Below are 55,824 nucleotides of genomic sequence, written 5' to 3'. Positions count from 1 at the left end.
GACGACCTGAAGGACAAGCCTGTCGTGACCTACTGCACGGGCGGCATCCGCTGCGAGGTGCTCTCCAGCCTCATGGTCAACCGCGGCTTCCAGGAGGTCTACCAGCTCGACGGCGGCATCGTGCGCTACGGCGAGAAGTACCGCGACGGCGGACTCTGGGAGGGCTCGCTCTACGTCTTCGACAAGCGCATGCACCTCGAATTCAGCGACGACGCCGTGACGATCGGCAAGTGCGTGCGCTGCCAGACACCCACGAACAAGTTCGAGAACTGCTCCAACCCGTCCTGCCGCAACCTGACCCTGTACTGCGCCGGGTGCGCTGCGGACCCCGCCACCCTGCGCTGCCCGCAGGGGTGCGAGTCCGACGAGGCCGAGGCCACGGCAGCAGGCGCTGCCTGATGCCGGTCACCGGAAGTGCCGGCCGGCAGGAGTTCGACGACGACGTCGCGTCCGCGCCGTCGAGCACGGACCTGACATCGCTCGAGGCGCTCGCCGGGGACCTGGCTGCCCTCGACTACACCGTCGACGGCGTCGAAGCCCTTCTCGGCGCTCCCGCGTACTCCGCACTCGGCCGGGGCCAGCTGGTGCCGGCGCTCCTGGAATGCCGGCGCCTCCTCCGTGGAGGCGGGACCGCGCAGGTCATCCCGGTGCTGCTGTGGCTCCTCGGGGAGACTGTTCCGGAAGAGGGGCTCCGGGCCGCTTTCCCCGGCGTCAGCGTCCCCGGCCTCGAACGCCTGAGGCTCATCGAGAGGGCCGGGCCTGACGGCGTCGCCGCGGAAGGCGCCACGGGAGCCGGCGGAGATACCGCTGACGGTGCCGCCGGCAGCGATGCGGGAGCGGCCCCCACGCGCTGGCGTGCCGCTGTCGAGCTGCGTCCCTACGGCTCGGACGTCGGAGGCAACCTGTGGGTGGCGAGCGACCTCGGTGCGGAACAGCGCCCAGGAGCCCTGCGCCACGACCACGTCCTGGGCATCGGAGGGGCGTCGCTGACCCTGGCTCAGACCGTCATGAGGACGCCGGTGGACCGGGCCCTGGACCTGGGAACAGGGTGCGGCATCCAGGTCTTCCACCTCCTGGCGCACGCCCGCCACGTGACGGCGACCGACATCTCCGACCGCGCCCTCGCGTTCGCCCGGTTCAACCTCCTGCTCAACGCACCGGCACTGGACATCGACGCCCAGCGGCTCGGGGACCGGGTTCTCCTCCGCCGGGGCAGCCTGCTCGCGCCGGTCGAGGGGGAGCACTTCGACCTGGTGGTCTCCAATCCGCCCTTCGTGATCACGCCGCGCACGGGGGAGGAAGGCTATACCTACCGTGACGGGGGACTGGCAGGGGATGCCATCGTCGAGACTCTGGTCCGGGACCTGCCCGGGATACTCGCACCGGGCGGTGCCGCGCAACTGCTCGGCAACTGGGAGATCACCGAGGGTGCGGCGTGGGATCGCCGCATCCGGAGCTTCGTCCCTCCCGGCGTGGACGCCTGGATCATCCAGCGTGAGCAGCTGACGCCGGTGCAGTACGCCGAGACGTGGCTGCGCGACGCCGCCGAGAATCGTGACCGCGGCTCCTACCTGGACGGCTTCGCCGCCTACCTGGCCGACTTCGCCTCCCGGAACGTCGAGGCGATCGGCTTCGGGTCGGTGTGGCTCCGCAGGCCGGGCACACCCAGCAACCTCGTCCGCGTGACGCTCGAGGAGATCACCCACGACATCGAGCAGCCCGTGGGCCCGCACCTGGCCGCCGCCGTCAGCCGCAGCGACTGGTTGGCCGCCCACACCGAGCAGGCCGCCTCGGGCATCGGCATCGCCGACGAGTTCCTGCTCGTCGCCGACGACGTCACCGAGGAACGCCACCAGCGGCCCGGTGCCGAGCACCCCGGAGTCATCCTTCTGCGGCAGGGAGCCGGCCTCCGGCGCACCACGCTCCTGAGCACCGAGCTCGCCGGATTCGTCTCCGCGTGCGACGGCGACCTCACGGCGGGGCAGATCGCGGGCGCCCTCGCCATGCTGCTGGAGAGGCCCGATGCGGCCTTCACCGCGGCACTGCTGGTCGACGTCGAGCAGCTCATCCGGGAAGGCTTCCTGATTCCTGCGCCCTGAAACCAGCGGTTACCCTTGTGCAGGTACGCATGACGCATACTGTCAGGTGAGGCCCAGCAGCGGGATCCGGACCGGATATCCGCGTTCCTGCTGCGGCATCGCACCCGCTTATATAGGAGAGAAGTGCCGACCAAGGCCACGGACAAGAAGCACGGCAAGAAGCTCGTCATCGTTGAGTCCCCCAGCAAGATCAAGAGCATCTCGGGCTACCTCGGCGAGGGCTTCCAGGTCGCCGCGTCCATGGGGCACATCCGCGACCTGCCGCAGCCCTCCGACCTCCCCGCGGAACTCAAGAAGTCCTCCGTCGGCAAGTTCGCGGTGGACCTCGACAAGGATTTCGAGCCGTACTACGTCGTCTCCCCCGAGAAGCGGAAGACCGTCGCGGAGCTCAAGGCAGCCCTGAAGGACGCCGACGAGCTCTACCTCGCAACCGATGCGGACCGCGAGGGCGAGGCCATCGCCTGGCACCTGCTGCAGGTCCTCAAGCCGAAGGTCCCCGTCTACCGGCTGACGTTCGGTGAGATCACCAAGGAAGCCGTCACGCGCGCCATGGGCGAACTGCGCGACGTCGACATCCCCATGGTCGATGCCCAGGAGACCCGGCGTATCCTCGACCGGCTCTACGGGTACGAGATCTCACCCGTCCTCTGGCGCAAGGTGGCCCGGGGCCTGTCCGCCGGCCGCGTGCAGTCCGTCGCCACCCGCCTCGTCGTCGAACGCGAACGCGAGCGCATGGCGTTCCGCGCGGCGTCGTACTGGGACCTCACGGGCACCTTCACACCCGAGGATTCCTCGAAGGGCAGCACCTTCCCCGCGAAGCTCGTCGCCGTCGACGGCAGCCGCATCGCCTCCGGCAAGGACTTCTCCGACCGCGGTGAGCTGAAGGCGGCCAGCGCCGTCCGGCTCGACGAGGACGCCGCGCGCTCCCTCGCCGTCGGGCTGGAGAGCGCCGCCTTCACCGTGCGGTCCGTGGAGACCAAGCCCTACACGCGCCGTCCCGCGGCGCCGTTCACCACGTCGACCCTGCAGCAGGAGGCGGCCCGCAAGCTGCGCTTCAGCTCGAAGGTCACCATGCAGGTGGCGCAGCGGCTGTACGAGAACGGGTACATCACCTACATGCGTACCGATTCGTCGGCGCTGTCGGACCAGGCCATCAACGCCGCCCGTCGCCAGGCGTCGGAGCTGTACGGCCCGGAGTACGTCCCCGGGTCTCCCCGCGTCTACAAGGGCAAGGCCAAGAACGCGCAGGAGGCGCACGAGGCCATCCGCCCCGCCGGCGACTCCTTCCGCACGCCCGCCCAGGTGGCGCAGGGCCTGCGTGGCGACGAGTTCCGGCTCTACGAGCTGATCTGGAAGCGGACCGTCGCCTCGCAGATGGCGGATGCCAAGGGCTCGACGGCCTCGCTGCGCCTCGGTGCCAGGAGCGCCGACGGCCGGGATGCCGAATTCTCCGCATCCGGCACCGTCATCACCTTCCGTGGCTTCATGGCCGCCTACGAGGAAGGCCGCGACGCGGACCGCAACGAGGACGGCACCGACGACGACGCGCAGGGTACGCGCCTGCCCAACGTCGCCCAGGGCGATGCCCTCGGCGCGACGGCGATCGAGGCCTCCGGCCACGAGACGTCGCCGCCCCCGCGCTACACCGAGGCGTCCCTGGTGAAGGTCCTCGACGAGCGCGGCATCGGCCGCCCGTCGACCTACGCCGCGACGATGTCCACGATCATGGACCGCGGCTACGTCCGGACTCGGGGCCAGGCCCTCGTGCCGAGCTGGATCGCCTTCTCCGTGGTACGCCTGCTCGAGGAGCACTTCAACGACTACGTCGACTACGACTTCACGGCGGAGCTCGAGGAGGACCTGGACCGCATCTCCCGCGGGGAGACCGGCCGTGTGGAGTGGCTCAACCACTTCTACTACGGGGACCGCAAGGACACCGGCCTGCACACGATCGTCAGCGAGCTCGGCGAGATCGACGCGCGCCGCATCAACTCGGTGGAGATCGCCGACGGCATCACGCTGCGCGTGGGCAAGTTCGGACCGTATCTCGAGAAGCCCCTGCCACCGGACGCACCGGAGGGGACCGAGCCGCAGCGTGCGAACGTGCCCGAGGACCTCGCGCCGGACGAGCTGACCGCCGAGAAGGCGATCGAGCTGATGGAGGCCCCGACGTCGGAGGAGCGTGTCCTCGGGACCGACCCGGAGACCGGGCGGACCATCGTGGCACGCGACGGCCGCTACGGACCGTACGTGATCGAGCTGATCCCCGAGCAGACGGCCGAGGAACTGGCCAGCCAGCCGGTCGAGTACTACAAGAACGGCAAGCCCAAGCCGCCGAAGAAGCCCGCGAAGGTCAAGCCGCGCACCGGCTCGCTCTTCAAGTCCATGTCGGTGGACACGGTCACGCTCGAGGATGCCCTCAAGCTGATGAACCTGCCGCGCGTACTCGGGACGGATGAGGACGGCAAGGAGATCACGGTGCAGAACGGCCGATTCGGCCCGTACCTGAAGAAGGGCAGCGACTCCCGCTCCATCGGCTCGGAGGAGGAGATCTTCACGATCACCTTCGAGCAGGCGCAGGAACTCTACAAGCAGCCCAAGCAGCGTGCCGGCAGGACGGTCACCCCACCGCTGGCCGAGTTCGGGGACGATCCCGTGAGCGAGAAGCCCATCGTGGTGAAGGACGGCCGCTTCGGCCCCTACATCACGGACGGCGTCACCAACATCACGGTGCCCGGCTCCATGGCGATCGAGGAACTGACACGTGAACAGGCGATCGACATGCTCGCCGACAAGCGTGCCAAGGGCCCGGCCCCGAAGAAGACCACGCGCCGGGCGCCTGCGAAGCGCAAGGTCGCGGCGGGCAAGTAGCGCCGCGGGACAACAGACGATATCGGGGGATGAGCGGGAAGCGCGGGAACAATGCGGCTAGGTGTGCTGGACATAGGGTCGAACACGGTCCATTTGCTGCTCGTGGACGCCCACCCGGGTGGGCGTCCCGTGCCGTTCGCCTCCCACAAGAAGCCCCTCCAGCTCGTGGCCTATCTCGACGAGCACGGCAGCATCTCGCGGGAGGGCCAGGACGAGCTCGTGGGCTTCGTCGGCGAGGCGCGTGAGTTCGCGCGCGGGCACGACGCCGAGGACTTCCTCGCGTTCTGCACCTCGGCCATCCGCGAGGCCGGCAACGGCAGCGAGGTCCTCGCGCGCGTACGCGAGGAGACCGGCGTCGACCTCCAGGAACTGTCCGGGGACCAGGAAGCCGCGGTGACCTTCCAGGCCGTCCGCCGCTGGTACGGCTGGGGCGCCGAGTCCATCCTCAACCTCGACATCGGCGGTGGGTCCTTCGAGATGGCGATGGGCACGGACGAGCTCCCCGAGGTGGCGCTGTCCGTTCCGCTCGGCGCGGGCCGCCTCACCCGCGACTGGCTCCGCGGGGACCCGCCGTCGGCGAAGAGCGTGAAGGAACTGCGCCGCTACATCCGGGAGACCCTCCGGGAAGCGGTGCCGCAGTTCGCCCACCTCGGCAGCCCCCACCTCGTGGCCGGCACCTCGAAGACCTTCCGCTCGCTGGCGCGCATCGCAGGGGCGGCCCCGTCGGCCGCCGGGCCCTTCGTGCGCCGCGAGCTGCGCCTGGAGGACCTCAAGCTGTGGACCAAGCGGCTGGCCGCGATGAGCGTCAAGGACCGCATCAACCTCGACGGCGTCTCCGAACTCCGTGCGCCGCAGGTCCTCGCGGGTGCGCTCGTCGCCGAATGCGCCCTCGAACTGTTCGACGTCCCGTCCATGGACATCTGCCCCTGGGCGCTGCGGGAAGGCCTGCTGCTGCGGCGGTTCGACGCCAAGATGTTCGAGGCCGACGAGCCGCTGCCCGGAGTCGGGGTGGGCCATGTCCAGCTCGACTCGGCACGCCGTGTGTCCCTGCCCGGGGGAGCCTGACGTGGCACAGCCCGACGGCCGCATCCCGGTCGCGCTGTCCAGCGCATCCGTCTATCCGCTCTCCGTCCACGACGCCTTCGCGCTCGCACAGGACCTCGGCTACGACGGCGTGGAGGTCATGGTCACCAACAACTCGGTGAGCCAGAACCCCGACCAGCTCAGCATGCTCAGCCAGCGCTACGAGATGCCGATCCTGGCCATCCACGCACCGACCCTCCTGTTGACGCAGCAGGTGTGGGGCAAGGCCTGGACGAAGATCGAGCTCTCCGCCGCCATGGCCGCGGAGGTGGGGGCGAAGACCGTGGTGACGCATCCCCCGTTCCGGTGGCAGACGGGCTATGCCGAGGAGTTCCCGGAGGGCATCACGCGGGTCGCCCGCGAGTACGGCGTCGAGATCGCCGTCGAGAACATGTACCCGTGGAAGGTCCGGGGCCGCGAGGCGAAAGCGTACCTGCCGCACTGGAACCCCGTTCCCGAGCCGTACGAGCGCATCACGTGGGACTTCTCCCATGCCGCGATCGCCGGGATGGACTCCTACGAGGAGATCCGGACCCTGGGGAACAGGCTCGCGCACGTGCACCTGACGGACGGCACGCCGAACGGCAAGGACGAGCACCTGCTCCCGGGCCAGGGCCAGCAGCGGTGCGCCGAGGCGCTCAACCACCTCGCCGACGCAGAGTGGGACGGGGTGGTGGCCGTGGAGGTCAGCACGCGCCGGGCCCGCGGGGCGGGCGAGCGCGAGGAATGGCTCGCGGAGACGCTCCGCTTCGCGCGGATGAACCTGCGCCACTGACGTTCCGCCGGCAACGGCGGGCGCAAAGGGGCCGGAACCACGAAGAATGGCGCCGGCGGAAACGGATGTTGGGCATCATCCACTACCGCCGACGCCGGACCGGATCAGGAATTCCGGCCCATCACTCGCACCTTCATGGGGTAGTTGGAACACTAGGCGCCTTCCTTGTGCCGTAACACCCAGAACGCTGGGAACGGGCTGGAAACAGCTCGTGGCAGGATGGGGCCATGACGACGGACACCACGCAGCGCATCGCCTTCCTCGGCTGCGGCTCCATGAACGAGTCCATCCTGGCCGGGCTCCTGGCAGCCGGTCTCGACCCCGCCCTGGTCACGGCCACCGTGCGGCGCGCCGAGCGGGCGGAGGAACTCCGGCACCGCCACGGGATCGACGCGCGGGCCACCTCGGAGGTCGACGGCGCGAACACCGCAGCCGTCCAGGACGCCGACGTCGTCATCCTGGGGGTGAAACCCGTGGGCATCGTCCCGCTCGCCCGGGAGGTCGCTCCGGCGCTGAAGCCCTCCGCCGTGGTCCTGAGCGTTGCCGCCGCCGTGTCCATCGCGATGATCGAGGCCGCCCTGCCCGCGGGGCAGCCTGTCATCCGGTCGATGCCCAACACCCCCTCACGGCTGGGCAGGGGGGTGCTGTCCATCTCCGCGGGATCCTCCGTCGGACCGGACCTCATGACGCAGGCGCGGAAGCTGCTGCGGCCGGCCGGGACCGTCGTCGAGATCCCGGAGGAGCAGGTCGACGCGCTGTCGGCCGTCAGCGGCTCCGGCCCCGCCTACGCCTTCTACCTCGCCGAGGCCATGGCCGCGGCAGGCGAGGAGCTCGGACTCGATCCGGACCTGGCCGGGCTGATCGCCCGCGAGACGGTCGCCGGGGCAGGCTTCATGCTCGCCGAGGAGGGCGCTGACGCCTCGGCGCTGCGGCGGGCAGTCACCAGCCCGAACGGCACCACGCAGAGCGCGATCGAGACCTTCGACAAGCTCGGGCTGGCACACATCATCGCGGACGGCGCCCAGGCCGCCACTGCCCGCGCGGCCGAGATCACCCGCGAGCTGGCGGAGCCGGCCTGACCCCGCCGGGCCGCCGGCCGACCCCGACGGGCCGTGGCTAGGGCCGGCCGGCGAAGCGCTCGAGCAGGTCCACGTGCCCCGAGACGATCAGCATGTCGCGGCCGGACACCTTCGTCTCGGGCCGCGCATAGGTGAAGTCCTCGCCGGGTGATTTCACGCCGACCACCGTGACGCCGTACTTCGAGCGCACGGACGACTCGGCGAGCGTGAAGCCCTGGGTCTCCTTCGGCGGGTACATCTTCACGATCGCGAAGCCGTCGTCGAACTCGATGAAGTCGAGCATGCGCCCGCCGACGAGGTGCGCGGCCCGCTGGCCGGCGTCCGCCTCGGGATAGATGACGTGGTTGGCGCCGATGCGCTTGAGGATCTTGCCGTGCGACGGGGTGATGGCCTTGACCCACAGGTGGTCGATGCCGAGGTCCACGAGGTTGGCGGCGATGAGCACACTGGACTCGATAGAGGTCCCGACCCCGACCACGGCGGCGGAGAACTCCTGGGCACCGAGCTGACGGAGTGCGTCGATGTTCGTCGCATCCGCCTCCACGACGTGCGTGAGGATGCCCGCGAACTTCTGGACCAGCTGCGGGTCCCGCTCGATGGCCAGGACCTCGCGGCCCTGTCGGACCAGTTGTTCGGCCGTGGCCGCGCCGAAGCGGCCGAGTCCGATCACGAGGACGGGTGCGTTGTGGGCGGGTCTTTCAGCCAATGATCGGCCTCTCGTCGGGGTAGTGGTAGAGCGTGCTGCGCTGCCTCAGCGCGAGGGCCGAGGCCAGGGTGATGGTGCCCATGCGCCCGGCGAACATCAGGGCGGACAGGACGTACTTGCCTGCAGGGGGCAGTTCGGCGCTCAGGTTGGTGCTGAGGCCGACGGTCGCGAACGCGGAGATGACCTCGAAGACCACCTTGTCGAGCGGTTCGTCGGAGAGGGCGAGGATGAGGCCGCTGCCGACCAGGACGAGCGTGGCGCCCATGAAGATCACCGAGATGGCGACGCGCATCACGCTGTGCGGGATGGTGCGTCCCCAGGCCCGCACGTCGGAGTCACCGCGTGCTTCGGCAACGATAGCGAGGAACATGACGGCGATGGTGGTGACCTTGATCCCGCCGGCCGTCGACGCGGACCCGCCGCCCGCGAACATGAGGGCGTCCGTCAGGAGCATCGTCGTCGTGTTCATGTCGTTCTGGTCCACGAGGTTGAACCCGCCGGAGCGCGTCATGACCGAGGCGAAGAAGGCATGGATGGTCTTGTCGGCGACGCTGAGGTCGGCGATCGTGCGGCTGTTCTCCCACTCGAGGAATCCCCACGCGAAGGTGCCCGCTACGAGCAGGATCAGCGAGACGGACACCGTGAGTTTTGCGTGCAGCGTCCACTTCCTGAACCGGTAGCCCACCTGCACGAGGACCATGACCACGGGGAAGCCGAGGCTGCCGAGGAAGACGCCCACCATGAGGGGGGTGAGGATCCAGAGATCCGTCTCGTAGGGCACCAGTCCGTCGCTGTGGGGGGTGAAGCCTGCGTTGTTGAAGGCGGAGATGGAGTAGAAGATGCCGTGCCAGAGCGCCTGCCACCACGGTTCGCCGAGGAGCATGAACCGGGGGATCAGGACGACGGCGAGCACCACCTCGATCACCACGGAGGTGGTGATGACGATCCGCAGGAGCGTGCCGATCTCACCGAGGCGGCTCGCATTGTTCAGGGCCTCCTGCGCCAGCAGCTTCCCCCGGACCCCGAGGCGCTTGCTGACGATCAGGGCCAGGAGGGACGCGAGCGTGAGGGTGCCGAGGCCGCCGATGAAGATGCCGAGCAGGATCACCAGTTGCCCGAAGAAGGACCAGTGCGTCGCCGTGGACACGACGGTGAGCCCGGTGACGCAGACGGCGGACACCGCTGTGAAGAACGCATCGTGGAGGGGGGTGACCGTGCCGCTGTTGGTCGACATGGGCAGGCTCAGCAGTGCCGTGAAGACCAGGATGACGGCGGTGAAGATGAAGAGGGCGAGCCGGGCGGGCGAGCTGTTCGCGAAGGAGTCGACGAAGTCGCGGATCGAGGCCAACAGCCTGAAGTACCCGTTGTGATCGTCCTTCAGCCGTCGTGGCTGGAAATTCACCATTGCCGCCCGCTCTGCCCCGTTCGCTGGTCCTCCCGCCGAAGCGGCATCGGAATCATCCCTTGTCCCTTGCAGTAGTAAAGCATCTCACCCGGATGCATCGTCGGAATATCGCCTATCGCGTAGCCTTGCAGGGATGTCTACGCATTCAGGGCCAGCGGTGCCCCTACAGGTCGTCTGGGACGAATCGATGCTGGCCTACAACTTCGGCGGACAGCACCCCATGAACCCGGAGAGGCTGCACCTCACCGCCCGCCTCACGCGGAACTGCGGCCTGCTCGACCTCGGCCACGTGACGGTCGCGTCACCCTTCGTGGCCTCGGACGACGACCTCGCGACGGTCCACAGCCCCGATTACATCAGTGCCGTCCGCAGTGTCAGCAGCAACCCGGACCGCTCGGACGCCGGAAGGGGACTCGGCACCGAGGACACCCCAGCGTTCGTGGGCATGCACGAGGCGAGCGCCCGCCTTGCGGGCGGTTCGCTGGGCGCCGCCGACGCGATTCTGCAGGGCTCCGTCGTGCGGGCGGTCAATTTCGGCGGAGGCATGCACCACGCGGCCCGGTCGCGCGCGAGCGGCTTCTGCATCTACAACGACGCCGCGGCGGCCGTCCAGCGCCTGCTCGACCGCGGCGCCCGGCGCGTCCTCTACATCGACGTCGACGCCCACCACGGCGACGGAACCCAGAGCATCTTCTGGGACGAACCCCGCGTCATGACGATCTCCCTCCACGAGACGGGCATGAGTCTCTTCCCCGGGACCGGCTTCGCCAACGAGACGGGCGGACCGAATGCCGAGGGCTACGCCGTGAACGTCGCGCTGCCGACGGTCGCGGGGGATTCCGCCGTGCTGCGGGCCTTCCACGCCGTCGTGCCGCAGCTCGCCGCAGCCTTCGCGCCCGATGTCATCGTCAGCCAGCACGGCTGCGACTCCCACCGGGAGGATCCGCTCACCAACCTGCGCGTCAGCGTCGACGCACAGCACGCGATGATGCTCGGCGTGCGGGAGCTGGCGGACAGGCTCTGCGACGGGCGGTGGATCGCGACCGGCGGCGGCGGCTACGCCCTGGCGAGCGTGGTGCCCCGGTCCTGGACGCTGCTGGTCGCCGTGGCCGCCGGAGCCGCGATAGTGCCATCGACTCCGGTGCCTGCGGCGTGGCGGGACTACGTGCTCGAGCGGCACGGGATCGACACCCCGGCGCTGATGGGCGACGGCGCCGATCCGTGGTGGCGCTCCTGGGAGATCGGGTACGACCCGAACGACGACCTGGACCGCACGGTGATGGCCACCCGCAAGGCAGTGTTCCCGCTCCACGGGCTGGACCCCTGGTTCGACTGATCTCCCGGGCATCAGGATGCCGTCCGGCGTATATATCGCTAGGGTGGGCGAATGGGAATCGATGATGTATTCGCTGTCATCGCCGAAGGAACGCGCAGGCAGATCCTCAAGCATCTGCGCGACGGCGACAAAGCGGTGGGGGAGCTCGTTGTCGAGCTGCAGGTGAGCCAGCCGACGGTGTCCAAGCACCTGAAAGTCCTCCGGGAGGCAGGGCTGGTCAGCATGAGGGCACAGGGTCAGAAGCGTTACTACTCACTGGACACCGCCCCTCTCGGGCTCGTGCGGGACTGGCTCGCCGAATTCGATCCGCGCGTGGCGGAGCCCGGGGCCGCCGAACCGGCCGGCGGAAGCGTCGCCGCAGGAACCGGGTCCGGCGCGGGACCCGAGACGGCATCGGACGCTGGTCCGGACGCTGTACCTGAGGCTGTACCTGAGGCGGGATCGGACGCGGCACCGGATGCTGTGCCGGATGTCGTGCCGGAGGGCGTGTCCCGCGCGGTCGCCGAGGCGACGCCGGCAGACGCGGGAGTCCTCGCCGCTGCGGTCCTGGCAGATCCGGAGGTCCCGGTCGAGCAAGGTGCCCCGAGAGCGCAGATCGGCAGGACCATGGGCAGGGCCGCCGAGCGCGCCGCAGATCTCCTGTCGCAGTTGCGCCGTCGTCGCGATTCCTGAGGCCCTCTGTGCGGGGCCGGTGCCGGGCGTCCTTTTCGTTTGGTTGCACCAGCCACTAAAGTGATTCCTCAGGCGGATCATCCTTTGCTACAAGGCGACACGCCGTGCAGTCGCTCCGGGCATCCTTCTCGATGCCGGTCCCGGAGCGGGATCCAGGCCTCCATGCAAAGGAATAGTGGTGTGATGGCAGACGGGAAGAATTTCTCGGATGTGCAGTTTCTGACGGTCGCGGAGGTGGCCGAGCTCATGCGTGTCTCACGGATGGCGGTGTACAGGCTCGTCCACGCGGGAGACCTGCCGGCAGTCCAGTTCGGTCGGTCCTACCGGGTCCCCGAATCGGCAGTGGGGGAGTTCCTCCACCGGGCGCAGGTCGACGTGCGGACCGAGAGCGCCTGAGCGGCGGGCCGTCCAGTCCGTTCTCCAAACGGATGTACCCTGTTAAGGAGCGTTTGGGGCGGGCCTAGGCCCGCTCGACTTTTTGCATCATCCGGGCAACTGCCAGCAGGCATGCGCCTTTCGTCATCACAGCGCCGGCCTCCTGGCTTCCTGCCTGGATCCGCGCTGGCTACACAACAGTTTGTGAGGACTCTATGGGTTCAGTAATCAAGAAGCGCCGCAAGCGTATGGCAAAGAAGAAGCACCGCAAGCTGCTTCGCAAGACCCGTCACCAGCGCCGCAACAAGAAGTAGACAGGCGCCCGGCCTCGAGCCGGAGTGTGCCGACCGGCCCGGATCCCCGCCCTGCGGGGAGCCGGGCCGTCGTCGTTCCAGGGGTTGTCCGGGGGCTCCGGGAGCACCGCCGGGGTTGTCCGGAGGGGGTTGCCGGGGCTGTCCGGACGGACGGGGCAGCTGCGTCAGTGGGCCCTGAAGCGGGAGAACCCGCGCCAGAGTCCGTAGATGGAGCCGGCGACGGTGGCCGCGCGCAGGCCGAACGTGGCGGCCCGCCGGCCGCTGCGGAAGTCGTAGACGGGCCAGTTGTTCGCGCGGGCGTGGCGGCGGAGTTTGCTGTCCGGATTGATGGCGACGGGATGCCCCACGACCGTCAGCAGCGGGATGTCGTTGTAGGAGTCGCTGTATCCCCAGCAGCGCGCAAGATCGAGGTTCTCGCGCTCCGCCAGCGCCACGATGGCGGCGGCCTTCGCAGGACCGTGCAGGAACTCGCCGACCAGCTTTCCCGTGTAGAGGCCGTCCGCGACCTCGCCTACCGTGCCGAGGGCGCCGGTCAGTCCGAGGCGGCTCGAGATGACCGCGGCGACCTCGACGGGCGTCCCGGTGACGAGCCAGACCTGCCGGTTCGAGGACAGGTGCTGCTCCGCGAGGGCGCGGGCGCCGGGCCAGATCTTCGAGGCGATCATCTCGTCGTACACCTCCTCGCCGAGGGCGAGGATGTCCTCGTGGGCGATGCCGATGGCGAAGGCGAGGGCGGCATCGCGGACCGAATTGACGTCCGTCATCGTCTCGCCCCGCATGATGAAGCGAAGCTGCTTCCACGCCAGCCCCGCGGCGAAGCGGAGGGTGAAGGCCTTGCGCTGGTACATCTTGCGGGCCACATGGAACAGGCTCGCGCCGCGCATCAGCGTGTTGTCGACATCGAAGAAGGCTGCTTCGCCCTCGGCCGGCGCCGGAGGCTCTTGGGAGGGCTGCGTGCCCCGGGCGGCGTCCGGCATGATGCGAGTCTAGTTCTTTCCCTCCGTGCCTGCCCTGCGGCGCGGCAGTACGGTTGGAGGATGGAAATGCCCGCGGATCCGCCTGGTGCCGGCGTCGTTCTCCTGACCCGGCCGGAGTGCCACCTCTGCGAGGACGCGCGCATCGTCGTGGGGCGGGTGACGGCGGAACTCGGCCTCGGGTGGCGGGAGCTGTCCGTGACGGATGCACCCGCCCTCGGGAAACGGTTCGCCGAGGAACTGCCCGTCCTGTTCATCGACGGCGTGCAGCGGGACTTCTGGTCCATCGACGAGACGAGGCTGCGCCGGATGCTGTCCTAGGGGCCGCCCTGCCCGGGCCTGCCGGGCGCTGACCGTCCTGCCGGGCAGGGCCCGGCTTGGAGGCCCCGCGTCGTCGGCATACAGTGGTTCTACTTCCGCCCCCGACGCCGGGGGACACCAGGAACTGCCGCCCCGGCACCGGGCGCGGCGGTGCTAGCAACGGAGCCGATGACAGTGACAACGCCGGAGATGCCAGGCCTTCACCCCGTGGGCGACTCGGCGCGTCACATTCCGCCGGCCTCCGTCGCCCGGCTCACCATCTATCTGCGGGCGCTCAACTCCCTGCTGGCCGAGGGCATCGAACGCGTGTCGTCGGAGGAGCTGGCGGATGCCGCCGGTGTCAACTCTCCGATGCTCCGCAAGGACCTCTCCTACCTCGGGTCCTACGGCACGCGCGGGGTCGGGTACGACGTGCAGTACCTGAACCGACAGATCTCCATCGCCCTCGGGCTCACGCTGGACTGGCGCGTGGCCATTCTCGGCGCAGGTAATCTCGGGCGCGCGCTGGCCGGCTATTCCGGGTTCGTCTCACGCGGCTTCGAGATCGTCGCGATCTTCGATGCGGACCAGCTCGTGGTCGGTTCCGAAGTGGGGTATCTCCGCGTCAGCGCCGTGGACGACCTCGAGACGGTGCTGGAGCGCACCCGGACCAACATGGTGGTCCTCGCCGTGCCGGCGTCCGTGGCGCAGGAGCTGTGCGACCGGCTCGTCGCCGCGGGGATCTCGAGCATCCTCAGCTTCGCGCCGGTGGTGCTGCAGGTGCCGCCGCACGTGCAGCTGCGGAAGGTGGACATGTCCACGGAGCTGCAGATCCTGGCGTACCACGCGCAGAGGGCGCAGGAGCCGGACCTCGGCCCGATCTCCCGCGCCCAGTAGCCCGCCCGACGCGTGACCCGCTCGAGGCCGGGCCGCGCCCAGTAGCCCGCTCGCGGCATGATCCGCTCGATGCGGGGCCGCGCTCAGTAGCCGAGCCGCCGCGGCGCGAAGTAGGGCCGCGAGGGCCTGAGATACGTCAGGACGACGCGGGCGACTCCGAGGAGCATGACGATGACGGCCAGTGCGAGCGACAGTCCTGACGGCGTCGCCAGGGGCTGGTCGCTCAGCTCGGCGGCCCGGCCGACCAGTGGCATGAGGAGGAAGCTGCTGAGGACGGACAGCACGTTCAGCGCGGCGAGCACCGTCGCGGTGATGCGGGCCCAGTTGTGGCCCTTCCTGATGAAGACCGCCAGCACCACGTACACGGCGGCGAAGAGCGCCGCGAACACGATGCCCAGCCCGACGCCGACTGATGCGCCCGCGATGTCGGGTACCTCGGTGGTCAGGGCCGAGATGATCGACGCGACGAGCGAGAGGGCGCCGGCGGCCACGATCAGGTAGTAGGCCCTCACGACCTCCGCCGGAGCGGGACCCTTCTCCGCCGGCCGCGGGCCCGCACCTCCGCCGGGGTAGGCGTAGGGCTGGGCGGCCTGGTAGCCGTACTGGCCGGTCTGGCCCGTATGGCCCACCTGGCCGTAGGCTGCCCTGTCGCCGCTCTGCTGCCGGCTTCCCTGCTGCCCGGACGGGGACGTGCCGCCCGTCGAACCCGGGGGAGTCCCGAACTGCCTGTCGTCCTGGCCCGAAGGCGGGTTGTCCTGCGTGCTCATCGCGGCCCCGTCGTGTGGTCTGCCATCCGGCCGGGTGTCCCTCTGGACGCGCCGTGCGCGGATGCGGTCCTCGTCAGCCTAGTTCGTCGGCCCGGGCGGGAACAGGGCTCGACGCCGACGGCCGGCGTCGTCCAGTGGACGACGCCGGCGGGGAGCCGCAGTGCCTTTCGGCAGAGAAACCGGGCGGCCGATCAGACCGTTACGGCGGCGGAAGCCACGAAGGCGGCTTCGATGGTGATGGTCACCTTGTCGCCGACGAGGACGCCGCCGGCTTCGAGGGCCGCGTTCCAGGTCAGGCCGAAGTCCTTGCGGGAGATGTTGGTGGAGGCGGAGATGCCGGCGCGGGTGGCACCGAAGGGATCGACCGCGACACCGTTGAACTCGGCGTCCAGGACGACGGGCCGGGTGATGCCGCGGATGGTGAGGTCGCCGTGGATCCTGTAGGTCTCGCCCGAGCCCTCGTGGGACGTCGAGACGAAGGTCATCTCCGGAAATTGCTCCACGTCGAAGAAGTCGGCGCCCTTGACGTGCGCGTCGCGGTTCTCGTCGCCCGAGGTGAAGGAGGCGGTCCTGATGGTGGCCGTGATGCGGGAGTCCTCGAGCGAGGAGCCCACCGCGAGGGACGCGTCGACGTCCTTGAACGAGCCGCGGACCTTGCTGATGCCTGCGTGGCGGACGCTGAAGCCGACTTCGCTGTGAGCGGGGTCGAAGGACCAGGTGCCGGTGGTGAGGCCTGAGGGGACAGTCATGGTGAACTCCTGAGTGGAAGTGGGTGGCGCATGCTTACGAGATACAAAAGCATGCGTATGCATCTTTTATTCCAGAGATCGGTAAAACCTTCAAGTAAAGCGATGGCGAGGGCCGGTGGCCGTGATTCCCGATTGGCCGTCGTGCGGGGCCATGCGGGAAACTGGAGGCATGCAGAGATCAACCGTCCACCTGGTGCGCCACGGTGAGGTCCACAACCCCGAGGGGGTCCTCTACGGGAGGCTCCCCGAGTTCCACCTCTCCGAACTCGGCCGGCGAATGGCCGAGCAGGTGGCCGCCTACTTCGAACAGCGGCGGGACGAGGGTGCCAATATCGTCCACCTCGTGGCGTCTCCGCTCACCCGGGCGCAGGAGACGGCGCAGCCGCTTGCCGACGCCCTGGGCCTCCCGATCGCGACCGATGAGCGCATCATCGAGGCGGAGAACGGCTTCGAGGGTATGTCGAAGATCAAGAGCCGGCTCCGCCAGCCGCGCTACTGGCCGCTCCTCGTCAACCCGTTCAAGCCGTCCTGGGGTGAGCCCTACCACCAGCAGGTGGAGCGCGTGATGGCGGGCGTCCAGGATGCCCGACGCCGTGCCGTCGAGCTCGCAGGACAGGAAGCCGCGGATCGTCCGCCCGAGGCCATCCTGGTCAGCCACCAGTTGCCGATCTGGGTGACGAGGTTGGCCGCCGAGCACCGCCGACTGTGGCACGACCCGCGCCAGCGCGAGTGCACGCTCACGTCGGTCACGTCCCTCGACTTCGAGGGTGACGCCATCCGGCGGGTGCGCTACGCGGAGCCCTGCGCCGACCTGCTGCCCGGTGCGGCGAATGTCCCTGGCGCGTAATAGAATTACTACACGCCGTAGAAATCATCGGAAGAAGCCGTGACCACAACCGCCCGTTCTCCCAAGCGCCGCCTCCTGCTCAAGCTGGGTATGGTGCTGGCTTTCAGCGTGCCGGTTTCGCTCGTGGCGTCCTGCGCCGCTGAGGATCCTCTCGCCCAGCAGGCCGCAGCGGGGGACGGCAAGAACTACATTGCGGGGGACGGCTCCGTCACCGAGTACGCGGAGGCGGACCGGGGCGAGCCCGTGGACGTGACCGGCAGCCTGTTCGACGGCACCTCCGTCTCCAGTTCCGACTGGAGCGGCCAGGTCACCGTCCTGAACTTCTGGTACGCCTCCTGTGCACCCTGCCGGGAAGAGGCGCCCGACCTCGTGGCGCTCCACGACGAGTACGGACCCCAGGGTGCCGCGTTCTACGGCGTGAACATCCGCGACGAGCAGGCGACGGCAGAGGCCTTCGAGCGCAGCTTCGGCATTCCCTACGAGAGTTTTAAGGACAAGGACGGCGGGGTGCTGCTCGATATGACGCAGTACGTCCCCCCGCAGGCCGTTCCCACCACGATCGTCCTCGATCGCGAGGGCAGGGTCTCCGCACGCATCCTCGGACTCGCCGACCGCGGGACCCTCAAGGCGCTCATCTCCGATGCGCTCGCCGAGTAGCGCGGTCGCCGCGCCGTGCCGATGACCCTGTCGATGGCGGGCCAGCTGACCGTGTCCGTTCCCCTCGTGGCGGGGAACGCCTTCGCCGACGCCGTCCTCAACGGCTCCATGCTCCTCGCCCTGCCGGTCGCGCTGCTGGCGGGCCTCGTCTCCTTCGCGTCCCCCTGCGTCCTGCCCCTGGTCCCGGGATACCTCGGGTACGTCACGGGACTGACGGGAGTGGACCTCGAGAAGCAGAAGAAGGGGAGGATGCTCGCCGGGATCGGGCTCTTCGTCCTCGGTTTCTCCGTCGTCTTCATGGCCTACGGAACGCTGTTCGGCCAGCTCGGAGCGTTCCTGAGGGTCTCGCAGGGATGGCTCATCCAGGTGTTCGGCCTCGTCGTGATCCTGCTGGGCATCGTGTTCATGGGCGGCATCTCCTGGTTCCAGCGCGAGAGCCGTGTGCACGCGAAGGTGCCCGCGGGGCTCCTGGGTGCCCCCTTGCTCGGTGTGACCTTCGGACTGGGCTGGGCTCCGTGCATCGGTCCGACACTGGGGGCCGTGCAGCTGCTGGCGATCTCCGGGAACGATGCGACGGCCCTGAAGGGCGCCGTCCTCACGTTCGTCTACTGCCTGGGCCTGGGCCTGCCGTTCCTGCTGATCGCACTGGGCGTGCGGCGCGGCATGGGAGCCCTCGCCTTCTTCCGGAAGCACCGGCTCCTGCTGCAGCGGGCAGGGGGAGGGCTGCTGGTGCTGGTCGGAGTCCTCATGGTGACCGGCGTCTGGAACTACTGGATCACGCAACTCCAGGACCTCCTCATCGGCAACGTCGTCCTGCCGATCTGACCCATGACGACCCAAGCCACGCGAGGACCGACACGAAGGGAAAGGGCACAGTGAAGCAGGACACTCCGCAGGACACGAGGGAACGGGCAGGCGCCCAGGGCGCGACGTCCGACGTCGTGCTGCCCTCACTCGGGTTCCTTGGCACCCTGCGGTGGGCCTGGACGCAGCTCACCAGCATGCGCACCGCGCTGTTCCTGCTCCTCCTGCTCGCCGTCGCCGCCGTTCCCGGTTCGCTGTTCCCGCAGCGCCCCGCCAATCCCGCCGTGGTCACGCGGTACATCCAGGACAACCCTGACACCGGGCCCGTCCTCGACTGGTTCCAGCTGTTCGACGTCTACTCGTCGGTCTGGTTCTCCGCGATCTACCTCCTGCTCTTCATTTCCCTCATCGGGTGCGTGGTGCCGCGGGCGATCGCCCACTTCAAGGCCGTCCGTTCCAAGCCCCCGCGCACTCCCAAGCGGCTCTCCCGCCTGCCCGTCTACGGGACGCTCGAGGTGCCCGCGCACACCGCACGCGAAGCCGGTCTCACCCCGGCGTCCGCCGCCGAGGAGGCCGCCGCCGTCCTGCGGAAGCGCGGCTACCGCGTAGACCTGCGCGACGCGGAGACCGACCGTCCGTCCGTCGGCGCGGAGCGCGGCCTGGTGAAGGAGCTCGGCAACCTCGTCTTCCACACCTCACTCATCGGTGTCCTGGTCTCGGTCGCCGTCGGCGGGCTCTTCGGCTACAACGGCCAGAAGGTCGTCGTCGAGGGTGAAAGCTTCGTCAACGCCCTCATCGGCTACGACACCTTCAACCCCGGCTCCAACTTCTCGGACGACCAGCTCGAGCCGTACTCGCTCCGCCTCGACTCGTTCGACGTCCGCTTCGACCGGGAGCAGGAGAGCCACTACGGCCAGCCGCTCGACTTCACCGCGAACGTCACCACACAGGACGGGCCGGGGGAGGACGAGACGCAGCAGGTCCTCAAGGTCAACGCACCACTCACGATCGGCGGGACGAACGTGTACCTCGTCGGCAACGGCTACGCGCCCGTGGTGACGGTCCGGGACGGCGAGGGGAACATCGCCCAGCAGGGCCCCGTCGTCGCGGTTCCGTCGGACGGCCTCTACACCTCCCTGATGGTCATCAAGGCTCCGGATGCCAAGCCGGACCAGCTCGGGTTCGTGGGCTTCTTCCTCCCCACCGCCTTCGTCGACGAGCAGGGCGTCTCCTTCTCGCGCGACCCGGACCCCTTCAACCCGCAGCTCAACCTGAACTCCTACTACGGGGACCTGGGGCTGGACGACGGCACGCCGGAGAACGTCTACGTCCTCGATACCGAGAACCTCACCGAGCTCAACAGCCGGAACAGTGACGACGGCGGCATCGTGCTCGGCGTGGGCCAGACCTTCGATCTGCCCGAGGGCAAGGGGTCGATCACCTTCGACGGGCTCAAGCGCTACGTCGCACTCGACATCCACCACGATCCGGGCGAGACGGGAGCCCTCGTGTTCTCGACCCTCGCGCTGCTCGGCCTCTCCGCGTCTCTGTTCATCGGCCGTCGCAGGCTTTGGGTGCGGACGGGCGAACACCCGGACGGGCGCATCATGGTCGAGTACGGGCTCCTCGCGCGCGGCGAGGACAACCGACTGCCGACCGAGGGCAAGGCCGTCGAGAAGCTGCTGGCGGACCGCTGGTTGGTGCCGTCCGCCGCGGCGGGGGAAAATGGACAGCAGGAGGTCGGCGCCTCGTCGGCAGCCGGCGCGGGGCAGTCGCACCACAACTCAAAGGACAACTCATGACAGCACCAGTCAACGCTGAGCTCGGGCAGGTCAGTGAGCTCTTCATGCTGCTGGCCTCCATCGCCTACGTGGTGGCACTCGTCTTCTTCGTGCTCGACCTCGTGAAGTCGAGCCCGACCATCGGTTCCCTCGAAGCGCGCCTCGCCGGCGAGCAGGCGAGCCCCGCGCGTGCCCTCGCCGGTGTCGGCTCCCGTGGGGCGGGTTCGACGACGGCGGCCGCGAGGACGTCGCCTGCGGCCGACGACTCCATGGAGTACGGATCCGGGCCCCGCCGCAGGACCGCGCGGATCGCCGTCTCGCTGACAGTCCTGGCCGCCGTCATCCACGGTGCCGCCGTCATCACCCGTGGAGTCGCCGCGCACCGCGTCCCGTGGGGCAACATGTACGAGTTCTGCACCACGGGCGCGTTCCTCGTCGCGGCGATCTTCCTCATCACCCTCACCCGCAAGGACCTGCGCTTCGTCGGCTCCTTCGTGGTGGGACTCGTGGTCATCATGCTGTGCGCCGCCACTGTCGGGTTCCCCACGCCGGTCGCGCGCCTGATCCCGGCCCTGCAGAGCTACTGGCTGATCGTGCACGTATCCATCGCCGTCGCGTCCTCGGCACTGTTCACGATCACGTTCTCGATGTCCGTGCTCCAGCTCCTGCAGACCTCGCGCGAGGCCAAGCTCCTCGCGGGTAAGGCGGACCCCGCGAAATTCCTCCGCCTGGTGCCGTCCGCCCTCAGCCTCGAGAACCTGTCCTACCGCCTCAACGCCATCGCCTTCGTCGGTTGGACCTTCACCCTCATGGCCGGTGCCATCTGGGCGGAGCAGGCGTGGGGCCGCTACTGGGGCTGGGACACCAAGGAGGTCTGGACCTTCGTGATCTGGACCGTCTACGCCGGGTACCTGCACGCGCGGGCTACGCGCGGCTGGACCGGGACACGTGCAGCGTGGCTCTCGATCGTCGGGTACCTGTGCATCGTGTTCAACTTCACGATCGTGAACATCTACTTCTCCGGCCTCCACAGCTACTCCGGGGTCTAGGCCGGGTCTCCCGTCCTCCCCGGTATACGAAAGCCCCGCGGCACGTGCCGCGGGGCTTTCGCGTACCGGGAGGACAGGGTGCCGCAGGGCGGCCGCGGGCCGACGTCGCCGCGGAGGCTCGCGCATGCCGGGAGGGGCTGCGTGCGCCTCTGGAGGCTTTCGCGTGCCGGGAGGGGCCGGCGCGTCGCTAGAGGCTTTCGCATGCCGGGAGGGGCCGCGGACGCCTCTGGAGGCTTTCGCGTGCCGGGAGGGGCCGCGGGCGCCTCTGGAGGCTTTCGCGTACCGGGAGGGGCTGCGGGCGTCGGGGCCGACACGTCGCCGCGCGAGGTGTCAGGGCTCCGGACGCGTCAGGGGCGGTGGACTCCCGCAGGACCGGATCCGGCGTCGTCGTTGCCCTCGCCGTTGCCCTCGCCGTCGTGCTTGTCGTCCTTGCGGCTGTCGCCGGAGGCGTCGCGGGCCTTGGCATCACGCTCCCGCTGTTCCTTCTCGCGGAGGCGTTTTTCCTGCTCGCGGGCCCGCTGCCGGCGCTGGGCCTCGAGGTTCTGGAGGAATGCGGGATCGTCGTCGGGAGCGGTCGGCGTGCGGGGCGCCGGGCGGCGCGGCCCGGAGGGACCCTCGCTGCGCGGGCGGCCGAACAGGAACCACATTCCCGCACCGATGAGCGGCAGTACGAGGATCGTGACGAACCACGCGGTCTTCGAGATGCTCCGCACTTCGTGTTTTCGGCTCATGACGCAGTCGATCAGTGCATAGATCACGACGGCGACCCCCAGGATCGCGGCGAAGAGCAGGAGGCGGGGCATGCGCCAATTGTAGGCGAGTAAACTTGCAGCGTGGCCTTCCTCAAATTCACCGCCCTCCGCCTGCTGCTCATCGTCGTGTTCTATGTGGCGTGCGTGCTGCTCGGGCTGGGACTCTTCCTGTCCGCGGTGGTGGCGGCCATCCTCGCCTGGTGCGTGACGTACCTCTTCTTCCGCACGCTCCGGGATGCCGCAGGGGCCACACTGCAGCGCCGGTTCACCCCCGGTGCCCCGCCGCTCCGCACCGCCGTCGAGCTCGACGACGCTGCGGCCGAGGACTCGCTGGATCCCAACACCCGGGTCAATGCGGATCGCCGACCCCGCGGCAACGCGGCCTGACCCCCGGCAGAGCGCGGCTGCTCAGCCTCGCAGCAGCACGGTGGTGACGATGCCCGCAGCGAAGAGCATGCTGAACGCGAGGTTGATCAGACCCGTCTGCTTCAGCACCGGGATCAGGCTCCTGCCCTTATCACCCTTCAGCATCAGCCGGCTCGGCGTCAGGCAGGCCGGGATGAGCAGCAGGACGAGCAGCACCCAGGGGTAGTCGTAGCTCAGGAACACGGGCAGCAGGATGGCCGCGGCCAGCATCAGGACGTAGCTGACGCGGGCAGCAGGGTCCCCCAGCCGGACGGCGAGCGTCCTCTTCCCGACGACGCTGTCCGTCGGGATGTCCCGGACGTTGTTGGCCATCAGGAGTGCCACGGCGATCAGGCCGGTGCTCACGGCACCGATCCACGCCGTCCCGCTGAGCTGGCCCGCCTGCGTGTAGGTGGTTCCGAGAGTTGCGACCAGCCCGAAGAACACGAAGACGAACAGGTCGCCCAGGCCGAGATACCCATAGGGATTCTTTCCGCCGGTATAGCCCCACGCGGCAGCGATGCAGCCCACGCCGACGAGGAGCAGCACCCAGGTCTGCGACAGCACCACCAGAGCCAGGCCGGCGAGCATCGCGAGGCCGAAGCATGCGAAGGCGGCGAGCTTGACCTGCCGCGGCTGCGCGACGCCCGACCCCGTCAGGCGCAACGGGCCGACGCGCTCGTCGTCCGTCCCCCGGATGCCGTCGGAGTAGTCGTTCGCGTAGTTCACGCCGACCTGCAGCAGCACGGAGACGACCGCCGCGAGCACGGCGTTGACGGGCCGGAAGGATCCGAGGCCGAACGCAGCGGCGCTCCCGATGATCACGGGCGCGAGGGCCATCGGGAGGGTGCGGGGGCGGGCTCCTTCAAGCCATTGAGCGGCAGTCGCCACGGAGTTCCTTCTTGTCGGGTCGGGCGGTCGGTCGTGCTTAGAACCACGAACGTCCTAGGCGCGTTCGAGGAGCGCCTGGATGGTCCGGCGATCGGGCTTGCCGCCGGGTAGCAGGGGGAACGCGTCGAGGCTCACGATGGCCTTGGGCACGGCGTGCGCTCCCAGTTCGACATGGACCGCCTGCCGGATGACGTCGGCGTCGACGTCGCCCACGATCGCCGCGGCGACGGCGGTGCCCCATTCCTCGCTGCGGATGCCGAGCACCATCGCCTGTTCCACCCCGGGGAGGGCCTGGATCACATCGGAGACCTTCGCGGCCGACACCTTGAGTGCGCCGGTGATGATGACGTCGTCCAGGCGCCCGTGGACGGTGACGGACCCGTCGAGGGCCACGTCGCCGGCGTCGTCCGTGACGAACCAGCGCTGGCCGGAATTGAAGACGAACTTCTCCTCCGTGAGCTCGGGGGCATCGAGGTAGCCGTCGGCGAGGACGGACCCGCCGATGCGCAGCCGCCCTGCGACCGAGCGGAGCTCGACGCCCTCGAGCGGGGTCCCGTCGTAGACGCATCCGCCACAGGTCTCGCTCATGCCGTAGGTCTCGACGATCTTGAGGTCCTGGCTGCGGGCGAGGGCGCGCAGGGGTGCCCCGGCCCGTGCCCCGCCGAGCAGGATGGCGTCGAAACGGCGCAGGAGCCGGAGCGTCTCGGCGGACGGGTCCGTCAGCAGCCGGTGGAGTTGCGTGGGGACCAGGGAGGTGAGACGGACCCGGTCGGTCAGTTCCGCCGCAGCCTGGGTGAAGGCCTCCGGCGTGAAACCCGCGGCGGTGTCCATGACCCAGGGCTGCGTGCCGGCGTAGAGCGACCGGACGAGCACCTGGAAACCGGCGACGTAGTGCACGGGGAGGGTGAGGAGCCATTGGCCCTCCGCCTTCAGGGCGAAGGCCGTACCCATCGCTGACGCGGCGAGGGCATCGACGCTGAGCATCGTCTGCTTGGGCGTGCCGGTGGACCCCGACGTGCTGATGACGGCGACGATCTCGTCATTCGGCAGCGAGCCGCCGAAGGCCTGGTCCGGCAGCACGTGGGGTGCGACGGCGGGGCCCTCGCCTGCCAGCGCGGCGGCGAGGGGCTTCAGCAGACCGAGGGGGTCGAAGCCCTCGGGGGTGTGCACGGGGAGGAGTTCCACATGTCTCCTAGAAGTAGTAGGGGAACGAGGACCAGTCCGGAGCGCGTTTCTCGAGGAACGCCTCCTTGCCCTCCACGGCCTCGTCGGTCATGTACGCGAGGCGCGTCGCTTCACCGGCGAACACCTGCTGGCCCGCGAGGCCGTCGTCGGCGAGGTTGAAGGCGAACTTGAGCATGCGGATGGCCTGCGGACTCTGCCGCGCGATGTCGGCGGCGTAGGCCAGCGCCGTCGTCTCCAGTTCCGCGTGATCGACCGCCTCGTTGACCGCGCCGATGTCCACCATGTCCTGTGCGGAGTATTCGCGGGCCAGGAAGAAGATCTCGCGTGCCTTCTTCTGGCCGATCTGCCGTGCCAGGAGCGCGGAGCCGTAGCCGGCATCGAAGCTGCCCACGGTGGCATCGGTCTGCTTGAACCTCCCGTGCTGGGCCGAGGCGATCGTCAGGTCCGCGACGACGTGCAGGCTGTGTCCGCCACCGGCCGCCCAGCCGTTGACGACGGCGATGACGACCTTCGGCATGGTCCGGATGAGCCTCTGGACCTCGAGGATGTGGAGGCGGCCCGCACGGGCGGGGTCGATGGTCTCCTTCGTCTCGCCCTCCGCGTACCGGTACCCGTCACGGCCCCGGATGCGCTGGTCGCCGCCCGAGCAGAAGGAATGGCCGCCGTCCCGCGGACTGGGACCGTTGCCGGTCAGCAGCACGGTCGCGACGTCGGGGGTCATGCGGGCGTGGTCGAGGGCCCGGTACAGCTCATCCACCGTTCCGGGGCGGAAGGCGTTGCGGACCTCCGGGCGGTCGAACGCGATGCGCACGGTGGGGAGGTCGCGCACCGCGGCGCCGTCCCGCTCCACCTGGCGGTGGTAGGTCAGATCCGTGAAGTCCTCGAAACCCGCCACGACGCGCCAGCGGGTGGGATCGAAGATGTCGGATACCTTGGCGGGAAGCTCTGAAGTCACCCGTCGAGTCTAGCGGCGAGGCAACCCGGGGCGGGTCCGGACATCCCGCTGCACGAGGGCGGAGCCGGCTTCCCCGGGCAGGGCAGGACGCGCCAGCAGCAGCCTAGCGCTGGAGCTGGGCGAAGTTGACCGCGCTCCGCACGGCCGGGTAGTACCCGGACCTGTAGCCTTCGGCCGTGGGATGCAGGATGTCGACGGCGCCCAGCTGGGAGACGATCCATGAGTCGGGGGAGCCGATCCCGTGTCCCTCGAACCTCGGCACCAGGTCCACGAAGAGAAAGCCGTGCGCTTCTGCCTGTTCACGGATCAGGGCGTTCAGGGCGTCGGTGCCCTGGTTGAACGCCTCCTGCGACGCCAGGGGAATCAGCGCGTTGCCGAATTCGGGCGAGAACAGGTGCGGGTAGCCGGTGACGACGACGGTGGCGTTGGGCGCGGCTGCCTGGATGCTGTCGTACAGGGCGTCGAGGTTCGCGGCGAGCACCGGCAGCGCTGTCGCACTCGTGGCCGCGATGACCTGCTGGCAGACCTCGGTGGGCTGCGTGACGCAGACCCCTGCCACGGTGCCGAAGCCTGCGTCGTTGCCGCCGGCCGAGATGGTCACGAGATCGGTGTCCGCGGACAGCGCAGCCAGCTGCTCCTGGAGGTCGATAGCGCCTCCGGGCTCGGTGGCGACCTTCGCGCCTGCACACGTGGCGTCGGCGACCAGGTCGATCTGCTTCTTGGCGTCCAGGATGCCGGGCAACCCCAGGGGCGACTGGCCGCACGCGTTGACGTACGAGCCCGCGCCGAAACCGGACGCGTAGGAGTCACCGAGGGCCACATAGGACAGTGGCTCCTTGGGCGCTGCCGCGGCAGGACCCGCGGAACCGCCGAGCAGCGCCGCGGAGGCGGCGGCGGCAAGGGCGATGAACCTGGTGGAGCGGAACCTGAGGGTGCGCGTCGCTGGAGTCATGGCTTAAAGCTACTCACGGTTGCGGGTTTGTCGAGGAGGAGGTTGGTGATGCGGAGCGTGCAGAGTCGCCGCCCGGCGTCGTCGGTCAGGAGCACCTCGTGCGTCGTGAGGGTCCGGCCGAGGTGGATCGGGGTCGCCGTGATCGTGACCGTGCCGTCCCGCGCGCTGCGATGGTGGGTTGCCGACACGTCCACTCCGACGGCGGTCTTCCCGAGGGTGGACGCATGGATCACCGCGGCCCAGGAGCCGACGGCCTCGCCGACGGCAAGGGACGCGCCTCCGTGGAGGAGCCCGAAGGACTGGCGGTTGCCTTCCACGGGCATCGTCGCCACGACCCGTTCGGCTGATTGCTCGAGGATGGCAACGCCCATCTTCTCGTCGAGTTCGCCGAGCGAGATGGTCCAGGGGGGAAGGGATTCGTGCGTCATCGCCCGGCTGCTCCTGATCGCGGTCCTGATCGGTCGTCCACCACTCTAGCGGCGGGGGCACCGGTACGTGGTGCGTCGTAACGATCGGATCACGGGTGCGTAGGCACAACTGCTCTGACCTGCGGCGATACACTCCGCGGCACGGAATCTCGACTCCGTGGAAGCGCTCCCACTTGACAGTGTCGGAGGTCACAGTCAGGATGGGTGCACAGCGTGAGAGCGCTCCCACGGTGCCTGATCAGCCGGTGGAATCTGCGGTCTCTCCTGTGTTCTCTTCGGCAGGGTTCGGGGTGCCCCGTAACCGCCGCCGCCACCGCCCTGGACCGGCTCCGCAGGAAGCGGCTCCACAGGCGGATTCCCTCCGGCAGGTCCTGTCGGGATGTTCCACCTTGACTCCGCTGCACCCCGCAGCGGTATCCGAGCTGACAAAGGAGTCACCGTGCACAGCAGAGCACGTATCACCGCACTTTCGGCCGCGGCAGCATGCCTGGCCATGGCCCTCACCGCCTGCGGGTCCGGCGGAGCCGGCGAGGCCGGCGTCGACGGCGAAACCGGTACCGAGGACGTCACCCTCTCCGTCGGCACGTTCAACGAATTCGGCTACGAGGAGCTGTTCGAGGAATACGAGCAGCTCAACCCGAACGTCACCCTCGAACACAAGAAGGCAGCCACCTCCAACGAGGCCCGGGACAACCTCACTACGAGGCTCGCCGCCGGATCCGGTCTCTCGGACATCGAGGCGATCGAGGTGGACTGGCTGCCCGAACTGCTCGAGTTCCCTGACCAGTTCGCCGACCTCACCGACCCCGCCGTCGAGGGCCGCTGGCTGGACTGGAAGACCGCCGCGGCGACCACCGAGGACGGGCAGCTCATCGGATACGGCACCGACGCCGGGCCGCAGGGCGTGTGCTACCGCGCCGACCTGTTCGAGAAGGCCGGACTGCCGAGCGACCGGGAGTCCGTCGCCGAGATGCTCGACGGTTCGTGGCAGGACTACTTCGATGCGGGCAAGAAGTTCGTCGCCGCCAGCGACGGCGTGGCCTGGTTCGATTCCGCCGGGGCCACCTACCAGGGCATGATCAACCAGGTCCAGAACGCCTATGAGGACGACGACGCCGCGGTGATCGCCACCGAGAACCCCGAGGTCAAGGACATCTATGAGCAGGTCCTGCAGGCGTCCGTCGCCGACGGGCTCTCGGCCCACCTCACGCAGTGGGAGGACGACTGGACGGCGAGCTTCCAGTCCGACGCCTTCGCCACGAAGCTCTGCCCGGGCTGGATGCTCGGCATCATCGAGGGCAACGCCGAAGGCGTCGAGGGCTGGGACATCGCTGATGTCTTCCCCGGCGGCGGTGGCAACTGGGGCGGTTCGTACCTGACCGTTCCCACCCAGGGCGCACACCAGGCCGAAGCCAAGAAGCTCGCCGAATGGCTGACCGCCCCGGAGCAGCAGATCAAGGCCTTCGAGTCGAAGGGCACGTTCCCCAGCCAGGTGGAGGCGCTCGAGAGCGAGGAACTCCAGGGACAGGTCGACCCGTTCTTCAACGACGCACCGACCGGTGAGATCCTCGCCAACCGCGCCGCCGCCGTCGAGGTCACGCCGTTCAAGGGCCCCAAGTACTTCGCGATCAACGACGCGATGCAGCAGGCCCTGACCCGCGTCGACGTCGACAAGACCGACGACCCGGCCTCCTCCTGGGAGAAGTTCGTCACCGCTGTGGGCGCTCTGTAGCCGATGGCCGTCACGGACCGGGTCCAACCTCCTCCCGATACGCATCAGCGGGCGCCGCGCGACAGGAGCGTCAAGCGGCTGGCCCTCTCCCAGAAGGTGTCGAAGTGGGACGTCAAGCTGTCCCCGTACCTCTACATCTCGCCGTTCTTCCTGCTCTTCGCCATCACGGGCCTGTTCCCCCTGCTGTACACGGCATGGGTCTCGCTCCACACCTGGAACCTCATCGGGGGCCAGGGCGAGTTCACGGGGCTGGAGAACTACGAGTTCGTGCTCGCGCAGCCGTTCTTCTGGAATGCGGTAGGGAACACGTTCAGCATCTTCCTCCTCTCGTCCATTCCGCAGGTCGTCCTCGCCATCGCCATCGCCGCGGTGCTGGACGCCAACCTGAGGGCTCGGACGTTCTGGCGGATGGGCGTCCTCGTTCCCTTCGTGGTGGCCCCCGTGGCCGTCGGGTTGATCTTCAACAACCTCTTCGCCGACCAGGCGGGCCTGGTCAACGAGCTGTTGACGGGGATAGGGCTGGACCCGGTCCGCTGGCACTCCGAGTCCCTGGCGAGCCACGCGGCGATCGCCACGATGGTGAACTTCCGGTGGACCGGGTACAACGCGCTCATCTTCCTCGCCGCCATGCAGGCCGTCCCCAGGGACGTCTACGAGGCGGCGACCATCGACGGCGCCGGACGCCTCCGGCAGTTCTTCTCCGTCACCGTCCCCATGCTGCGGCCGACCATCATCTTCGTGGTCATCACCGCCACCATCGGCGGACTCCAGATCTTCGACGAGGCCAGGGTCTTCGACCAGGCGGGCCTCGGCGGCGCGGACCGGCAATGGCAGACGCTCACCATGTACATCTGGGAGCTCGGCTGGGGCCAGCGCAACTTCGGCAGGGCCTCGGCGGTCGCCTGGCTCCTGTTCCTCATCATCGTCCTCATAGCGATGGCGAACTTCCTCATCACCCGCCGCATCGCAAGCCAGGGAGGCCGACGATGAGCTCCATCCCCATGATCGAGCAGACTGCAGGCAAGGGCGCGGCCCGTGCGGCGCAGCGGCGCCTCGGCGCGCGGCGCCGCGGCGCTCCGGGTGGCACGATGCGGCGCCCCGGGTTCCTGACCTACGGCTTCCTCGGCGCGGTGATCCTCGGTTCCGTGTTCCCGCTGTGGTGGTCCTTCTTGGTGGGCAGCCACGACAGCTCGGTGATCAGCAAGGGCGTACCCCTGATTCCCGGGGGCAACTTCCTCGCCAATGCCGCCACCGTCCTGGACAGCATCCCGTTCTGGAAGGCACTCGGCAACAGCTTCATCGTCTCCACGGTCACGGCGGCGTCCGTGGTGCTGTTCTCGACCCTCGCCGGCTTCGCCTTCGCCAAGCTCCGCTTCCGGGGCAGCAAGGCACTGCTGGTGTTCGTGGTCGCCACGATGGCCGTACCCACCCAGCTGGGTGTGGTGCCCCTGTTCATCGTCATGGCGAAGCTCGGCTGGACCGGCTCGCTCTGGGCCGTCATCGTCCCGGGCGTCGTGACGGCGTTCGGGGTCTTCTGGATGACGCAGTACCTGCGGGACGCGCTGCCGGACGAGCTGATCGAGGCCGTGCGGATCGACGGCGCCTCCATGATCCAGGCGTTCTGGTACGTTGGCCTTCCAGCGGCCCGACCGGCGGCGGCGATGCTCGCACTGTTCACGTTCGTCGCCACGTGGACCAACTTCTTCTGGCCGTTCATCGTGCTGGATCCGTCCAACCCCACACTCCCGGTGGCGCTGCAGCTGCTCCAGGCCGCGCACTTCGTCGATTACTCGATCGTGCTCGCCGGAGCGGTTCTCTCCACCATCCCGCTGCTGCTCCTCTTCGCGGTCGCGGGACGCCAACTCGTTTCAGGAATCATGCAAGGAGCAGTCAAAGGATGAGCAGCACCGAACGAACCTTCCCCGAGGGCTTCCTCTGGGGCGCGGCGACAGCCGCCTACCAGATCGAGGGCGCCGCCCGGGAAGGCGGCAGGGGACCGTCCATCTGGGACACGTTCTCCCGTGTCCCCGGAGCGGTGGCCGACGCGCACAACGGCGACGTCGCCTGCGACCACTACCACCGGTCCGCCGAGGACGTGGAGCTCATGCAGAGCCTCAACCTGCAGGCCTACCGCTTCTCGACGTCGTGGTCGCGCTGCATGCCGGACGGAGTGACACCCAACATCGAGGGGATCCGGTTCTACTCCACCCTCGTGGACCAGCTCCTCCAGGCCGGGATCACGCCGTGGCTCACCCTCTACCACTGGGACCTGCCGCAGGCCCTCGAGGACAAGGGCGGCTGGACGAACCGCGATACCGCCTACCGCTTCGCCGAGTACGCAGCGGTGATGCACGAAGCACTCGGCGATCGCGTCCGGATCTGGACGACCCTCAACGAACCCTGGTGCGCGGCGTTCCTCGGCTACGCGGCCGGCGTGCATGCGCCGGGACGGCAGGAGCCGACCGCGGCGCTCGCCGCCGCCCACCACCTGCTGCTCGCGCACGGGCTGGCAACCCGGGAGCTGCGCCGCCGGGACGGGGACGCCACGCTCGGCATCACCCTGAACCTCACCGTCCCTGATCCCCTCGATCCCTCCAGCGAGGACGACCGTGACGCCGCCCGGCGCATCGACGGCCAGTTCAACCGCATCTTCCTCGACCCCGTGCTGCGCGGCTCGTACCCGGAGGACGTGCTCCGGGACGTCGAGCACCTGGGGCTGACCGATTCCATCCGGACAGGCGACCTGGAGATCATCGGCACGCCGATCGATGTGCTGGGCGTCAACTACTACCACGGCGAGGCCGTGACGAAGACGCCGTCGGACGAGGCGGTGCCGCAGGAGGGCCACGCGCCCGTCGAGCGCCCGGTCTCCTCGCCCTACGTCGCCGCCCACGGCGTACGCTCCGTTCCGCGGGGCCTGCCGGTCACGGCCATGGACTGGGAGGTGCAGCCGGACGGTCTCCGCCGCCTGCTGAACAGGCTGCAGGACGAGTACACCGGCCCTGCGGGCATCCCGATCTACATCACGGAGAACGGCGCGGCCTACGACGACGCCCCCGACGGGTCCGGCTTCGTGGACGACCAGGACCGCCTCGCATTCTTCGACGTCCACCTCCGGGCCGTGAAGGACGCGATCGACGACGGCGTGGACCTCCGGGGCTACCTGGCGTGGTCCCTGCTGGACAACTTCGAGTGGGCGTGGGGCTACCACCAGCGCTTCGGGCTGGTCCGGGTGGACTACGGGACGCAGGAGCGCACCCCGAAGGCCAGTGCCCTCTGGTACGCACGCGTCGCGGCCTCCAATGCGCTTCCGTCGGCCGTACCGTCGACTGTCTCGTCGGCTGACGGCGGAAGCGCGGGTGTCGTATTGTCGAGGTGATGAACACCTCCCCGCCCCGGTCGCTGCGGCACGCAGCAGCTCGCCCGAGCCCCACGCTCGAGGATCTCGCCGTGGCCGCCGGGGTGTCGCGGTCCACCGCGTCGCGCGCCATCAACGGCGGGGACCGTGTCAGCCCCGAGGCGCAGGCGGCGGTGGACCGCGCCGTCGTCGCCCTCGGCTACATCCCCAACCGGGCCGCCCGCAGCCTCGTGACCCGCCGGACGTCCTCCATCGCCCTGGTCATCCCGGAGCCGGATGTCCGCGTCATGATGGATCCCTTCTTCGCCGTCGTCATCACCGGCATCACGGAGGCCCTCCGTGAGACCGACGTGCAGCTGGTGCTGCTGATGTCGAGGACCGACGACGACTCGTCCCGCACGCTGCGCTACCTGCGGGGCGGGCACGTGGACGGCGCCATCGTCGTCTCGCACCACAAGGCCGACTCCTGGGCGAGGTCCCTCGCCGAGACCGGCCTGCCGACCATCTTCATCGGACGCCCGTGGGACATGGCGTTCGACGTCACGTATGTGGATACCGACAACGTGGGCGGCGGACGCCTCGCCGCACGTCATCTCGCTGGGATCGGGCGACGCCGTCTCGCGACGGTCGCGGGCCCTGCGGACATGACAGCCGCCGTCGACCGCCTCCGCGGCTGGAGGGAGGGCCTGGCCGAGGCAGGGCTGGCCGAGGGTCCGGTGGTCCATGCCGACTTCACCACCGACGGCGCCGCGGCCGCGGCACGCAGGCTCCTCGCCGAGCACCCCGACATCGACGGGATCTTCGCGGCCTCGGACCTCATGGCCCTCGGGGTCCTGGACGCCATCCAGGCTGCCGGCAAGACGGTCCCCGGGGACGTCGCCCTGATGGGGTACGACAACCACGCCGTGGCGGAGACAGCGCCGACGCCCCTCACCACCATCACCCAGCCCATGGTCGAGATGGCCGTGAAGGCCGGGTCCATGCTCCTCGAGGAGATCGAGGCTCCGGGCTCGCACCCGGAGCCGGTGATCTACTCCACGGAACTGGTGGAACGCGCGAGCACCTCCGTGGCGCCCACCGCGTCCGCCGCGAAGGCGTAGTCCCAGGCGACGTCACGCCAGCGGGAGTAGCGTCCGCTGGCCCCGCCGTGGCCGCCGTCCATCTCGGTCTTCAGGACGATCGGCTCGCTGCCCGTGGTCGTCTCGCGGAGCTGCGCCACCCACTTCGCCGGTTCGACGTAGAGCACCCGGGTGTCGTTGTAGCTCGTGACGGCCGCGATGCGCGGGTACGGTACCGGCCGCACGTTCTCGTAGGGCGTGTACTCCTTCATGTAGCGGTACACCTCGGGGTCGGTGATCGGGTTGCCCCATTCCTCCCATTCGAGCGCCGAGAGGGGTAGCTCCGGGTCGAGGATGGTGGTGAGTGCGTCCACGAACGGTACCTGTGCCACGATCGCGCGGTACTTCTCGGGAGCGAGGTTGGCGACGGCACCCATGAGGAGGCCGCCGGCGGACCCGCCCATGGCGGCGATCCGCCCGGGATCGATCCAGCCCGAGGCGCCGAGGTAGGTGGTGGCATCGACGAAGTCGGTGAAGGTGTTCTTCTTCTGGAGTTTCTTGCCCTGGTCGTACCAGCTGCGCCCCATCTCACCACCGCCGCGGATGTGGGCGGTGACGAAGATGATGCCGCGGTCCAGCAGGGACAGCCGCGCGATGGAGAAGGCCGGGTCCATGCTGACCTCGTAGCTGCCGTACGCGTAGATGACCGCGGGATTGGTGCCGTCCCGGACGAGCTCCGCGCGGCGGACGACCGAGAGCGGGATCAGGGTGCCGTCCGCGGTCGGCGCCCACTGCCGCTCGGCGACGTAGGAGGCGGGGTCGTAGCCGCCGCGCACCTCCGTCTCCTTGCGTAGCTTCAGCGAGCCGTCCTCGAGGACGTAGTCGTAGACGCGCGGGGGTGTGAGGTAGGAGGTGTAGGACAGCCGGATGATCGGGGAGTCGAACTCCGCGTTGGCGAGGTTGCTCGAGAAGAGCTCCTCGTCGAAGTCCGGTTCCGTCGGCGGCTCCTGGTCCGCCGTCCCGAGCCCGGCCAGCGGGAGGACCTGCACGCGTTCGATGGTGTCCTTCCGCACGGACAGCACGAGGTGGGTGCGCGTGACCGAGGCGCCGTTCACCCGGACGGCGTCGTCGTGCGGGATGACCGTGGTCCACGTCTGCTCCGCGAGCGGGCGTGCGAACTCGCCCGCGGCGACAAGGCTCACCATGGAGTTCTTCGCGTCGCGGTCGTGCGTCAGCAGGTAGTGGGGCGCACCATCGATGGTGACGGGCTCGGCGTCGTACAGGATGCGCTCGTCGCGGGAGATCAGGGTGGTCAGCCCGTCCTCCGGCCTCGCGAGGTCGAGGACGCGGTACTCGCTGTACTCGGAGCATCCGATACTGATGAGGAGCTGCGTGCGGTCGGCGGAGACCTCGAAGCCGGTCCACATCGCGACGTCGTCCTCCTGGTACACCACGACGTCGTCCGCGACCGGGGTGCCCAGCGTGTGGACGCGCACCTGATAGGGGCGCCAGGCGTCATCGACGACCGTGTAGTAGACGCGCGTACCGTCGGGGGAGAAGGACAACCCGTAGAAGATGTTCGGCACCTCGTCGGGGAGGAGTTCCCCCGTCTCGAGGTTCTTGATGCGCAGCGTGAACCGCTCGTCGCCGGCGTTGTCCTCGCAGTAGGCGAGCAGGTTGCCGTCCTCGGTGACGGACAGGCCCCCGAGGGAGAAGAACGGCTTGCCCTCGGCGAGTTCATTGCCGTCGAGCAGGATCTGCTCGCCCGGAACGGGCCGGCCGGGTACGACCTCGGGGGGCGTCCAGTCGCGGCCGAGGTCGCCGGTGTCCTCCGCGGCAGTCCGGCACTGGATGCCGTACTGCTTCCCTTCCTCGGTCCGCGAGTAGTACCACCAGCCGTTCTTGCGAGCCGGCACCGACAGGTCGGTCTCCTGCGTCCGTTCCCTGATCTCGTCGAAGATCGCTTCCCGCAGCGGTTCCTGGTGGCGCGTGACGGCGTCGGTGTACTCGTTCTCGCGCGTGAGGTAGTCGATCAGCTCGGGGCTCTCCTTGTCGCGCATCCACTCGTAGGAGTCGACGAACGTGTCGCCGTGGTGCGTGCGCGACTGAGGCACTTTCCTGGCCGGCGGCGGAACGGGGACAACGAGTGCGATGGCGTCAGCGGTCATGGCTCCCATCTTGCCACTGCCGCTCCGGCGTCCGGTGACCCCGGCCGGCCGGAGCGGCCCTTGGACCGGGCGGCCCGCCGTGCTGTTTCGACGTCATGAACCGGTCAGATGTAGTTAGTAAGCATACTTATCAGTAAACTCACTACTGACGTCCGATTCCTGCTTCCGAGAGGCCATTCCATGGCGACGACATCCTGGGAGGTCCGGCTGAGGGCTTTGACGGCCTTCGTCGCCGCCGAAGGTCGGGAACCCTCCGCTCGCGCAGCCTCGCCCGGGGAGCACCGGCTCGCCCTCTGGCTCGAGGAGCAGCGGAAGTCGGTGCGGGCCGGGAGGCTGGGTGCCGGCCGCGTACTCGCCCTGCAGGAAGCAGGGCTGCTGCAGACGCGGGAGCAGCGCGACAGTAGCCACAGCGGTGCGGTGTGGCTGAAGGTCGAGAGCATCGCCGACTTCCTGGAGGAGGAGGGGCGCCTGCCGTCGTTGACGTCGCCGCAGTCGGCCGGGGAGAAGCGCCTGGCGGCCTGGCTGCACGCGCAGCTCGCCGGACGCTCGACTGCCGAACCGGCCGCTGCCCTGCGTCACCTCGTGCAGGCGGCGGAAGCGGCCGAAGCGGCAAGGGCGGCGGAAGCGGATGCCACGGCGGAAGCCCGCAGAGCCGCAATCCTCGCCCACTCGCGCTGACCACTCGAACCGGAAGCGTCCCTCGGACCGGTCGTCATGGTATCTTCTGGCACATCCGGCGTCATCGCGCGCTCCGCGGCAGTGCGGCAAGCGCGGACGTCGAGGCCTCGTCCGAAGGGGGACCATGGAAAGCCTGGCGGCAGCGGGTGGAAGGGCTACGGTCCGGCTGGTGGGCTCGGACCTCCAGCACCTCGCCTGGGCTGGGCGCGTGGCGATCACTCCCGACGACGCACTGTCCGTCCTCGCCGTGAGCAGGCAGCTCTCGGGTGGCCGCCCCTACGCGATCCTCGTCGAGATGACCGAGATCGTCGATCTTCACCCCGGTGCGCGTGCTGCGTTCAATGCGGAGGCACTCGTGGTCGCGGCGGCATTGCTGGGGAATGGGCCCATGGACGAGGTGCTGGCGGCAGGAGCCCGCCGCGCCGTTCATCCCACCCGCTTCTTCACCTCGGAAGCCAGCGCGTACGAGTGGCTGCGGGCTTCGCTGGAAGATTCCAGGTCAGGGCCGACCAAGCAGTAGCTCCGCTGCTTCCGGGCCGCATCGGCGCGGACGAGCGGACGCCGACAAGCGGAAAAGGCTGCTCGGCTCCGTTCTACCCATGGCCGGGACCCGGGCAGGCCGCAGGCACGTCCAGCCACGACCGGAAGTGCCCGCGATTGCCGAGTTCGAGCGGGTCAGGGTGCGAGCCCCGCGCAGACGTCCGTCACCGTGCCGGAGCCGGAGAACAGCCTCTTCTCGGATCCATCCGCGTTGAGGGCGAAGTTGACGTTGCCCGCCGTGAGGAAGAGGCCTTCGGGATGGTCATCGGTCTGGGGGACCCTGACGAGGTTCCTTCCGATCGATCTGATCTCCTGCGAGCCGTCGGGCAGGGTGAGGGTATGCGCGGAACCCGCGATGACGTAGGTCACCGTCGGTCCGGTCTCGCCGGTCGGTGACACGCCGGTCAGGGTGACCTTGGCACCCGGTGAGATCTCGATCGTCCGGGGGCCGGGCAGGTCGATGGTCTTGATCTTCCCCGTGAGCTGGGCTGTGACGTCGAAACCCGGGCAGTCGAACCCGAAAGCATCCTGCAGGACGAAAGGCTCCGTGGGATACGGGGCCGGGACGTTGGGTTTTTCTGCGGCGACGGCCGGACCGGCGCCTGCGACGAGTCCGGCAGCGAGAACGATTGGTGCGAGCCTGCTGTTCATGGAGTTGCTCCTTCGCGACTGGTTGATTCCCCACTCTGGAACGGGACGAGTCCCTGCCGTGAGACCATCCAGATGCGCGCCGACTAAGGCTTTCACCGCACCATGACAGGGTCAAGGGCCGGACAAGGCGGCAACTATCCCGGGAGCCCGGTGATTCGGACGAGCGCGCTGCTTCTCTCCCCGCCGCCGTTCCAAAAGCCTGAACTCAGCGCGTGTCGAGGTCCTCGAAGACGAGGAACGTCTGCGTGTCGAGTACGCCGGGCATCGACTGCAACTGGTCGAAGATGACGCGTCGCAGCCCGACGTTGTCTTCCGCCCGCACCAGGAGGATCACGTCGAAGTCGCCACCCACCAGTGCGATGTGATGGATCTCCGGGATGGTCCGGAGGTTGTCCCGGAGCTCCCGCCACGAATCCTGCCGCACCTTGAGCGTGACGTAGGCGGAGGATCGCAGCCCCGCCTTGGCGTGATCGATGATCGCGGTGAACCGGGTCAGGACGCCGTCCTCGGTCAGTCTCGCGATCCGTGAATAGGCATGTGCGCGCGAGATGTGCACGCGCTCGGCCACGGAGGTGACCGACTGCCGGCCGTCCCTCGTGAGTTCGGCGAGGATCTTCCGATCGACGTCGTCCAGGCCACCATCCGCCACGTGTCCACACTCCTTCATGTAATGCAGTTCACACTACCGATTCGTCCAAACGATAGGGCGCTTTTCGCCTGATAATCCACACTTCCCACAGTCCATGGATACAAAAGAAGCGCCTGCGCATACTGGACCTACACAGCATCCAGCGTCGGAGCTACCGCCCGGCGCCTCGTAGCAGAGCCGCCGCGGGCGGTCGAAGATGGAGGCGGGATGAGTACGGCAACGAATGGGCGCGGAAGCATGGAGGCGTCGGCCGGTGGGACCCGGTCGAATCTGGACATCACACTGCTCCCGTCGGCGAAGCCCGTCCAGCTGGTGGATCCGGAGGGATGCCACACCCACGACGACCGCTACCCGCTGCCGGACGGGGAGCTGTTGCTCAGCGCCTACGGACGCCTCGTCGCGGGCCGCCGCATCAACGACCAGGCCAACGCCCTCGTCCGGCAGGGGCGCCTGGCGGTCTATCCCTCGTCCCACGGCCAGGAAGCCTGCCAGGTGGCCGCCGCCGTCGTCCTCACCGAGGAGGACTGGCTCTTCCCCACCTACCGCGACACCGTCGCCGTCATCACCCGTGGCGTCGATCCTCTCCAGGTCCTCTCCCTGCTGCGAGGCGACTGGCACGGCGGCTACGACCCGCACGAGCATCGGGTGGCACCGCAGACCACGCCGCTCGCCACCCAGCTGCTGCATGCCGTCGGGGTGGCCCACGCAGCCAAGCTGCGCGGTGAGTCCACCGTGGTCCTGGCGATGTGCGGGGACGGGGCGACCAGCGAGGGTGACTTCCACGAGGCGATGAACTTCGCGGCCGTCTTCCACGTCCCCGTGGTGTTCCTCGTCCAGAACAACGAGTTCGCGATCTCCGTTCCTCTCGAGCACCAGACGGTCGCTCCCTCGCTCGCGCACAAGGCGATCGGCTATGGGATGCCCGGCGAGCGCGTCGACGGCAACGACCTCGCTGCCCTGCTCGCCGTGCTCGGAGCCGCGGTGGACCGCGCGCGCGATGGCGGCGGACCCTCGCTCATCGAGGCGCACACGTACCGGATGCACCCCCATACCAACGCCGATGATGCCACGCGCTACCGCTCGGCAGACGACGTCGAGCGCTGGGTGCCCAGGGACCCGATCCTGCGGATGCGCACCTACCTGCGCGGGCTGACCCTGCTCACGGACGAGGGCGAGCACGCCCTGTCCGACGCGGCGGATTCGATTGCCGCCACCATCCGCAGGGGACTGAACACGGACGCCGACGTGGACCCGGCACAGCTGTTCGAGTACGTGTACGCCGAGAAGACATCCCAGTTGCGTGAGCAGGCGGAGCAGCTGCGGGAGGAACTCGCGCGGGATGCGGAGGCCGCATCAGCGGGAGCCGGGGACCAGGCGGAGGCGGAACTGGGATGACGCAGACCACGGAGGCACCCTCGACGGGCTCCCCGCAACGGTCCAGGCCCGGTCCGGTCAAGGCCGCCCCGACCTTCGCACAGGCACTCAATGCTGCGCTCGCGGATGCGATGGAGGCTGACCCGACCGTCCTGATGTTCGGCGAGGACGTGGGGGTGCTCGGCGGAGTCTTCCGCATCACCGACGGCCTCACCGCCAGGTTCGGGGAGGAACGCTGCTTCGATACGCCGCTCGCCGAGGCGGGCATCGTGGGGATGGCCGTGGGCATGGCCATGAACGGCATGAGGCCCGTGGTCGAGATGCAGTTCGACGCCTTCGCCTACCCGGCCTTCGAGCAGGTGGTGAGCCATGTCGCGAAGATGCGCAACCGCACGCGGGGCGCGGTGCCCCTGCCGATCGTCATCCGGATCCCCTACGCCGGGGGCATCGGCGGCGTCGAGCACCACTGTGATTCGTCCGAGGCCTACTATGCGCACACGCCCGGCCTCACGGTGCTCGCTCCGGCGACGGTGCGCGATGCCTACTTCCTGCTGCGCGAGGCCATCGCGTCCCCGGATCCGGTGGTGTTCCTGGAACCGAAGAAGCTGTACTGGTCGCGGGAGGACGTCGACCTCGCGGAGCTCCGGCGAACCGTCGACGACGGGCAGGCACCCCGGCGCATCGGCCGCGCCGTCGTCGCCCGTGCCGGAACCGACGCGACCCTCATCAGCTACGGCCCATCCGTTCCGACGGCTCTCGCAGCAGCTGCCGCTGCCGCCGAGGAGGGGCGCTCGATCGAGGTCATCGACCTCCGGTCCATCGTCCCGTTCGACGACGAGACCGTCTGCGAGAGCGTACGACGCACCGGGCGCGCCGTCGTCATCGCCGAAGCCCCGGGGTTCGCCTCGGTCGCCTCGGAGATCGTGGCGCGGGTGCAGGAGCGCTGCTTCCATTCCCTCGCTGCACCCGTGCTCCGGGTCACGGGCTTCGACATCCCGTACCCCTCCCCGAAACTCGAGCACTTCTACCTGCCGAGCGTCGACCGCATCCTGGACGCCGTGGACGACCTGCAGTGGGAGGACTGACCGTGAGCGTGCCGACCATCACCCCGAAGATCCTGGTCTTCACCCTTCCCGACCTCGGGGAGGGCCTGACCGAGGCGGAGCTCGTGTCCTGGCTCGTCGCCGAAGGCGATGAGGTCGTTGTCGACCAGCCGGTCGCCGAGGTGGAGACCGCCAAGTCCGTCGTCGAGGTTCCGTCGCCCTTCGCGGGCACCGTCGCTGTCCTGCACGGCAAGCCCGGGGAGGTACTGGTCGTCGGAGCGCCCTTCCTGTCGGTGCGCCCGGAGGGTGTCGACTCCCCGATTCCCGCTCCGACTCCCGGTGAGGGGTCCGCGCAGGAGTTTGCGCAGGAGTCCCTCGGGCAAGCGGCAGCCGAGATGCGGGAGGAGGCGGGGGTTCCCGCGCCGGTGGCCCGGGGGATGGACGACCGGCCCGCGGGCAGTGCGGGTTCGGGAAACGTGCTGATCGGGTACGGGACCCCCGGCGGCCTCACGGGAGGGCGGACCCGTCCGCGCAGGAAGGGCAGCCGTCCTGCCGCGTCCGCACCGGCCACCGGGTTGACCGCCATCATGGACCCCGGGGCGGCTCCTATGACATCGCCTCCGGCAGCGGCCCGCGGGCTCGCACCCCTCTGCGTGTCTCCGCTGGTCCGCAGGCTGGCCCGGGATCACGGACTGCGCCTGGAGACCATTCCCGGATCGGGGGAGGAGGGGCTTATCCTGCGCAGGGATGTGGAGCAGGCCCTCGCGCGATCGGGGGATCGATCCGGCGCGGTCCTACCGGCCGGACCGACCGGTGACCGGCCGTCCACGGGCGAGGATTCCCGCGTCCATCCGCCGCAGTCGCATGGGCTCGACTCCCGCTCGGGGCTCGCCGTGCTGGAGCGGACACCGCTGCGGGGGGCCCGCCGGACCATCGCTGACGCGATGACCCGCAGCAGGCGCGAGATCCCGGAGGCGACGGTCTGGGTCGACGTCGACGTGACGGCCCTCGTCGAGCTGCGTGAGGTCATGAAGCGACGCAGACCCGACGCGGTCCCCGGCATCCTGGCCTTCGTGGCCCGTTTCGTGGTCGCGGGCCTCGCCCGGTACCCGGAGTTGAACAGCCGGATCGCTACGGGCGGCGACGGCACCCAGGAGGTGGTGCGGGTGGACGGCGTCAACCTCGGGATCGCCGCGCAGACGGAGCGGGGGCTCGTGGTGCCCAGCATCCGCCGGGCGGACACCCTGTCCGCCCGTGAGCTCGATGCGGAGATCCGACGCCTTGCCGCCAACGCACGTGAGGGCAAGGCCTCCCCGTCGGACCTGTCCTCGGGCACCTTCACCCTCAACAACTACGGCGTGTTCGGCGTCGACGGCAGCGCGGCGATCATCAACTACCCGGAGGCGGCGATCCTCGGCCTGGGCCGCATCCTCGATCGTCCCTGGGTGGTGGACGGGCAGCTCGCGGTGCGCAAGGTGACCGAACTGACGCTCGCGTTCGACCACCGCGTCTGCGACGGCGGCACCGCGGGTGGGTTCCTGCGCTTCGTGGCGGACGCGATGGAGGACCCGGGGGCAATGCTCGCCGACCTGTAGCCGCGCCCCTCCGAAAGCTTCACCGAAAAGAGGTCGCGGCGACGGGTATCAGCGATCCGGCATCAGACGTCGTCGTCCACATGGTCGTCGGCCTTCCCGTGGGTCTGGCGGGAGGGGCGCGGCAGGGCGTCGTTGTCGGGGTTGAGGTCGTCCAGGGTGGGGAACTCTTCGTTGATATCAGCCATTCCACCACCCTGGGAGGAGGACATCGGCCGGTCGATGCGAATCCGCCGGCCTCGTGCGCCTTCCGCTTCGATTCCAGGCGACCTATGATTCCGGTGGCCGTGCCCCGGGGCGGTCGAAGGACCGTAGGGTGGGGCTGGTGATCGAATCGTTGAACGACGCCCCTGCCGAGCTGTCGAGTGTCCGGGACGGGTTCGTCCGGGTACGCGGCGCGAGCGAGAACAACCTGCGCGGGATCGACGTCGACTGTCCGAGGGACGCCGTCGTCGCCTTCACCGGCGTGTCGGGCTCGGGGAAGTCCTCGCTGGCCTTCGGGACCATCTACGCGGAAGCCCAGCGGCGGTACCTCGAATCCGTGGCTCCGTACGCGCGCAGGCTCATCCAGCAGGGGCACACGCCGCATGTCGGGTCGATCACCGGGCTTCCTCCCGCCGTCGCCCTCCAGCAGCGCCGCGGCACGCCGAGCGTGCGCTCCACCGTCGGCACCCTGACCACGCTCTCGAACTCCCTCCGCATGCTGTACTCACGGGCCGGGACGTACCCGGCGGATGCAGCGGGCAGGCTGGAGTCGGACGCGTTCTCGCCCAACACGGCCGCCGGAGCATGTCCCCGCTGCCACGGACTCGGGATCGCCCGGGAGGTGACGGAGAAGACGCTCGTCCCCGACGCGTCCCTGACGATCCGCGAAGGCGCCATCGCGGCCTGGCCCGGTGCCTGGCAGGGCAAGAACCTCCGTGATGTGGTCAGCGAGCTGGGCCACGACATCGATGTCCCCTGGCGGGACCTTTCGGAGGAGGCACGGGCCTGGCTCCTGTTCACCGAGGAGCAGCCCGTCGTCGAGGTCACCCCGCAGCGGGACCGTGTGGCCAAGCCCTACAAGGGGCGGTTCTGGAGTGCGAAGAGCTACGTGCTGCACACGCTGCACGACTCCAAGAGCCAGCAGATGCGCGACCGCGTACTGCCCTTTCTGAAATCCGGGCCCTGCGGCGTGTGCGGAGGCAGCGGATTGCGCCCGGAGGCGCTTGCCGTGACGTTCGGCGGGCTCTCGATCGCTGACGCCAACGCCTTGCCGCTGGGGGAGTTGGCGGCCCGGCTAGAGCCCGCGGCGACCATCGAGCACCCGGCAGCCGCGCACCGGTCCTCCTCCTCGGGCGAGGGTACGGAGGTGTCCGTCACCATCAGCCGGGACCTCGTCCAGCGGCTGGGCGTCCTGGTCGACCTCGGCCTGGGGTACCTGAGCCTCAACCGGGCTACGCCGACGCTCTCGCCCGGTGAGATGCAGCGGCTGCGGATCGCCACGCAGCTCCGTTCGGGCCTGTTCGGTGTGGTCTACGTGCTCGACGAGCCGTCCGCCGGCCTGCATCCCGCCGACGTCGAGCCGCTCCTCGCCGTGCTGGAGGCCCTGAAGGACGCGGGGAACACCGTCTTCGTGGTCGAGCACAACATGGACGTCGTCCGACGGTCGGACTGGATCGTCGACGTCGGACCGCTCGCCGGGGAGGGCGGAGGCACCATCATCTACAGCGGGCCCGCCGACGGACTGGCGGACGTCCCCGATTCCCTGACGGCACCCTTCCTGTCCGGGACGGCGCCGTCCCGCGACGGGCAGGGCGAGGTGCGGACGCCGGCCGCGTGGTTGCGGCTCGAGGCGATCCACCGCCACAACCTCCGGGGGCTGGACGCGGAGATCCCCGTGGGAGTGCTGACAGCAGTGACCGGTGTCTCCGGCTCCGGGAAGTCCACGCTCGTGAGCAAGGTCCTGGCGGAGGCGGTCGGGTCCCGGGTACGGGATGACACGCCGGCCGACGGCGAGCCGGGCGACGACGTCGCCGACTCGGCGGCCACCGTCGTCGGACGCATCAGCGGACTCGAACGCATCGACCGCCTGGTCAGCGTGGACCAGAAGCCGATCGGCCGGACACCGCGCTCGAATCTCGCCACCTACACGGGGCTCTTCGACGCGGTGCGGAAAGCCTTCGCGGCGACGCCCGCCGCGAGGGCGGAGGGCTACGGTGCGGGCCGGTTCTCCTTCAACGTGCAGGGCGGCCGGTGCGAGACCTGCCAGGGCGAAGGCTTCGTGTCCGTCGAGCTCCTCTTCCTGCCCGGAAGCTACGGGCCCTGCCCCACCTGCCACGGCTCCCGCTACAACGAGGAGACCCTGTCGGTGAAGTTCAACGGGCGCACCATCGCCGACGTCCTCGGGATGACGGTCGATGACGCGGCCGGCTTCCTCGGCGATGTCCCGGGCGCGGCCCGTTCCCTCGCCACGCTCCGGGAAGTGGGGCTCGGCTACCTGCGGCTCGGCCAGCCTGCCACCGAGTTGTCCGGAGGGGAGGCCCAGCGCATCAAACTGGCGACCGAACTCCAGCGTGCCCGGCGCGGTTCCACCCTCTACCTGCTCGACGAACCGACCACGGGGCTGCATCCCGCGGACGTCGTCCTGCTCCTCGCCCAGCTACGGAAGCTGGTGGAGGCCGGCAACACGGTCGTCGTCGTGGAGCACACCATGGCCGTCGTCGCCGCAGCCGACTGGGTGGTCGACCTCGGTCCCGGCGGCGGCTCGGCCGGTGGCCGCATCGTCGCCACCGGGACTCCGCAGCAGGTTGCCGCGCTGGCTTCGGGGACGAGCGTCACGGCGCCCTACCTCGCGGACTATCTCGACGGGCGCCCTCCGGCAGCGTGACGTTCCGCATCCCCTCCCGTTGCGGTCAGGCGGATTCCTGCAGGCACGAGCTGAGACGTTTGATGCCGTCGCGGATCCGGGTCTTCGCCGTCGGCACGGGGATGCCGAGATGGTCGGCGACCTGCGTGTAGGTCATGCCCGCGTAGTACGCGAGGTCGATGGCCTCACGCTGCACTGCGGAGAGCATTCTCAGGCCCGCCCGGATCGCGTCGGTCTCAGCCCGTTGGACGACGGCGTCGGCGACCTGGTCGTAGTCGACATCCCGGTTCCTGATGCCCCAGTTCAGATCCCTGGCGCGGGAGGATTCCTCGGCGCGGACCCTGTCCACCGCGCGGCGGTGCGCGAGCGTCAGAATCCATGACATCCCCGAGCCCAGGGCGGGTTCGAAACGGGCTGCTCCACCCTGCCAGAGGGCGAGGTACACGTCCTGCGTCGTCTCGGCGCTCATCTCCGCGTCCACCAGCACCCTGCGCACCAGTCCGTAAACACGGCGGGAGGTGCACTCGTACAGTGTGGTGAACGCCGCCACATCACCGTCAGCGACACGCAGCAGCAACGGACCCACCGACACCGGACCACCGGCGCGGGCAGATGGATCGGGCGGACTCGATCGAGGGGACAGGACCGGCAGCGGAGCAGTGAGCATATGACTGAGACCTTCTAGGAACCACCACGGTCAATCAGAGGACCACGACAATGTGCGCCACGACCCGACTGATTGCTAAGTAACCTAAGGACATCCAACCACAGGTTGCAGGGCGCCACCAGAGACCCCGCCACCGGAACCAGTGCCTGCGCGTCAGGTCCAGTAGAGCAGCCGGGCGGCCGGCAGGCGCCGCTCGAGCTCCTCCGTGAACCACCCCCGCAGTTCCGCCATGGTCTGCTTCGGGTACACGTATTTCACTCCGCCGAATTTCGAACGCTTCTGGGTCCGTAGATCCTCGTCCATCTCGAGCTTTGTCTTCGGGTACCACCCCAACAGCACCTCCTTGCTCGCGGGGGTGAAGCGGTGCGTGATGATCTCGGCCGTGAGATCTAGGTCGTCGATGCCGGCGACCGCGGCGGAGATGTCGTCCAGCAACGCGCCGTACTGCTCCCGCCAGCCGGGGATCGGCATGATCGGGGCGATCGTCAGGCCCACCCGGTAGCCCGCGGTCGCCACCGCGCGGAGAGCGGCGAGGCGCGCGGGCATCCGCGCGGTTCCGCCTTCGAAGCGGTTCGCCACCTCTGCGGCATTGACCGAGAACCGTACGCGCGTCCGCCGCCCGTGGTCCAGGGTCACCAGTTCGCCGACGTCGTCGAACTTCGTGGTGAACCGCAGCTGCACGTCGCGACCGAACTCACCGGCACCGACGCGGGAGATGGCGGCGGCAAGCGAACCGGTGACGCTCTCGATGCCGAGTGGATCGGTGTAGCAGGACATCTCGAAGGTCGTCCCCTCGTTCCCGCGCTCTCGGGTCCCGTGGGTGACGGAACCCCTGCCGGCGTGAGTGCGTACGCCGTCCAGCACACCATCGATATTGGCGTACACGCGGGTCACGGGCGGCCCCTGCAGGGACCCGGCGAGGTAGCAGTACTGGCAGTGGGCAGGACAGCCCCTGGCGAGGTCGATCCGCCAGTCAGCGCTCGGCGGGATCGGCTGCGGCTTGAGGGCGCTGGGAGGGGCTACGACGACCGCAAGCGTGTTCTTCGCCGACGCATAGGTCTCGCGCTCATTGGCGCCGCGGAGGCCTGTGAGCGCATTTCCGGGAAGGAACCGGATGTCGTCGACCCCCGCACGCTCGCACCGCGTGATGATCTCGGCCGTGTGCGGAAGATCCGCCGCAGCGCGCGTGATCATCACATGGCGGGGGACCCACAGACGCGGAGGAGAGATAGAGGTCAGATCCAGTTCCTGGAGTGTCGTCATCACCCTGTACAACAACCGGGACGGCGGGTCTGTTCCGTCCCTTCCGGTCCCGGAGGGCTCTCGACGCAGGGAAGGACATCGGCGGCAGTAAGGGCCCTACACCAGCGCCGGGGCGAAGTCGTCCCGGACCGGCACCCCCGGATCCAGCGAGTACCAGGCGGAGGACAGGATGTCGACGGCCCGGCGCGTGTCCTCGAGCGGGTAGCTGAAGGGGACGCGGAGGAAGCGCTCGAAGACCCCGCCGATGCCGAAGCGCGGCCCCGCTCCCAGCAGCAGCCCACGGTCCCGGGCCGCGAGGGCGAGCTGCGAACTGACGGGCGCACCGAGGTTGACCCACGTGCACAGACCGCCGGACACGCGCGGGACCTCCCACTCCGGCAGCACCCCGCGCAGGAGCGCCTCGAGGTTCGCGCGGCCCTCCGCCAGCTGGCCCGCGCGGAACCGCAGCAGCTCGTCATAGTTCCCGAGCATCTCGAGAGCTATCAGCTGCTCGAGGATCGGTGTCCCCAGATCCTGCGCGTACCGGGACTGCACGAGCCGGTGGATCAGCTCCTCCCCGGCGCGGATCCACCCGATACGCAGTCCGCCCCAGACCGTCTTGCCCATGGATCCGATCAGGACGGCCGGCCCGTAGGCGGCGAGGGGGAGTTCCGCACCGCCGTCGATGCGCAGCTCGGCCATCGTCTCATCGGCGACGACGACCGTGTCCTGGCGCGCGGCTGCGTCCATCAGCCTCTGCCGCTGCTCGGCGGGCATGACGGCGCCGGTCGGGTTGTGGAAGTCGGGCATGACATAGGCCAGGGCCGGCTGCGCGCGCCGGACGGCCTGGTCGAGTTCCTCGTCGTCCCAGCCGCGGTGCACATCCACCGCCACGGGAACGAGGCGCCGGCCGGCCGACCGGAGGGCTTCGTACGCGTGGGGGTAGCTGGGTGCCTCCACGAGCACCGTATCGGTGCGCTTCAGCAGGGTTCGCGCGATGAGCGCGATGGCGTGCTGTGCACCGAGGGTGACCATGATCTGGTGCGGACCGGTAGGGACGCCGCGCGCCGTGTACCGGTCCGCGAGGGCCTGCCGCAGGCGCGGGAGTCCGTGCGGGTCGTAGCCGCTCGCATTCAGGTAGGCGGGCAGCTCCGCCGCTGCCCTGGCCGCGGCCTCACCGACCTGGGGCGCCGCCGGAAGGGTCGCCTTGCTGAGGTCGAGGACGATGGCGCTGCCGCCGTCGTCGTGCGTGGCACCGCGGCCGGGCATGGCGACGACGCTTCCCGAACCCCGCGTGCTCTCGATGTAGCCGGCAGACCTGAGCCGCGCATAGGACGCGGCCACCAGGGTGCGGCTGACGGCGAGCTGTGCTGCGAGTTCGCGCTCCGCCGGCAGCCGCGTGCCGAGGGGGATCCGGCCGTCCAGGGCGAGCAGCCGGATGCGGTCCGCCAGGGCTACATAGGCGGGTCCGGTGGAGCGCCAGGCGCCGAGTTCCGTGACCAGGCGGCGGGCGGGTAGAACCATCATGGGGCCACGATGCCACGATTGGCATCTTGATGTAAGTCCAATCAGCGGCTCTACTGGAAGAATGACGTTTCTCGGCGCCCGGCGTGGGCTGCAGCTCCTTCTCGGCCTCTTCCTCTACGGCTTCTCGCTCGCCATGATGATCCGGGCCACCCTCGGGGTGTCGCCGTGGGACGTCCTCAGCCAGGGAGGCTCCCTCCGGACCGGGATCCCGTTCGGGTTCATGACCAACATCATCGGCTTGATCGTCCTGCTGCTCTGGATACCGCTCAGGCAGCGACCCGGCATCGGGACCATCCTGAACGCGCTGCTCGTGGGACCGAGCGCCGAGGTGGGCCTCGCGCTCCTGGCCGAGCCGGGCGCGCTGTGGGCGAGGGTCCTGCTGTTCACGGGGGGACTGGTGCTGCTGGCCGCCGCAAGCGGGCTCTACATCGGTGCGCGGCTCGGCCCCGGCCCCCGCGACGGTCTCATGACCGGTCTCCACGACCGCTTCGGTTTGCCGATCTGGCTCGTACGCACGGCGATCGAGGGCACGGTGCTGCTGCTCGGTTGGCTGCTCGGAGGATCGGTGGGCCTCGGAACAGTGGCCTTCGCACTCCTCATCGGGCCGCTGGTCAATGTCGCGCTGCCGCTGTTCCGCATCCCCGAGCGTCCCCGGCCGGTGGCGGAGCTCGCGGTCGGCTGATTCCCGGCGCCCGCGAAACTTCCTCGCGGAGCCGGAGGTAACCGGTGGACGCCGACCTAGACTGGTAGTCCTGCCGCCACCGAGAGGATCCCATGATCACCGTTGTCCCCGCCGCCGAGAACCTCAGTCCCTGGCGGGAGGTGGGGCAGGGCATCTACGTGCTGCGCACCGCCGGTTTCCGGATGAACATCGGGCTCGTCGTCGGGGCGGACCGGGCGCTCGTCGTCGACACCGGTGCCGGCCCCCTCGGTGCCGCCGAGGTGTTCGCGCGCGTGCGGGACGTCACGGCGCTGCCGCTGATCGTCGTCAACACGCACGCTCATGCCGACCACTTCTTCGGGAACAGCTACTTCGCCTCGCGCGGCGTCGAGGAGTTCTGGGCGACGTCGCGCTGCAGCTCGGTGCAGGCAGAGACCGGTGAGGAACAGCGGGCGCTGGTTGCCGCCGTCGAGCCCGCCATGGGCGCGGGCGACGGCGCCCAGACGGACGTCCTGCCCGCCAACCGCCTGGTGGAGGGGGCACCCGTGGACCTCGACCTCGGCGGCGTCTCCGTGACCCTGTTCCACCTCGGCCGGGGCCACACGGACCACGACCTCCTGGTCGGAGCGGGCAACGTCCTCTTCACGGGGGACCTCGTCGAAGAGGGGGCCGATCCGGCGTTCGAGGACTCGTTCCCCACCGACTGGGTGCGGACGCTCGGCAAGATGGTGGCGCTGGAGGACCTCTACGACGTCTTCGTCCCCGGACACGGCGAGCCCGTGGCCGTGGCCGAGGTCATCACGCAGATGAACAAGATGCGCAGTGCCGTCCGCGTGACCCGCCTCGCGATGGACGAGGCGTCCCTGGACGTGACGAAGGCCATCCCCATCCTGCCGTACGGTCCCGAGCAGTCGCGGGTCCTGCTGATCCGCCTGCGCACGCTGGCGCACTGGAAGTGGCTCACGCGCAAGCACTAGCGCGGGGCCGGCGGCGGCTGCTTCTTGGACGAGCGGCTCGATCTGGTGCCGGACGGGAGTCGCCCCCGGATCTCCTGGAGCTCGGGCGCCGGTTTCCTCGATCAACCCGACGGTACGAAGCGTTCCTCGATCAACCCGAAGGCACGACGCGGGAGTACCGTTCCCTGCAGCGGAACCGCACCCCCTCTACCTAACGCGCTCGCGGGGTAATCCCCCTCTGTACCTAACGGGTTCGTCGGCGTTACTCCTCCACCCCTAGCCCTTGCGGTACAGGGGAATTCCCCAAGTAGGAAGCGATATAAAAGCGAGTACCTGCTACTGGTGTTTACCCGGCTTGGTCGACTATATGCTCGGGGGTCACTGGCCCCCACAACGGGGCGTTCCAGAGGCCGAAGTAATCTACACACCATGAAGTGGTGAGGCATTTGTCTATTTCCATCCAGCCCTCGATTTCGTTATCCAAACCGGCGGCAGCGCCGGTGCGAGCGTCGATAAGCGTCGTCATTCCAACTTTGAACGAGGCCCAGAACATCCCCTGGGTGCTGCGGCGAATGCCTTTGTACGTGGACGAGGTCGTGCTTGTGGACGGTCGTTCCACGGACAATACCGTCGGGGTGGCGCGGGCTCTGCGCAGCGATATCGTCGTGGTCAATGAACTGCGTAAGGGCAAGGGTGTCGCACTCCGGTCAGGATTTGCTGCGGCAACGGGTGACATCATCGTCATGCTGGACGCCGATGGAAGCATGGATCCCCGGGAGATCGGCTGGTTCGTCTCTCCGCTCCAGCACGACTACGACTTCGTCAAGGGTTCCCGATACGTCACCGGTGGAGGGTCCGAGGACCTGACGTGGCTGCGGCGGACAGGAAACCGTGCGCTGACCGGGCTGGCCAACGCGGTGCTGCACAGCAACTACTCGGACCTCTGCTACGGCTACATCGCGTTCCGGCGGGAGTGCCTGGAAATCCTGCAACTGGAATCGGACGGATTCGAGATCGAGACGGAGCTGATCGTCAGGGCCGCGAGGGCGGGCCTCAGGATTGCCGAGGTCCCCAGCTTCGAACTGGACCGCATCTCCGGGGCGTCGAACCTCCAGACCTTCAGGGACGGCTGGCGGGTGCTGGGGACGATGGCGCACGAATGCCTTCTCTGGGAGGCTCCCACCGCCGGCGCGCGCCCGGAGGCGCTGCGCCGCGTGAAGTACGCCTACGCCAACGTGACCTTCCCGCGCACGCCCACTGATCCGACGAGCGTTCTTCCAGTGACAAGCGTGGCCTGACCCGGCTGACACCGCCCACCAGCACGACAATCCGATCCACACCACATTCAGACAGGGGACGACCATGCGCACCTCGCAGACCGAGGCATTGCACTTCGACATCCACGGCCGCGTCATGATCCGCGTCGACGCGCAGGCGCCGGCAGCGATGCAGCTCAAGAGCATGTTGGCGTGCTTCGCCACCGATGCGGAACGGCCGGCCGACATCGTCGTCGACGCCCGGCCGGAGCCGATGCCCGAGGCCGGCCTGCTCGAGCACGAGCTCGCGTACACGGAGAACAGCGTTCGTTTCCAGGACGATCGGGTCCAGATCGTGAGGGACGCAGAGCAGTGGCGCATCCACGGGCCGGGCGAACTCCTGACCTCCGTGGTCCCTGTTCTGGATGCCGCCATGGTCAGCCGGGGAGCGGGCATGATCCACGCGGCGACGATGGCATACCGGGGTCACGCGATCGCGCTTCCCGCTGCCGGAGGGACCGGCAAGACGAGCACCGCCGCCAAGCTGATGCGGCGCGAGGGTTGGTCGTTCATCGGTGACGACTGGGCCTTCCTCTCCGAGGACGCCAGGCTGCTCGGCTACGCGAAGCCGATGTTCATCAAGCCGCACCACCGGACCATCTACCCGCATCTGTTCGAAGGCGTCCGTAAGCCCCTCGTCCCGTCACAGCTCTCCCAGAGCGTCGGCCGTCTGACCACGGTGGTGCATCCGTACGTCATCCGGTATCCGCGCCTCGCGGACTTCTCCCGGCGCTGGTCACCCGAGCACCGCATGGTCGAGCCGGCAACCGCGTTCCCGGGGCAGGAAGTGACGACCTCGGCCCCGCTCGCGGCCGTCATCTACATCGAGCGCTTCGAGGGCACCCGGTCCCGGCTCGTCGAGCGGTCGAAGGAGTGGATGGTCGACCGCATGATCGGCAACTTCCACATCGAGATGGCAGGCTTCTCGCAGCAGGTGGTCACCGGCCTGGCGGCTACGTCCGTCGTGCCGTGGCGCGAGCACTTCGCGGCCAAGGGGGACGTGCTGAGCAAGGCGCTCGACGGACGACCCTGCCACCTGCTGCAGGTGCCCTCCGCGTACTCGGCCGATGAGGCGTCGGACGACATCGTCCGGTACCTCGAGGAGCTGTTGCCGTCGGTCCTCGAGCAGGTCTGAGGGGGACACCGTGGGTCACAGCCCTGCCGAGGTCACTGCGGTCGTTCCGGCCCGCAACGCCGAGCAATTGCTTCCGCGCTGCTTGGAGGCCCTGCGAGCGTCCGGTGTCGCCGAGATCATCCTGGTGGACGGATTGTCCACGGACCGCACCGTCGAGCTCGCCCACGCGGCCGGCGCCCGGGTCCTGAGCGACGAGGGCCGCGGTCTGCCCTGGGCACGAACGCTCGGCGTGCAGAGCAGCACCACCCGTTGGGTCCTGCTCTGCGACGCCGACGTCGTCTTCGGGCCCACGGGGGTCGCCGACCTCCTCGCGGAGCTGGTCGAGGGCAACTACGACGCCCTGCAGGCCGGTCTGGAGAGTGTCGCTGGACCGGGCTACTGGGGACAGGCGCTGGCCCACCACCACCGCACCGGCCGCAGCCGGAAGTGGTTCGGGCTGGTGGCGACGCTCGTCGACCGGGACCTGATGCTGGGCATGGGGTTCGACGACTCCTTCAAATCGGGGGAGGACATCGAGCTGCGCTGGCGGATGAGGGAGTCGGGGCTGCGCACCGCGGTGTCGGACCGGGTCATGGTCGAACATCGCTTCGCCGCGGACGACTTCGACTTCGCGCTCGACCAGTTCCTCATGGACGGCACGGGACTGGGCCGGATGATCCGGAAGCACGGCTGGCGCGGGGCGAGGTTGGCGCTGCTGCCGGCCGCCGCAGCAGTCCGCGGTAGCGCCCTGAGCCTGGTCGCAGGTCAGCCCCGGTGGCTGCGCTACTACATCGCTTTCTGCTGGTACAACTACGCGGGCCTGGCGAGGGGAGTCTCGCGCCGTGAGGGCTAGGCGGGGGACCGCTGTGGCGGATGCGGCGATCGTCCGCCATTCCGCCCTGCGCAGCTCGCTCGGCCTCATCGTGGGCAAGGTCGCCCAGACCGGCTCGGGTTTCGCCTTCTGGGTCGTGGCGGCCCATGCCACGGCGGATCGTGAGATCGGTCTGACCGCGGCCGCGGTGTCGGCGGTGATGATCTGCACGCAGCTGGCCGTGCTGGGCGCCGGGTCCGCCGTGATCGTCGCGGTAGGCCGAGGGGAGCCGCCCGGGCGGGTGCTGGACGCGGCGTTCGCCATCGTGGGGCTGGCCGGCACCGCGCTGGCTCTTGGCTACCTCGTGCTGCAGTCCGCCCTGGCACCGGACACGTCCTCGGAATCCGTGCTCTTCTGGCTCACGTTCCTCGTGGCCGCCGTCGCCGGGACCGTCGCCATCGTCCTGGACCAGGCGCTCGTGGCGTTGGGCCGCGGTGCTACCGCCACCTCGAGGTACATCCTGGGCGGCGGGGTCTCGCTGGCGGCCGTGGCGCTCGTCGCGTGGCAGGCGCAGGGTGCATACGCCGACGTGCTGATGGCCTGCTGGGCGCTCGGATCGATCACGGCGTGCACCGTCGGTGCGGTCCAGCTGCGCCGCCTGGTCGGCTACCGGCCGCGACCGTCCTTGCGCTCCGCGCGAGGCCTCCCACTGCTGTCGCTCGGCATCCCGAACCAGCTCCTCACCCTCACCGAGCGCCTCCCCGGGCTTGTGCTGCCACTGCTGCTCGCGCACATGGTGGCGCCGGAGGCCGCTGCCTACTGGTATCCCGCATGGATGATGGCCTGGGCTGCATACACCGCCCCGATGCTGATGGGCATCGTCCAGTTCTCGGAGGGAGTCCGCGAACCGGCCCGCCTGGTGTCGACCACCTGGGCGAGTCTCCGGTGGTCGCTCGCGGTAGGAGGCCTGGCTTCCGCGGTCCTCATCCTCTTCGCCCACCCGCTGCTCACCCTGCTGGGGGAGCGGTATGCGGACTCGTCGGCCGGCGCCCTGCGATGGTTGGCGGCCGGAGTGGTGGCGTACGCGGTGCTGCAGGCCTACAACGCCGTGTGCCGGGCCCGCGGTCGGTATGCGGAGGCGATCGCGGTCGGCCTCGCGCTCGGCATCACCCTCTGCACAGCAGCAGTGTTGGCAGCGGACAGGGGCGCCACGGCGATGGCCCTGGCGTGGCTCGTGGTGCTCTCCATCGGGGCCGTGACGGTCGGTCTCCGGCTGGTCGTCGTCCTCCGCCGCCTGACGAAGGACGCACGATGACGACCAGCACGCTGGATGCGGCCGGCCGCCGCACCGCCGGACGCTGGAAGCCGCGCGACGTGGTGTGCGTACTGGCCGGCGTCGTGGCGCTGGCACTCGCCGTGGGGGCCGCCTCCTCTGTGGCCGTGCCGGTGAACAGCGACCTGGGACTCGTCGCCGTGCTGCCCTACCCGTTCTGGGTGGGGGTCCTGCTGCTGCACGTCGCCTTCGTCGTGGCGTTGCGAGGGGATGCCGCCGGCCCGGCGCGTCGCCCGGTCATGATCTGGCTCATGGTCGTGCTCGTGCTCGTGCTCTTCGGGACCGCAGCCTTCATGACGGACGTGCCGCGGGGTGAGGTCGCCTTCCGTCACCTCGGGATCGCCGACGCCCTCGCGCGCACCCAGGGGATCGACCCGACCATCGACGCCTACTTCAACTGGCCCGGTTTCTTCGCCCTCCTGGCGACGGTCATCGGGGCGACCGGACTCGACCCGGTGACCCTCGCCCTGTGGGCGCCGGTGCTCAACATGGGTCTGTGGCTCGCTGCGATGGGCGTGCTGACCGGCTACTTGACGCGGGATGCGCGACGGCGCTGGCTGGCGCTCTGGCTCTTCTGCCTCGGCAACTGGCAGGACCAGGACTACCTGTCCCCCCAGGCCTTCGGTTTCTTCCTGCATCTCGTGGTGATCGCGTTGCTCCTCGGCCCGTTGGCGGCACGGACACCCAGGATCCGCGGCCTCGGGCGCGTGGAGCTCGCGTCGTGGTGGCGAGGCCGGTCCGCGGTGGAGACCCGGCCGGGGCTCCGGACGGGCGCCCTCGCGGTGACCCTCCTGCTCGTCGCAGTCATCTGCGCGAGCCACCAGCTGACACCGTTCATGTTGCTCATCGCGATCACCGCCCTCACCCTCAGCGGGCGTATCTGGACGAGTCGGCTGCTGCTGATCACGGCAGTCGTGCTGGCGCTCTGGCTCCTTTACCCCGCGAGTGCATACCTCGTCGGGCACCCGCCGCTGGCGGACGCGGGACTGCAGACTGCGACCGAGGCGAACGTCATCGACCGCGTGGACGGGTCGGCCGGGCATGTTTTCGTGGTGAAGGTCCGGGTGGTGCTCACCCTCGTGCTGTGGGCGCTCGCCGCCCTGGGTGCACTACGGGACTGGCGCCGGGGGCGTCTCGACATCCGCGTGGTACTCCTCGCCGTCACCCCCCTGGTACTCTTCCCCGCGCAGGCATATGGCGGAGAGATGCTCATCCGCGTCTCGCTGTTCGCACTGCCCTTCGTGGCCCTGCAGGCGTGCTCGGCCCTGCTTCCCGACGGCGGCACACGTCCCTCCGTCCGCGCCGCGGCGGTCCTTGTCCTCACCTGCTTCCTGCTGGCTGTGCTGACCGTCACCGGCCGGTTCGGGAACGCGCGGTACGACGTCTTCACCGACGACG

General features: G+C 69.2%; 54 protein-coding genes (2 of these 54 running past the window's edge). 36 read left to right on the top strand and 18 right to left on the bottom strand.

The genetic code is table 11. From position 1 onward, the window contains the following. From trhO to proC, 6 genes are all read left to right on the top strand, one after another. Positions 1–399, top strand: partial view of an oxygen-dependent tRNA uridine(34) hydroxylase TrhO gene (gene trhO / locus ACX80J_RS02650; RefSeq protein WP_459345584.1) — the 3' portion only. It extends 528 nt beyond the left edge of the window; the window shows 399 of its 927 coding nt (coding positions 529–927); its start codon lies off the left edge, out of view; it ends in the stop codon at positions 397–399. Then, complete coding sequence (locus ACX80J_RS02645) at positions 399–2,099, top strand: DUF7059 domain-containing protein (protein ID WP_459345583.1); 1,701 nt, start codon at positions 399–401, stop codon at positions 2,097–2,099. Before trhO ends, ACX80J_RS02645 begins: the two co-directional genes overlap by 1 nt. A 123-nt stretch (positions 2,100–2,222) precedes the next feature. Further along, positions 2,223–4,970 carry a type I DNA topoisomerase gene (gene topA / locus ACX80J_RS02640; RefSeq protein ID WP_459346733.1) on the top strand — a complete coding sequence of 916 codons (2,748 nt, stop codon included), beginning with the start codon at positions 2,223–2,225 and terminating at the stop codon, positions 4,968–4,970. 51 nt (positions 4,971–5,021) lie between these two features. Further along, positions 5,022–6,035 carry a Ppx/GppA phosphatase family protein gene (locus tag ACX80J_RS02635; RefSeq protein ID WP_459345581.1) on the top strand — a complete coding sequence of 338 codons (1,014 nt, stop codon included), beginning with the start codon at positions 5,022–5,024 and terminating at the stop codon, positions 6,033–6,035. Further along, positions 5,986–6,828 carry a sugar phosphate isomerase/epimerase family protein gene (locus ACX80J_RS02630; protein ID WP_459345580.1) on the top strand — a complete coding sequence of 281 codons (843 nt, stop codon included), beginning with the start codon at positions 5,986–5,988 and terminating at the stop codon, positions 6,826–6,828. Before ACX80J_RS02635 ends, ACX80J_RS02630 begins: the two co-directional genes overlap by 50 nt. Positions 6,829–7,055: 227 nt before the next feature. Then, on the top strand, positions 7,056–7,907 hold the full coding sequence (proC, locus tag ACX80J_RS02625; RefSeq protein WP_459346732.1) for a pyrroline-5-carboxylate reductase: 852 nt from the start codon (positions 7,056–7,058) through the stop codon (positions 7,905–7,907). 37 nt (positions 7,908–7,944) lie between these two features. On the opposite strand, the gene ACX80J_RS02620 is transcribed toward proC, so the two are convergent. Then, entirely contained in the window at positions 7,945–8,613 is a 669-nt protein-coding gene (locus ACX80J_RS02620; RefSeq protein WP_087074562.1) for a potassium channel family protein, read from the bottom strand. Then, entirely contained in the window at positions 8,606–10,018 is a 1,413-nt protein-coding gene (locus tag ACX80J_RS02615) for a TrkH family potassium uptake protein (RefSeq protein ID WP_459345578.1), read from the bottom strand. Before ACX80J_RS02615 ends, ACX80J_RS02620 begins: the two co-directional genes overlap by 8 nt. Positions 10,019–10,151: 133 nt before the next feature. On the opposite strand from ACX80J_RS02615, the gene ACX80J_RS02610 reads away from it, so the two are divergent. The 4 genes from ACX80J_RS02610 to ACX80J_RS02595 all read left to right on the top strand — a co-directional run bounded on the left by ACX80J_RS02610 (position 10,152) and on the right by ACX80J_RS02595 (position 12,715). Next, positions 10,152–11,354: an acetoin utilization protein AcuC gene (locus tag ACX80J_RS02610; RefSeq protein WP_459345577.1), complete on the top strand. Its 1,203-nt coding sequence runs from the start codon at positions 10,152–10,154 to the stop codon at positions 11,352–11,354. 51 nt (positions 11,355–11,405) lie between these two features. Continuing rightward, a complete protein-coding gene (locus tag ACX80J_RS02605) occupies positions 11,406–12,026 on the top strand; it encodes an ArsR/SmtB family transcription factor (protein WP_459346731.1) in 621 nt (206 codons plus the stop codon). A 183-nt stretch (positions 12,027–12,209) separates the two neighbouring features. Next, the gene (locus tag ACX80J_RS02600) at positions 12,210–12,422 is read left to right on the top strand and encodes a helix-turn-helix domain-containing protein (protein WP_459346730.1); all 213 of its coding nucleotides are present in this window, start codon (positions 12,210–12,212) and stop codon (positions 12,420–12,422) included. Between the two features lie 194 nt (positions 12,423–12,616). Continuing rightward, complete coding sequence (locus tag ACX80J_RS02595; protein WP_003792170.1) at positions 12,617–12,715, top strand: 30S ribosomal protein bS22; 99 nt, start codon at positions 12,617–12,619, stop codon at positions 12,713–12,715. Between the two features lie 164 nt (positions 12,716–12,879). On the opposite strand, the gene ACX80J_RS02590 is transcribed toward ACX80J_RS02595, so the two are convergent. Further along, positions 12,880–13,692, bottom strand: coding sequence for an HAD family hydrolase (locus tag ACX80J_RS02590; protein WP_459345574.1), 813 nt, complete (start codon positions 13,690–13,692; stop codon positions 12,880–12,882). A 60-nt stretch (positions 13,693–13,752) separates the two neighbouring features. Between ACX80J_RS02590 and ACX80J_RS02585 the strand changes: the two genes are divergently transcribed. Together ACX80J_RS02585 and ACX80J_RS02580 are read left to right on the top strand one after the other, a co-directional pair. Further along, entirely contained in the window at positions 13,753–14,010 is a 258-nt protein-coding gene (locus ACX80J_RS02585) for a glutaredoxin family protein (RefSeq protein WP_459346729.1), read from the top strand. Positions 14,011–14,178: 168 nt separating this feature from the next. After that, entirely contained in the window at positions 14,179–14,886 is a 708-nt protein-coding gene (locus ACX80J_RS02580) for a redox-sensing transcriptional repressor Rex (protein ID WP_459345572.1), read from the top strand. 83 nt (positions 14,887–14,969) lie between these two features. Here the strand turns inward: ACX80J_RS02580 and ACX80J_RS02575 are convergent, their stop codons facing one another. After that, complete coding sequence (locus tag ACX80J_RS02575; RefSeq protein WP_459346728.1) at positions 14,970–15,653, bottom strand: hypothetical protein; 684 nt, start codon at positions 15,651–15,653, stop codon at positions 14,970–14,972. Between the two features lie 191 nt (positions 15,654–15,844). After that, positions 15,845–16,402: a YceI family protein gene (locus ACX80J_RS02570; protein ID WP_459346727.1), complete on the bottom strand. Its 558-nt coding sequence runs from the start codon at positions 16,400–16,402 to the stop codon at positions 15,845–15,847. Between the two features lie 169 nt (positions 16,403–16,571). On the opposite strand from ACX80J_RS02570, the gene ACX80J_RS02565 reads away from it, so the two are divergent. The 5 genes from ACX80J_RS02565 to ccsB are packed head-to-tail and all read left to right on the top strand — an operon-like array spanning position 16,572 to position 21,540. Then, positions 16,572–17,249 (top strand): histidine phosphatase family protein, encoded by a 678-nt coding sequence (locus ACX80J_RS02565; RefSeq protein ID WP_459346726.1) that lies wholly within the window; start codon positions 16,572–16,574, stop codon positions 17,247–17,249. Positions 17,250–17,288: 39 nt separating this feature from the next. Continuing rightward, positions 17,289–17,906, top strand: coding sequence for a TlpA family protein disulfide reductase (locus tag ACX80J_RS02560; protein ID WP_459345568.1), 618 nt, complete (start codon positions 17,289–17,291; stop codon positions 17,904–17,906). 21 nt (positions 17,907–17,927) lie between these two features. Beyond that, the gene (locus ACX80J_RS02555; protein WP_459345660.1) at positions 17,928–18,731 is read left to right on the top strand and encodes a cytochrome c biogenesis CcdA family protein; all 804 of its coding nucleotides are present in this window, start codon (positions 17,928–17,930) and stop codon (positions 18,729–18,731) included. Positions 18,732–18,781: 50 nt separating this feature from the next. Then, positions 18,782–20,512, top strand: a complete 1,731-nt coding sequence (gene resB / locus ACX80J_RS02550; RefSeq protein WP_459346725.1) for a cytochrome c biogenesis protein ResB — start codon at positions 18,782–18,784, stop codon at positions 20,510–20,512. Continuing rightward, complete coding sequence (gene ccsB, locus ACX80J_RS02545) at positions 20,509–21,540, top strand: c-type cytochrome biogenesis protein CcsB (protein WP_459346724.1); 1,032 nt, start codon at positions 20,509–20,511, stop codon at positions 21,538–21,540. Before resB ends, ccsB begins: the two co-directional genes overlap by 4 nt. A 347-nt stretch (positions 21,541–21,887) precedes the next feature. Here ccsB and ACX80J_RS02540 read toward each other — a convergent pair whose 3' ends face one another. Then, the gene (locus ACX80J_RS02540) at positions 21,888–22,343 is read right to left on the bottom strand and encodes a PLD nuclease N-terminal domain-containing protein (protein WP_459345565.1); all 456 of its coding nucleotides are present in this window, start codon (positions 22,341–22,343) and stop codon (positions 21,888–21,890) included. A 30-nt stretch (positions 22,344–22,373) separates the two neighbouring features. Between ACX80J_RS02540 and ACX80J_RS02535 the strand changes: the two genes are divergently transcribed. Continuing rightward, positions 22,374–22,679 carry a DUF4229 domain-containing protein gene (locus ACX80J_RS02535; RefSeq protein ID WP_459345564.1) on the top strand — a complete coding sequence of 102 codons (306 nt, stop codon included), beginning with the start codon at positions 22,374–22,376 and terminating at the stop codon, positions 22,677–22,679. 21 nt (positions 22,680–22,700) lie between these two features. On the opposite strand, the gene ACX80J_RS02530 is transcribed toward ACX80J_RS02535, so the two are convergent. The 5 genes from ACX80J_RS02530 to ACX80J_RS02510 form a co-directional block, all read right to left on the bottom strand. After that, on the bottom strand, positions 22,701–23,588 hold the full coding sequence (locus tag ACX80J_RS02530) for a 1,4-dihydroxy-2-naphthoate polyprenyltransferase (protein ID WP_459346723.1): 888 nt from the start codon (positions 23,586–23,588) through the stop codon (positions 22,701–22,703). A 54-nt stretch (positions 23,589–23,642) separates the two neighbouring features. Beyond that, positions 23,643–24,773 (bottom strand): AMP-binding protein, encoded by a 1,131-nt coding sequence (locus ACX80J_RS02525; protein ID WP_459346722.1) that lies wholly within the window; start codon positions 24,771–24,773, stop codon positions 23,643–23,645. A 7-nt stretch (positions 24,774–24,780) separates the two neighbouring features. Next, positions 24,781–25,728: a 1,4-dihydroxy-2-naphthoyl-CoA synthase gene (locus ACX80J_RS02520; RefSeq protein WP_459345561.1), complete on the bottom strand. Its 948-nt coding sequence runs from the start codon at positions 25,726–25,728 to the stop codon at positions 24,781–24,783. 103 nt (positions 25,729–25,831) lie between these two features. Then, positions 25,832–26,680 (bottom strand): SGNH/GDSL hydrolase family protein, encoded by an 849-nt coding sequence (locus tag ACX80J_RS02515; protein ID WP_459346721.1) that lies wholly within the window; start codon positions 26,678–26,680, stop codon positions 25,832–25,834. Next, positions 26,677–27,108: a PaaI family thioesterase gene (locus tag ACX80J_RS02510; protein ID WP_459345559.1), complete on the bottom strand. Its 432-nt coding sequence runs from the start codon at positions 27,106–27,108 to the stop codon at positions 26,677–26,679. The genes ACX80J_RS02515 and ACX80J_RS02510 overlap by 4 nt, the downstream gene beginning before the upstream one ends. Positions 27,109–27,601: 493 nt before the next feature. Between ACX80J_RS02510 and ACX80J_RS02505 the strand changes: the two genes are divergently transcribed. The 5 genes from ACX80J_RS02505 to ACX80J_RS02485 are packed head-to-tail and all read left to right on the top strand — an operon-like array spanning position 27,602 to position 33,298. After that, the gene (locus ACX80J_RS02505; RefSeq protein WP_459346941.1) at positions 27,602–28,840 is read left to right on the top strand and encodes an ABC transporter substrate-binding protein; all 1,239 of its coding nucleotides are present in this window, start codon (positions 27,602–27,604) and stop codon (positions 28,838–28,840) included. A gap of 3 nt (positions 28,841–28,843) precedes the next feature. Next, on the top strand, positions 28,844–29,830 hold the full coding sequence (locus ACX80J_RS02500; RefSeq protein ID WP_459346720.1) for a carbohydrate ABC transporter permease: 987 nt from the start codon (positions 28,844–28,846) through the stop codon (positions 29,828–29,830). Beyond that, entirely contained in the window at positions 29,827–30,741 is a 915-nt protein-coding gene (locus tag ACX80J_RS02495) for a carbohydrate ABC transporter permease (RefSeq protein ID WP_459346719.1), read from the top strand. Before ACX80J_RS02500 ends, ACX80J_RS02495 begins: the two co-directional genes overlap by 4 nt. Continuing rightward, positions 30,738–32,219 (top strand): GH1 family beta-glucosidase, encoded by a 1,482-nt coding sequence (locus ACX80J_RS02490; RefSeq protein WP_459346718.1) that lies wholly within the window; start codon positions 30,738–30,740, stop codon positions 32,217–32,219. The genes ACX80J_RS02495 and ACX80J_RS02490 overlap by 4 nt, the downstream gene beginning before the upstream one ends. Next, positions 32,219–33,298, top strand: a complete 1,080-nt coding sequence (locus tag ACX80J_RS02485; RefSeq protein ID WP_459345555.1) for a LacI family DNA-binding transcriptional regulator — start codon at positions 32,219–32,221, stop codon at positions 33,296–33,298. Before ACX80J_RS02490 ends, ACX80J_RS02485 begins: the two co-directional genes overlap by 1 nt. Here ACX80J_RS02485 and ACX80J_RS02480 read toward each other — a convergent pair. Next, positions 33,229–35,424 (bottom strand): S9 family peptidase, encoded by a 2,196-nt coding sequence (locus ACX80J_RS02480; protein WP_459346717.1) that lies wholly within the window; start codon positions 35,422–35,424, stop codon positions 33,229–33,231. The two genes, ACX80J_RS02485 and ACX80J_RS02480, sit on opposite strands and share 70 nt — an antisense overlap. A gap of 180 nt (positions 35,425–35,604) precedes the next feature. Between ACX80J_RS02480 and ACX80J_RS02475 the strand changes: the two genes are divergently transcribed. Further along, complete coding sequence (locus tag ACX80J_RS02475) at positions 35,605–36,102, top strand: helicase associated domain-containing protein (protein WP_459346716.1); 498 nt, start codon at positions 35,605–35,607, stop codon at positions 36,100–36,102. Positions 36,103–36,226: 124 nt separating this feature from the next. Then, positions 36,227–36,622: a DUF7793 family protein gene (locus ACX80J_RS02470; protein ID WP_459346715.1), complete on the top strand. Its 396-nt coding sequence runs from the start codon at positions 36,227–36,229 to the stop codon at positions 36,620–36,622. Between the two features lie 155 nt (positions 36,623–36,777). Here the strand turns inward: ACX80J_RS02470 and ACX80J_RS02465 are convergent, their stop codons facing one another. Both ACX80J_RS02465 and ACX80J_RS02460 read right to left on the bottom strand, forming a co-directional pair. Further along, on the bottom strand, positions 36,778–37,293 hold the full coding sequence (locus ACX80J_RS02465) for a hypothetical protein (protein ID WP_459346714.1): 516 nt from the start codon (positions 37,291–37,293) through the stop codon (positions 36,778–36,780). 205 nt (positions 37,294–37,498) lie between these two features. Then, entirely contained in the window at positions 37,499–37,960 is a 462-nt protein-coding gene (locus tag ACX80J_RS02460) for an Lrp/AsnC family transcriptional regulator (protein WP_459346713.1), read from the bottom strand. A gap of 219 nt (positions 37,961–38,179) precedes the next feature. On the opposite strand from ACX80J_RS02460, the gene pdhA reads away from it, so the two are divergent. Genes pdhA through ACX80J_RS02445 form a run of 3 tightly spaced genes read left to right on the top strand, consistent with a single transcriptional unit; the run spans position 38,180 to position 41,954 of the window. Beyond that, positions 38,180–39,337 carry a pyruvate dehydrogenase (acetyl-transferring) E1 component subunit alpha gene (pdhA, locus tag ACX80J_RS02455; RefSeq protein ID WP_459345658.1) on the top strand — a complete coding sequence of 386 codons (1,158 nt, stop codon included), beginning with the start codon at positions 38,180–38,182 and terminating at the stop codon, positions 39,335–39,337. Next, on the top strand, positions 39,334–40,401 hold the full coding sequence (locus ACX80J_RS02450) for an alpha-ketoacid dehydrogenase subunit beta (protein ID WP_459345549.1): 1,068 nt from the start codon (positions 39,334–39,336) through the stop codon (positions 40,399–40,401). The genes pdhA and ACX80J_RS02450 overlap by 4 nt, the downstream gene beginning before the upstream one ends. A gap of 2 nt (positions 40,402–40,403) precedes the next feature. Next, complete coding sequence (locus tag ACX80J_RS02445; RefSeq protein ID WP_459345548.1) at positions 40,404–41,954, top strand: dihydrolipoamide acetyltransferase family protein; 1,551 nt, start codon at positions 40,404–40,406, stop codon at positions 41,952–41,954. A gap of 62 nt (positions 41,955–42,016) precedes the next feature. On the opposite strand, the gene ACX80J_RS02440 is transcribed toward ACX80J_RS02445, so the two are convergent. Further along, positions 42,017–42,139, bottom strand: coding sequence for a hypothetical protein (locus ACX80J_RS02440; protein WP_459345547.1), 123 nt, complete (start codon positions 42,137–42,139; stop codon positions 42,017–42,019). 137 nt (positions 42,140–42,276) lie between these two features. On the opposite strand from ACX80J_RS02440, the gene ACX80J_RS02435 reads away from it, so the two are divergent. Next, positions 42,277–44,820, top strand: coding sequence for an excinuclease ABC subunit UvrA (locus ACX80J_RS02435; RefSeq protein ID WP_459346712.1), 2,544 nt, complete (start codon positions 42,277–42,279; stop codon positions 44,818–44,820). 25 nt (positions 44,821–44,845) lie between these two features. Here ACX80J_RS02435 and sigK read toward each other — a convergent pair whose 3' ends face one another. The 3 genes from sigK to yczR form a co-directional block, all read right to left on the bottom strand. Further along, positions 44,846–45,466, bottom strand: a complete 621-nt coding sequence (sigK, locus tag ACX80J_RS02430) for an ECF RNA polymerase sigma factor SigK (protein ID WP_459346711.1) — start codon at positions 45,464–45,466, stop codon at positions 44,846–44,848. A 153-nt stretch (positions 45,467–45,619) separates the two neighbouring features. Further along, on the bottom strand, positions 45,620–46,729 hold the full coding sequence (locus ACX80J_RS02425) for a spore photoproduct lyase family protein (protein WP_459346710.1): 1,110 nt from the start codon (positions 46,727–46,729) through the stop codon (positions 45,620–45,622). Positions 46,730–46,825: 96 nt separating this feature from the next. Next, positions 46,826–48,235, bottom strand: a complete 1,410-nt coding sequence (yczR, locus tag ACX80J_RS02420) for a MocR-like transcription factor YczR (RefSeq protein WP_459346709.1) — start codon at positions 48,233–48,235, stop codon at positions 46,826–46,828. A gap of 61 nt (positions 48,236–48,296) precedes the next feature. On the opposite strand from yczR, the gene yczE reads away from it, so the two are divergent. From yczE to ACX80J_RS02385, 7 genes are all read left to right on the top strand, one after another. After that, positions 48,297–48,917: a membrane protein YczE gene (yczE, locus tag ACX80J_RS02415; protein ID WP_459346708.1), complete on the top strand. Its 621-nt coding sequence runs from the start codon at positions 48,297–48,299 to the stop codon at positions 48,915–48,917. A 92-nt stretch (positions 48,918–49,009) separates the two neighbouring features. Continuing rightward, complete coding sequence (locus tag ACX80J_RS02410; RefSeq protein ID WP_459346707.1) at positions 49,010–49,873, top strand: MBL fold metallo-hydrolase; 864 nt, start codon at positions 49,010–49,012, stop codon at positions 49,871–49,873. Positions 49,874–50,286: 413 nt separating this feature from the next. Further along, positions 50,287–51,150 carry a glycosyltransferase family 2 protein gene (locus ACX80J_RS02405; protein ID WP_459346706.1) on the top strand — a complete coding sequence of 288 codons (864 nt, stop codon included), beginning with the start codon at positions 50,287–50,289 and terminating at the stop codon, positions 51,148–51,150. Between the two features lie 64 nt (positions 51,151–51,214). Beyond that, positions 51,215–52,303, top strand: coding sequence for a hypothetical protein (locus tag ACX80J_RS02400; RefSeq protein ID WP_459346705.1), 1,089 nt, complete (start codon positions 51,215–51,217; stop codon positions 52,301–52,303). A 10-nt stretch (positions 52,304–52,313) separates the two neighbouring features. Beyond that, positions 52,314–53,135: a glycosyltransferase family 2 protein gene (locus ACX80J_RS02395; protein WP_459346704.1), complete on the top strand. Its 822-nt coding sequence runs from the start codon at positions 52,314–52,316 to the stop codon at positions 53,133–53,135. Further along, a complete protein-coding gene (locus ACX80J_RS02390; protein ID WP_459346703.1) occupies positions 53,125–54,408 on the top strand; it encodes a lipopolysaccharide biosynthesis protein in 1,284 nt (427 codons plus the stop codon). Before ACX80J_RS02395 ends, ACX80J_RS02390 begins: the two co-directional genes overlap by 11 nt. Beyond that, positions 54,405–55,824 carry the 5' portion of a glycosyltransferase gene (locus tag ACX80J_RS02385; protein WP_459346702.1) on the top strand. The gene runs 362 nt beyond the window's last position, so the window shows 1,420 of its 1,782 coding nt (coding positions 1–1,420); the start codon lies at positions 54,405–54,407; its stop codon lies off the right edge, out of view. Before ACX80J_RS02390 ends, ACX80J_RS02385 begins: the two co-directional genes overlap by 4 nt.

It is taken from the genome of Arthrobacter rhamnosi (genome assembly GCF_054510975.1).
Note: the sequence above shows the minus strand (reverse complement) of the source record. Positions and strands in the feature narration are given on the sequence as shown.

What these genes read in the sequence shown, in the direction of transcription:
- ACX80J_RS02645 (WP_459345583.1), top strand. Translation starts at nt 399, where the DNA reads ATGCCGGTCACCGGAAGTGCCGGCCGGCAGGAGTTCGACGACGACGTC.
- ACX80J_RS02635 (WP_459345581.1), top strand. Translation starts at nt 5,022, where the DNA reads ATGCGGCTAGGTGTGCTGGACATAGGGTCGAACACGGTCCATTTGCTG.
- ACX80J_RS02630 (WP_459345580.1), top strand. Translation starts at nt 5,986, where the DNA reads ATGTCCAGCTCGACTCGGCACGCCGTGTGTCCCTGCCCGGGGGAGCCT.
- proC (WP_459346732.1), top strand. Translation starts at nt 7,056, where the DNA reads ATGACGACGGACACCACGCAGCGCATCGCCTTCCTCGGCTGCGGCTCC.
- ACX80J_RS02615 (WP_459345578.1), bottom strand. Translation starts at nt 10,018, where the DNA reads ATGGTGAATTTCCAGCCACGACGGCTGAAGGACGATCACAACGGGTAC.
- ACX80J_RS02610 (WP_459345577.1), top strand. Translation starts at nt 10,152, where the DNA reads ATGTCTACGCATTCAGGGCCAGCGGTGCCCCTACAGGTCGTCTGGGAC.
- ACX80J_RS02605 (WP_459346731.1), top strand. Translation starts at nt 11,406, where the DNA reads ATGGGAATCGATGATGTATTCGCTGTCATCGCCGAAGGAACGCGCAGG.
- ACX80J_RS02600 (WP_459346730.1), top strand. Translation starts at nt 12,210, where the DNA reads ATGGCAGACGGGAAGAATTTCTCGGATGTGCAGTTTCTGACGGTCGCG.
- ACX80J_RS02595 (WP_003792170.1), top strand. Translation starts at nt 12,617, where the DNA reads ATGGGTTCAGTAATCAAGAAGCGCCGCAAGCGTATGGCAAAGAAGAAG.
- ACX80J_RS02590 (WP_459345574.1), bottom strand. Translation starts at nt 13,692, where the DNA reads ATGCCGGACGCCGCCCGGGGCACGCAGCCCTCCCAAGAGCCTCCGGCG.
- ACX80J_RS02585 (WP_459346729.1), top strand. Translation starts at nt 13,753, where the DNA reads ATGGAAATGCCCGCGGATCCGCCTGGTGCCGGCGTCGTTCTCCTGACC.
- ACX80J_RS02580 (WP_459345572.1), top strand. Translation starts at nt 14,179, where the DNA reads ATGACAGTGACAACGCCGGAGATGCCAGGCCTTCACCCCGTGGGCGAC.
- ACX80J_RS02575 (WP_459346728.1), bottom strand. Translation starts at nt 15,653, where the DNA reads ATGAGCACGCAGGACAACCCGCCTTCGGGCCAGGACGACAGGCAGTTC.
- ACX80J_RS02570 (WP_459346727.1), bottom strand. Translation starts at nt 16,402, where the DNA reads ATGACTGTCCCCTCAGGCCTCACCACCGGCACCTGGTCCTTCGACCCC.
- ACX80J_RS02565 (WP_459346726.1), top strand. Translation starts at nt 16,572, where the DNA reads ATGCAGAGATCAACCGTCCACCTGGTGCGCCACGGTGAGGTCCACAAC.
- ACX80J_RS02555 (WP_459345660.1), top strand. Translation starts at nt 17,928, where the DNA reads ATGACCCTGTCGATGGCGGGCCAGCTGACCGTGTCCGTTCCCCTCGTG.
- ccsB (WP_459346724.1), top strand. Translation starts at nt 20,509, where the DNA reads ATGACAGCACCAGTCAACGCTGAGCTCGGGCAGGTCAGTGAGCTCTTC.
- ACX80J_RS02540 (WP_459345565.1), bottom strand. Translation starts at nt 22,343, where the DNA reads ATGCCCCGCCTCCTGCTCTTCGCCGCGATCCTGGGGGTCGCCGTCGTG.
- ACX80J_RS02515 (WP_459346721.1), bottom strand. Translation starts at nt 26,680, where the DNA reads ATGACTCCAGCGACGCGCACCCTCAGGTTCCGCTCCACCAGGTTCATC.
- ACX80J_RS02510 (WP_459345559.1), bottom strand. Translation starts at nt 27,108, where the DNA reads ATGACGCACGAATCCCTTCCCCCCTGGACCATCTCGCTCGGCGAACTC.
- ACX80J_RS02505 (WP_459346941.1), top strand. Translation starts at nt 27,602, where the DNA reads ATGGCCCTCACCGCCTGCGGGTCCGGCGGAGCCGGCGAGGCCGGCGTC.
- ACX80J_RS02500 (WP_459346720.1), top strand. Translation starts at nt 28,844, where the DNA reads ATGGCCGTCACGGACCGGGTCCAACCTCCTCCCGATACGCATCAGCGG.
- ACX80J_RS02495 (WP_459346719.1), top strand. Translation starts at nt 29,827, where the DNA reads ATGAGCTCCATCCCCATGATCGAGCAGACTGCAGGCAAGGGCGCGGCC.
- ACX80J_RS02490 (WP_459346718.1), top strand. Translation starts at nt 30,738, where the DNA reads ATGAGCAGCACCGAACGAACCTTCCCCGAGGGCTTCCTCTGGGGCGCG.
- ACX80J_RS02485 (WP_459345555.1), top strand. Translation starts at nt 32,219, where the DNA reads ATGAACACCTCCCCGCCCCGGTCGCTGCGGCACGCAGCAGCTCGCCCG.
- ACX80J_RS02480 (WP_459346717.1), bottom strand. Translation starts at nt 35,424, where the DNA reads ATGACCGCTGACGCCATCGCACTCGTTGTCCCCGTTCCGCCGCCGGCC.
- ACX80J_RS02475 (WP_459346716.1), top strand. Translation starts at nt 35,605, where the DNA reads ATGGCGACGACATCCTGGGAGGTCCGGCTGAGGGCTTTGACGGCCTTC.
- ACX80J_RS02470 (WP_459346715.1), top strand. Translation starts at nt 36,227, where the DNA reads ATGGAAAGCCTGGCGGCAGCGGGTGGAAGGGCTACGGTCCGGCTGGTG.
- ACX80J_RS02465 (WP_459346714.1), bottom strand. Translation starts at nt 37,293, where the DNA reads ATGAACAGCAGGCTCGCACCAATCGTTCTCGCTGCCGGACTCGTCGCA.
- ACX80J_RS02460 (WP_459346713.1), bottom strand. Translation starts at nt 37,960, where the DNA reads ATGAAGGAGTGTGGACACGTGGCGGATGGTGGCCTGGACGACGTCGAT.
- pdhA (WP_459345658.1), top strand. Translation starts at nt 38,180, where the DNA reads ATGGAGGCGTCGGCCGGTGGGACCCGGTCGAATCTGGACATCACACTG.
- ACX80J_RS02450 (WP_459345549.1), top strand. Translation starts at nt 39,334, where the DNA reads ATGACGCAGACCACGGAGGCACCCTCGACGGGCTCCCCGCAACGGTCC.
- ACX80J_RS02440 (WP_459345547.1), bottom strand. Translation starts at nt 42,139, where the DNA reads ATGGCTGATATCAACGAAGAGTTCCCCACCCTGGACGACCTCAACCCC.
- sigK (WP_459346711.1), bottom strand. Translation starts at nt 45,466, where the DNA reads ATGCTCACTGCTCCGCTGCCGGTCCTGTCCCCTCGATCGAGTCCGCCC.
- ACX80J_RS02425 (WP_459346710.1), bottom strand. Translation starts at nt 46,729, where the DNA reads ATGACGACACTCCAGGAACTGGATCTGACCTCTATCTCTCCTCCGCGT.
- yczR (WP_459346709.1), bottom strand. Translation starts at nt 48,235, where the DNA reads ATGATGGTTCTACCCGCCCGCCGCCTGGTCACGGAACTCGGCGCCTGG.
- yczE (WP_459346708.1), top strand. Translation starts at nt 48,297, where the DNA reads ATGACGTTTCTCGGCGCCCGGCGTGGGCTGCAGCTCCTTCTCGGCCTC.
- ACX80J_RS02410 (WP_459346707.1), top strand. Translation starts at nt 49,010, where the DNA reads ATGATCACCGTTGTCCCCGCCGCCGAGAACCTCAGTCCCTGGCGGGAG.
- ACX80J_RS02400 (WP_459346705.1), top strand. Translation starts at nt 51,215, where the DNA reads ATGCGCACCTCGCAGACCGAGGCATTGCACTTCGACATCCACGGCCGC.